At 59.0% G+C, this 57,671-nt stretch carries 38 protein-coding genes (1 of these 38 running past the window's edge); 16 read left to right on the forward strand and 22 right to left on the reverse strand.

The window, feature by feature from the left end; genetic code table 11:
* The 5 genes from AF70_RS12170 to AF70_RS12190 form a co-directional block, all read right to left on the reverse strand.
* On the reverse strand, positions 1-245 hold a 245-nt coding region (locus AF70_RS12170; protein ID WP_256677890.1), incomplete at its 3' end, for a transposase.
* 385 nt (positions 246-630) lie between these two features.
* The gene (locus tag AF70_RS12175) at positions 631-1,029 is read right to left on the reverse strand and encodes a hypothetical protein (RefSeq protein ID WP_028939364.1); all 399 of its coding nucleotides are present in this window, start codon (positions 1,027-1,029) and stop codon (positions 631-633) included.
* Positions 1,030-1,056: 27 nt separating this feature from the next.
* The gene (locus tag AF70_RS12180; protein WP_028939363.1) at positions 1,057-1,857 is read right to left on the reverse strand and encodes an Imm49 family immunity protein; all 801 of its coding nucleotides are present in this window, start codon (positions 1,855-1,857) and stop codon (positions 1,057-1,059) included.
* Positions 1,858-1,867: 10 nt separating this feature from the next.
* Positions 1,868-20,062: a hemagglutinin repeat-containing protein gene (locus AF70_RS12185; RefSeq protein WP_169342481.1), complete on the reverse strand. Its 18,195-nt coding sequence runs from the start codon at positions 20,060-20,062 to the stop codon at positions 1,868-1,870.
* Positions 20,063-20,473: 411 nt separating this feature from the next.
* Positions 20,474-21,820, reverse strand: a complete 1,347-nt coding sequence (locus AF70_RS12190) for a DEAD/DEAH box helicase (protein WP_019580783.1) — start codon at positions 21,818-21,820, stop codon at positions 20,474-20,476.
* Positions 21,821-22,013: 193 nt separating this feature from the next.
* On the opposite strand from AF70_RS12190, the gene AF70_RS12195 reads away from it, so the two are divergent.
* A complete protein-coding gene (locus AF70_RS12195) occupies positions 22,014-23,312 on the forward strand; it encodes a mechanosensitive ion channel family protein (RefSeq protein ID WP_028939362.1) in 1,299 nt (432 codons plus the stop codon).
* A 125-nt stretch (positions 23,313-23,437) separates the two neighbouring features.
* On the opposite strand, the gene AF70_RS12200 is transcribed toward AF70_RS12195, so the two are convergent.
* Entirely contained in the window at positions 23,438-24,082 is a 645-nt protein-coding gene (locus AF70_RS12200) for a hydrolase (protein ID WP_007934054.1), read from the reverse strand.
* Positions 24,083-24,239: 157 nt separating this feature from the next.
* Here AF70_RS12200 and AF70_RS12205 point away from each other — a divergent pair, with 157 nt between their 5' ends.
* On the forward strand, positions 24,240-25,127 hold the full coding sequence (locus AF70_RS12205; protein WP_028939361.1) for a LysR family transcriptional regulator: 888 nt from the start codon (positions 24,240-24,242) through the stop codon (positions 25,125-25,127).
* A 6-nt stretch (positions 25,128-25,133) separates the two neighbouring features.
* On the opposite strand, the gene AF70_RS12210 is transcribed toward AF70_RS12205, so the two are convergent.
* From AF70_RS12210 to AF70_RS12220, 3 genes are all read right to left on the reverse strand, one after another.
* Positions 25,134-26,000, reverse strand: coding sequence for a carboxylate/amino acid/amine transporter (locus AF70_RS12210; RefSeq protein WP_019580786.1), 867 nt, complete (start codon positions 25,998-26,000; stop codon positions 25,134-25,136).
* Between the two features lie 260 nt (positions 26,001-26,260).
* Positions 26,261-26,860 carry an FMN-dependent NADH-azoreductase gene (locus AF70_RS12215; protein WP_019580787.1) on the reverse strand — a complete coding sequence of 200 codons (600 nt, stop codon included), beginning with the start codon at positions 26,858-26,860 and terminating at the stop codon, positions 26,261-26,263.
* A gap of 150 nt (positions 26,861-27,010) precedes the next feature.
* Positions 27,011-27,340, reverse strand: coding sequence for a hypothetical protein (locus AF70_RS12220; protein WP_007934049.1), 330 nt, complete (start codon positions 27,338-27,340; stop codon positions 27,011-27,013).
* Between the two features lie 49 nt (positions 27,341-27,389).
* On the opposite strand from AF70_RS12220, the gene AF70_RS12225 reads away from it, so the two are divergent.
* The 5 genes from AF70_RS12225 to aqpZ all read left to right on the forward strand — a co-directional run bounded on the left by AF70_RS12225 (position 27,390) and on the right by aqpZ (position 32,515).
* Complete coding sequence (locus tag AF70_RS12225) at positions 27,390-28,313, forward strand: LysR family transcriptional regulator (protein ID WP_028939360.1); 924 nt, start codon at positions 27,390-27,392, stop codon at positions 28,311-28,313.
* A gap of 14 nt (positions 28,314-28,327) precedes the next feature.
* The gene (locus AF70_RS12230; RefSeq protein ID WP_028939359.1) at positions 28,328-29,131 is read left to right on the forward strand and encodes an alpha/beta fold hydrolase; all 804 of its coding nucleotides are present in this window, start codon (positions 28,328-28,330) and stop codon (positions 29,129-29,131) included.
* 3 nt (positions 29,132-29,134) lie between these two features.
* Positions 29,135-29,698 (forward strand): peptidylprolyl isomerase A, encoded by a 564-nt coding sequence (locus AF70_RS12235; RefSeq protein WP_007934039.1) that lies wholly within the window; start codon positions 29,135-29,137, stop codon positions 29,696-29,698.
* 88 nt (positions 29,699-29,786) lie between these two features.
* Positions 29,787-31,619 (forward strand): ABC transporter ATP-binding protein, encoded by a 1,833-nt coding sequence (locus AF70_RS12240; RefSeq protein WP_028939358.1) that lies wholly within the window; start codon positions 29,787-29,789, stop codon positions 31,617-31,619.
* 197 nt (positions 31,620-31,816) lie between these two features.
* Entirely contained in the window at positions 31,817-32,515 is a 699-nt protein-coding gene (aqpZ, locus tag AF70_RS12245; protein WP_018926734.1) for an aquaporin Z, read from the forward strand.
* A gap of 34 nt (positions 32,516-32,549) precedes the next feature.
* Here aqpZ and AF70_RS12250 read toward each other — a convergent pair whose 3' ends face one another.
* On the reverse strand, positions 32,550-33,674 hold the full coding sequence (locus AF70_RS12250; protein ID WP_019580789.1) for a GNAT family N-acetyltransferase: 1,125 nt from the start codon (positions 33,672-33,674) through the stop codon (positions 32,550-32,552).
* A gap of 278 nt (positions 33,675-33,952) precedes the next feature.
* Between AF70_RS12250 and AF70_RS12255 the strand changes: the two genes are divergently transcribed.
* Entirely contained in the window at positions 33,953-35,275 is a 1,323-nt protein-coding gene (locus AF70_RS12255) for a putative porin (protein WP_019580790.1), read from the forward strand.
* Between the two features lie 131 nt (positions 35,276-35,406).
* On the opposite strand, the gene AF70_RS12260 is transcribed toward AF70_RS12255, so the two are convergent.
* From AF70_RS12260 to aceK, 5 genes are all read right to left on the reverse strand, one after another.
* Positions 35,407-35,643: an anti-sigma factor gene (locus tag AF70_RS12260; RefSeq protein ID WP_007934080.1), complete on the reverse strand. Its 237-nt coding sequence runs from the start codon at positions 35,641-35,643 to the stop codon at positions 35,407-35,409.
* Positions 35,637-36,248 (reverse strand): RNA polymerase sigma factor, encoded by a 612-nt coding sequence (locus AF70_RS12265; RefSeq protein ID WP_019580791.1) that lies wholly within the window; start codon positions 36,246-36,248, stop codon positions 35,637-35,639. The genes AF70_RS12260 and AF70_RS12265 overlap by 7 nt, the downstream gene beginning before the upstream one ends.
* Before the next feature lie 155 nt (positions 36,249-36,403).
* Complete coding sequence (locus AF70_RS12270) at positions 36,404-37,525, reverse strand: beta-ketoacyl-ACP synthase III (RefSeq protein WP_028939357.1); 1,122 nt, start codon at positions 37,523-37,525, stop codon at positions 36,404-36,406.
* A gap of 197 nt (positions 37,526-37,722) precedes the next feature.
* The gene (gene hrpA / locus AF70_RS12275) at positions 37,723-41,634 is read right to left on the reverse strand and encodes an ATP-dependent RNA helicase HrpA (RefSeq protein WP_028939356.1); all 3,912 of its coding nucleotides are present in this window, start codon (positions 41,632-41,634) and stop codon (positions 37,723-37,725) included.
* Positions 41,635-41,867: 233 nt separating this feature from the next.
* A complete protein-coding gene (aceK, locus tag AF70_RS12280) occupies positions 41,868-43,589 on the reverse strand; it encodes a bifunctional isocitrate dehydrogenase kinase/phosphatase (protein WP_028939355.1) in 1,722 nt (573 codons plus the stop codon).
* Between the two features lie 178 nt (positions 43,590-43,767).
* On the opposite strand from aceK, the gene AF70_RS12285 reads away from it, so the two are divergent.
* The gene (locus AF70_RS12285; protein WP_019648018.1) at positions 43,768-44,676 is read left to right on the forward strand and encodes a DMT family transporter; all 909 of its coding nucleotides are present in this window, start codon (positions 43,768-43,770) and stop codon (positions 44,674-44,676) included.
* 66 nt (positions 44,677-44,742) lie between these two features.
* Here the strand turns inward: AF70_RS12285 and AF70_RS12290 are convergent, their stop codons facing one another.
* Positions 44,743-45,606 (reverse strand): DMT family transporter, encoded by an 864-nt coding sequence (locus tag AF70_RS12290; protein WP_028939354.1) that lies wholly within the window; start codon positions 45,604-45,606, stop codon positions 44,743-44,745.
* A 446-nt stretch (positions 45,607-46,052) separates the two neighbouring features.
* On the opposite strand from AF70_RS12290, the gene AF70_RS12295 reads away from it, so the two are divergent.
* Positions 46,053-46,598, forward strand: coding sequence for a hypothetical protein (locus AF70_RS12295; RefSeq protein WP_028939353.1), 546 nt, complete (start codon positions 46,053-46,055; stop codon positions 46,596-46,598).
* Between the two features lie 35 nt (positions 46,599-46,633).
* Positions 46,634-46,795 carry a hypothetical protein gene (locus tag AF70_RS12300; protein ID WP_169342482.1) on the forward strand — a complete coding sequence of 54 codons (162 nt, stop codon included), beginning with the start codon at positions 46,634-46,636 and terminating at the stop codon, positions 46,793-46,795.
* A gap of 58 nt (positions 46,796-46,853) precedes the next feature.
* On the opposite strand, the gene AF70_RS12305 is transcribed toward AF70_RS12300, so the two are convergent.
* Both AF70_RS12305 and cysK read right to left on the reverse strand, forming a co-directional pair.
* Positions 46,854-47,792, reverse strand: coding sequence for an aspartyl/asparaginyl beta-hydroxylase domain-containing protein (locus AF70_RS12305; RefSeq protein WP_019648017.1), 939 nt, complete (start codon positions 47,790-47,792; stop codon positions 46,854-46,856).
* A 212-nt stretch (positions 47,793-48,004) separates the two neighbouring features.
* Positions 48,005-48,979 carry a cysteine synthase A gene (cysK, locus tag AF70_RS12310; RefSeq protein WP_007934098.1) on the reverse strand — a complete coding sequence of 325 codons (975 nt, stop codon included), beginning with the start codon at positions 48,977-48,979 and terminating at the stop codon, positions 48,005-48,007.
* Positions 48,980-49,105: 126 nt separating this feature from the next.
* Here cysK and AF70_RS12315 point away from each other — a divergent pair, with 126 nt between their 5' ends.
* The 3 genes from AF70_RS12315 to AF70_RS12325 all read left to right on the forward strand — a co-directional run bounded on the left by AF70_RS12315 (position 49,106) and on the right by AF70_RS12325 (position 52,361).
* Positions 49,106-50,182, forward strand: a complete 1,077-nt coding sequence (locus tag AF70_RS12315) for a DUF748 domain-containing protein (RefSeq protein ID WP_018926744.1) — start codon at positions 49,106-49,108, stop codon at positions 50,180-50,182.
* 143 nt (positions 50,183-50,325) lie between these two features.
* On the forward strand, positions 50,326-51,171 hold the full coding sequence (locus AF70_RS12320) for a MoxR family ATPase (protein ID WP_018926745.1): 846 nt from the start codon (positions 50,326-50,328) through the stop codon (positions 51,169-51,171).
* An 11-nt stretch (positions 51,172-51,182) separates the two neighbouring features.
* Positions 51,183-52,361, forward strand: a complete 1,179-nt coding sequence (locus AF70_RS12325; RefSeq protein WP_007934103.1) for a VWA domain-containing protein — start codon at positions 51,183-51,185, stop codon at positions 52,359-52,361.
* Between the two features lie 145 nt (positions 52,362-52,506).
* Here the strand turns inward: AF70_RS12325 and AF70_RS12330 are convergent, their stop codons facing one another.
* The 4 genes from AF70_RS12330 to AF70_RS12345 form a co-directional block, all read right to left on the reverse strand.
* Positions 52,507-53,424 (reverse strand): biotin-dependent carboxyltransferase family protein, encoded by a 918-nt coding sequence (locus AF70_RS12330; protein ID WP_019580805.1) that lies wholly within the window; start codon positions 53,422-53,424, stop codon positions 52,507-52,509.
* A complete protein-coding gene (pxpB, locus tag AF70_RS12335) occupies positions 53,421-54,125 on the reverse strand; it encodes a 5-oxoprolinase subunit PxpB (protein WP_028939352.1) in 705 nt (234 codons plus the stop codon). The genes AF70_RS12330 and pxpB overlap by 4 nt, the downstream gene beginning before the upstream one ends.
* Complete coding sequence (locus AF70_RS12340; RefSeq protein ID WP_028939351.1) at positions 54,122-54,874, reverse strand: 5-oxoprolinase subunit PxpA; 753 nt, start codon at positions 54,872-54,874, stop codon at positions 54,122-54,124. The genes pxpB and AF70_RS12340 overlap by 4 nt, the downstream gene beginning before the upstream one ends.
* Positions 54,875-54,952: 78 nt before the next feature.
* Positions 54,953-56,239, reverse strand: a complete 1,287-nt coding sequence (locus tag AF70_RS12345; RefSeq protein WP_028939350.1) for an MFS transporter — start codon at positions 56,237-56,239, stop codon at positions 54,953-54,955.
* Between the two features lie 160 nt (positions 56,240-56,399).
* Between AF70_RS12345 and AF70_RS12350 the strand changes: the two genes are divergently transcribed.
* A complete protein-coding gene (locus AF70_RS12350) occupies positions 56,400-57,329 on the forward strand; it encodes a LysR family transcriptional regulator (protein WP_028939349.1) in 930 nt (309 codons plus the stop codon).
* Between the two features lie 111 nt (positions 57,330-57,440).
* Positions 57,441-57,671, forward strand: partial view of an IucA/IucC family siderophore biosynthesis protein gene (locus AF70_RS12355; RefSeq protein ID WP_028939348.1) — the 5' end (the start) only. It continues 1,692 nt past the right edge of the window; 231 of the gene's 1,923 nt are visible here — the first part of the coding sequence; its start codon is at positions 57,441-57,443; its stop codon lies off the right edge, out of view.

The following is a 57,671-nucleotide window of genomic DNA, read 5'->3' on the forward strand; positions in this document are numbered from 1 at the left end:
CACGAACGGAAGCGTCCTTCCCATAAAGTCCCACTACGTCCATATGTACGATTTATGTATTGCACATATCGTTGCCCTATTCCTTTCATAAGCGAACTGGTGCTGCTGTGCCCATGAGAGCTAATCAACAAATGGACATGATTAGTCATAAGACACCACGCGTGAATTTCACACGAATCTTTGTTGGCCTGCTCAGCAAGCAGCTCTAAATAAAAAAGGTAATCATCCTCTGAAAAAAAAAGCAAACTGATCTATTATTTCCTCGTTGAATCAGATGCAAGGGGACACCTGGCATCAAGAGACGTGCTCTGCGTGGCATATGGTGAATCCGTTCACAATTAATGATGCCAATAACTTAGTCAATCCTACGAAAAACAATCTCCCTATCTATTTCACACTTTTTCAGATCGCTAAAGTGCGACACAGAAAAATGTAGTCTACCCCCATTTTTTGCCATTCTCAGGATAAACGTGGTCCGTCCCCGTATTTCATTTTTTGCCATTCTCAGGATAAACGTGGTCCGTCCCCGTATTTCATAAAACTAAACAAATATATCCGTACCTTCTTCTGCTTTTCCGCTCAAAGCTCCATTGCTCTGCGTATCTTTACCCGTAGTGGCGGCACTGGTGATCACACTGCAACGCGCAACATTTTTATTTCTTGAGACTTACCATTCATACAGATTACACCTGCCACCAAAGCCCCCCTACTCATTGCAGCCTCTATCTTCATAGAATATCCAATAGTCTCAGAGTCAAGTTTCAGACATTGAACCAGGGCTTTTAACCAGGATGTCGAATATTGCACATGCGGGCCTAAAGATGAATTATCTAACTGCAACCCACCGTCATCATCAAGAATCTTCAATCCAAGAAGCAAAGTCACTTCCCCATCGACCTCAGAGAATCCCAACTGATCGTTATTGAAGTCTCCACCATATCGACCTGGAATCAATACAGCGCCATATCTTTGCACTAAGGACTCAAATAGCCGACTTCGAAGTATCGCTTGCTCCGACTGATTATTCATAATAACGCTCCCGAGCCAATTAGAAGCTCACTTCAGAAAACTGTAAATGGGATTGTAATTAGCCAGGGGTTTAACCGGAAGCCACTCAACAGGTATGTAAGGTGTGTCAACCCGGACTTCATAACCATGACGCCAGGCAATTTTGGCATAGATCACGCCAAAAGTAGAAATCAGACCTTCGGAAAAGCCACTTTCAATACTGAGTCTTTTCTTTATTGAAGCCGGCGAGGTTAACTCTATCAAAGCAGCCTCCATTCCTGCTACATCACCGTTCGCAAGCGCCATAAAGAAATCATTATCCAGCAAAAACATTTTTTTCGGCCCTTTTGGTGGATTGGCACTCATCCGCAAGCAACGCTCGACTAATTGAGAAAAGTCCCCTTTAACTGCCAAGATTATCTGGTAGGCTAAAAAATCTGCGGTTGTCGTCGACTGAACTCTTTTTTCGTCAACAATTTCACTACAGTGACAAAACCAGTCAATAAGTGAAGCATTATCCGAGACAAGCGCCCTCATAAAGTCCATTGTTTTTGGAAGCAAATTCATTTTATCGCTTTGAAGCATAAACTGGTATTTATGCAGACATCCAGAGACGTAAAACCAGTTTTTCATAACCTCAAGATCGGCGCCTTCAAACCACGCATATATGCCTTTCGCGAAAGCATACGACGAAAGCCTTCCTGCACATGCAACAGGATTACCTTGATTGCTTTCAATATTGACTATATAGCCATCCACATCAAACCCACCATCTAGATGGGATTTGGTGTGCTCCAGCCTGTCTTTAGCCCTCGCCTTCCCCGGACCATAACTCTCAAATGAATTCACCCCAACAACCTCACTTCAACTTCGCCATTATTAATTGACCTGAACTACGATCCACACCCATAAGCCCTTTTATCAAACTACCGTTCTTCAAAGCATTATCAACTGATTTAAAAGCATCAGATCCTTTATCCAGCTTATCTAGTACCTTGTGGATCCAGGCATCTGACATCTGAACGATATCATCCGCCCCTTTGCTCAATGAGACGCCTCCATTTATTTGCTTCGAGTCCAGCACGATGACCGACTTGCCATCAGCACTGAGATAAACATGATCAAACCCGTTATTACTACCATATTTACCGCCCTCTAAAGCCTTTAGTCCTTGACGCTGAGCCACCGACTCGACCAGCTCCTCAGTGAGAACACCAGTACGGTCAACGCCCGTAGTGATTTGCGCTGCCAACGTTTTTTCAGCAGATGTCAAATCAGTAATAGCATAGCTGTTTGCGTTAAGCTTCGTTGCACTGACATAACCTCCCACCGTCGGCTCGATCGCTGCCAGTTCATTGATTGCAGGAACCCCTGAATTGATTGTAGGAGGCCGGTTAGTCGGCCCTCCCGTGCCGGTATCCAGGTTTTTCGTGGTCTTGATTTCCAGCTCGGCAACTCGCTCGCCAAGTTCAGCACTGTCCTTGACGAGCATTTTACCCAGGGTTTTGCTCGATACCTCGATCCCAACTTTTGCTAGCGTCAGTCCCGCTTTAGCAGCACCACCTACACCGGTTACCACGCTACCCACGGTGTAGATCAACAGACCTAGATCGCGTCCCAACTGGACCGCCTGATCGTCTCCACCGGTTTCAAGTGCCAACGTCATCCGGTCGATGCTGGCCAATAGGCTTTTCGTAGCCTCTTCACCAAGTCTGGCGCGTACATCCGGATTGTTGACTGCTGAAGCGAGCCCCTGCAGGCCCTCGATTGGATTAGCCAGGAATTGCGACAAGCCTTCGACGTCTTGCAGGCCAGCCTCAGCAATGCCCAAGCCAATACCGCCAGTCGTCAGTGCATCTTGCTTTAGTGAGATTCCAGCCCACTTGGCTATCACTTGTGCTTGGGCTATCAATCCCTCGCTCTTGGCTTCTTCCAGCTCCCTTTGGGCCTGCACGTACTGCTGTGTCGCCAACCAGTTGTTATCGACGTTCGCCGTGGCCGCGTTGTTTGCGGTCGCCGCGCCGTTCGGGTTACTCATGGCCGCAATACCGGTCACCAGGCTGGTGATGATGTTGCGTTTGGCTTCACGCTCTATAGCGGTTTCGTTCGGGTCGGCGTCCGCGAACAGACCGGCGAGCACGCTGGCTGCAGAACCACCCAAGGCGCCGGCCGAGCAACTCTGGCTACTGGCCGCCGCGCCCGCACAACCGAGAATCGCATGCAGCGCCGCGTGTTCAGGGCTGCCTTCCTTCAGGCCCTTTTTCACCAGTTCGCCGATGTACGCCGAGCCTTGTTGCTGGACGTAGTTGACCACCATGTTTTGTGCGAATTGGGCGCCGCTGCCGCTCACGTTACCGCTGATACCCGCGACCAGGGCTGTTGCGATTTGCCGGTAAGTGCCACCTGCGCCCCAGTTTTCGTCGATTTCCCGGATCTGCTGCTTGAGCACCTGATAATTCTCGAGGTGCTTAATTTGATCGGCCGAAGACAAACCTGGTGTATTAAAAAGCACCCTCTCCTTCTCGGCCTGCTCCTTCAACTGGTCGATTTCCCTCGCACGACTCTCAATGTACTGAGAAACGTTCTGCACAAACTTGCCGACGATCTCGAAGTCCACGCCGATTTCTTGCGCATCGAAGATCGGCTTGAGTTTGTTACTGCCGTCACGATCGCTGGAGACATCAGTATTGATTGCAGCAATCGCCTGCTCTGCCGTCTGACCGGTCAACTCCTGTTGCTTGACGGTATTGGTGATGGTAACCGTCGCGCCGCTGATCCCGCTGTGGGTGGTGCTGCTGGAACTGTCACCGGCAAACAAGGCAATCGGTGTTGTAACGCTCACGCCTTCCTTGCTGGCAACGACAGGCCCGCCCCTGTGGGCCGTAGCGCTGGCGTTGCCGTTTGCATCACGGCCGATGTCGCCGCCGTACCCACCACTGAGGTTGATACTGCTGGCGTCATACTCAGCCTTGTTCTTGATGTCGGAGCTGGTCAGCGTGCCGGTACTCAGGGTGTTTTTGCCGTCGGCGACCGCTTTGTCGGTGCTGGCGATGACCGCCCCAACAAGATCGGTATTGCCGGTGACTTCAACCTGGAAACCGCCATCGCCGGCCTTGATGCCTGATTGTTCGCTAACGCTGGCGTACTCGCTTTGCATGTGTTGCAGGGAGATGCCGCCGCTGACGCTGCTGGTGCCGTAACAGAATGGAGGAATGCAAAGGCTCACACCTACGTTGACACTCGACTGCTGCGATTTGTAAGTGCTGGTGTCCTGCAAACTCTCGATGTTGAGGTCGCCGCCGACTTTGACCTTGACCGTTTCACCGCTGGCGACTGCACCCTTAATGTTGGTATCGCCGCCGCTTTGCAGATTCAGCGTATGGCCGGACTTGATCGACGTGTTGGTTTGGGTGACATCATCGCCATCGGCACTGCCGCGTCCCTTGTTGGCGGCCAGTTCAAAGGTGATGCCGTTGCTTTCACCAAAGCCGAAACCAATTCCGGCGCTCCAGCCACTGTTGCTGTTGCTGCTTTCCTGATGTGCGGTGTTTTGCGCGGACAGCAAATTGATCGCGCCGTCGGCTTTAAGGGAGACGTCCCCGCCACCCTCGATCCGGCTTCCAACCACATTGATGTCGCTGTCAGCACCGGCCCCGGTGGAGACGATGTTGATATTGCCGCCAGCTACCACACCGCTGCCCACGACGTTACGACCACTCTGAGTGCTGGTCATGTTGCTCTGGCTGTTGCTCAGATTGACGCTGACCTTAACCCCGGCTTTAGGGTCCTGCATTATGGCCTTGCCCGCATCCATGGCCTGATTGGCACTCATGGCCGCGTTCACGGCAGCCAACGCGACCATCCGATCATCACTGGTTTTCTGCGCCGCTTCGCCCATCTGCTGAATGCCTCGCAAAGCATCAAGCAGCGGAATGCTCACCGTTCCGCCGATGGCCGTACGGCTGGTACTGGCCGTTTTGGTGGATTCCATGGTGTCGAAACCGGCCTCGATATCGACATGCTTGGCAGTAATGCCGATATCACCCTGAGGTGTGACCAACTGACTGGCGGTTTGGGTGTAATGGTCGCCCGCCGTGAGGCTGATGTTGCCACCCAGCGATGCGATCTGGCTGCCCGACTGGCGGGTAGAGGTGTATTGATCGGCTTCTTTCTGCTTGACGATCCCTGTCGCGCCCTGCCACCAGGAGCCTATTTCGCCGACTTTTTTACTACCGGATTTGGAACTCGAAGTCTCGGTATTTTCCGCGCTAGTGATTTCCAGATTACGACCGGCATTGATGCCGATGTTCTTGTCGGCTACCAGCGTACTGCCCTCAACAACAGTGTCGCGGCCACTCTTGATTTGAATGCTGCCGCCGCTGATATCACTGCCGATGCTTTGGGTTGAGGTTGTTTGCCCTTGTTGCGATTTTTGCGTGGAGGACAGCAAGCCCGTGAACGTTGCACTGGTCTTGCTGGAGCTTTTCGACTGTGTGGTTGTTTGCGTTTCCTCGCCAGCACCAATCAATACGTCGTTTCCAGCGGTGAGTTTCACCGCTTCTTCAGCACGCAGTGCAGCGGCTGTCAGCGAGATATCGTTATCGGCTTTCAGTTCGATGTTTTTTGCCACCAGCTCAGTACTGTTCAAGCGGGTCTGCGTGACTTCCGAACTGCTGGATTTGCTGGAGGACCACCCCTTTTTAGACGAGGCGTTGGCCTGACTGGCGTAGTCTTCGGCAGCATGCAGATTGATGTCGCGGCCAGCGGTAGCGAGCAATGTTCCGTCGCTGTTCAGCTTGGCACCTGTGGCGTTGAAATCCTGCCCGGCAGAGATCGCCAGCTTGTTCCCTGCCTCGACACTCGAACTGGCAGACATGACGCTGTCGGTTTCAGTCATTGTCGACTTTTTCTTGCCGAATGAACCCTTCTTGGTTTTCGAGTAGTAGGAGTAATCAACGTTGTCCGCTGTCTCTAGGTTCACATCATTGCCAGCGAACAGATAAGCCTCATCCCCTGCACTCACTCTGCTGGCGATCAGGTTCAGATCCTTGCCCGCACTGAGGGTAATGTTGCCCCCCGCATTGACCGTGCTAGACACCTGACTGACATGGTCTTCCCGGCTGGTGATTTTTTTGTTTTGACTAAAGGAATGCTGTTCATCCGCAGCCGAGGCCAGTGTCAGATCTCCGACGGCGCTCATGTTTATGTCGCGTTTGGCGTCGATTTGGCTGGCGATAGCGGTGATGTCACGACCGGCATTGATCTTCAGGCTCTGTCCCACATCAACGCTTGAACCATATTGGGTGATGGTTTGCTCGCGGTTCACGCCACGCTCATGGCTGACGACCTGCTCGGCGGAGGTAATGTTGACGTCACGACCGGCGTTGATCGTGGTGTCGTTAGCACTTTTCAGGACACCGCCGACGTTATTGAAATCGCGTCCGGCGTTGATCGTCAGGGTGTTGGCTGCCTCGATCCGGGCGGCGCTGTCGACGACATCAGTGTGGGATCGGCTGTTACCGATACGGCTGTCGCCGCCGGTGACGGTACGTTCGTTGATCACGTCGCCCCGAGTGGCGGTGAGCGTAACGTCACGACCAGCGATGATGCCGCCGGCCTTGTTGACTATGTTGTTGCCGGCTTTCAGGTCGAGGCGATTGCCGGCTTCCACCAGGCCGCTGTTGACCAGGTCGTTGGTGGCGGTGGCCGACAGGTTGTTGGAAGCACGCAAGGTGCCGGCGTTGTTCAGGTCTTTGCCGGCGATCAGGGTTACGTCGCTGCCCTGGATCAAGGCACCGTTGGCGGCCAGGCGATTGTTGGCGTTGGCCAGATACAGCACCGGTACCAGCACTTGCTCGCCGTTCACCTCGACATTTTCCATCCAGACAATGTCATGGGTCAGGGCGGCGACTTGTTCGGAGGTCAGGCTGACGCCCAACGACAGGTTGAGCTCTGTTTTGCTGGCAACGGCATTGTTCATCAGGTATTTGAACAAGGCTTCGTCGCTGGTCTGGCCATCGATAAAGCGCTGACCGGTACGAGCCACTACCGCTTGCTGGATCAGGCGTTGTTCATAAAGGCCATCGCCCAGGCGCTTGGCACTTTGGTCGGGGTCGTAGCCCAGGTTCGACAACAGGTAGTCCGAGCTCATGAATTGCTTGAGGTCGGTAAGTACCGGGTTGGTTTCGATCAGGTATTTTTGGGGTTTGGACTGGCCGCTGCTGGCCGGCAATCCTTGGACGCGATTGATGGTAAAGGCTGTGGAGCGACCCGGCAGTGCCGAGCCGGTTGAATTGGCAGCCGGTGCGCTGACGTCGATCGCGCTGGCACCGACGCCCACGTTCGACGCCACATAATCAACGGGCTTCAGGTCAACGCTGCTGGCGGAGGCCTGAGTGTTGCTGACCGGTAGAATGTTCCTTGGCTGGACGTTAACCACCGGTTGCTGACGCTGGGTCGTGCTGACGCTGCCGCCGCCCATGGTCCAGCTTTGCGGACCGCTGGCCACTGGAGTGCTGCTGTCTTGCCCGCTAAGGCGGAACAAGCCGTTCTGGCCGGTCGGCAGGCTGAAGCCTGGCAACGACACCGGGTTCACTTGCTGCTGCGCAAGGTCGGGGGGCAGTTGTTGATTGATGTTAATAATGGTCGGTGTATTGCCATTGGTCTGGGTCGAACCCAGGCGCGAACCGTTGGGGTTCAGCGCCACGCCTTCACGCACCACGCTGTTAGTCAGGTCCTGCGTAGCATTGATGGTCACTTGTCCGCCGGCCTGAACCACGGCATTCGCGTACGTTGACGGGCTCTGGTAGGTAATCACCTCATCGAAAAATTGAGCGTTTTTGACCGCGTCTGGAGCGGCGGTGCGAACCCCATCGCTGTAGTGTGCTGGGGCAAGATTGTTAGGAGCTTCATCAACATGAACTATGCCAAAGGAGGTGTAGGGATTATCCCCGCGACCTCCGGACTTCGACAGTATCGTGAACATGGACTCGACATTGGAAGCGCTCCAAGCATGCAAGCTGGGACGCTGGTATTGATTGTAGTAAGCGGGATCATTGGCGGCGTCGTAGTTCATCACCGCCTCCCAGAAAGCCATATTCTGATTCGCGTTGTGGGGTAAGTTGAATGAACGCCGCACGCTGTAATCGCCTACAGACGCGCCTCGGTTGGTGAACGACTGCAGGTTCAGGGTCAAGTCGCCACCGGCGCTAACCGTCGACGCCTGATTGAGAAACTCTCCTCCGTTGGCCAGAAAGTTTCTCCCGGCCGTCATACTGGCCGATGCAGAATCCTGAACGATCTGAGACGAATAGTTTTCCACCCAGACCATGTAACCGTCTTCCCGATAACCAATGTATGGAGCGAACGCTGCACAGCTGTAACACTGCACCCCGATGTAACCCGAAACCAATCCCCCAGTAGCCTGGAACACATCCTTGCGGTTCTCGATATGGTCAACGTTCAGGGTTATGTCCTGAGCACTTTCCAGTGTTGCCGAGATGTTGGAAAACGACTGGCTGCGACCGCCATTGTCATCCCTGGCGAGATTGATGCTGCCCAGGCTGTACACATCGGCATAGCGGTTGGTGAACGTGTTGGCCCTCAGCGCCATGTCTTTGCCACTGAAGATCAGGCCGTTCTGGTTCAACAGAGTGGCAGCCTTAAGTCGCACATTTTCGCTGCCACCGAGAGTCCCGAAGTTGTTCAGGTTTGTTGCCGTAACGTCCAGATCGCCCACGGAGCTCACACGTCCGTAGTTGTTCAGGGTGCCCGCGGACAGGGTGGTTTTGGCCCCCCCGGTGATTTTACTGTTGGTCACCAGGTCGATCTGGCTGGCGCTCAGATTCATGTTTCCCTGGCTGCTCAGTCGGCCATTGCCACCGTAGTTGCCGCCCAAGGTCAGCTTCATGCTGCCATCACTGGCAATCAGGCCATCGTTGTACCAATTGCCACCGGTACCGACGAGGCTGTCCGAGGCCAGCAGTTGGCCGCTCGCCGTCTGGCTGAAATTGTTTACGTTGACGTTCAGGCGCCCGGCCTGGATGACGTTGCTGTTGGTCCAGCTGTCGGCGTTGAGGGTCAGGCCGCCGCGAGTAACGATGGTGCCGCCGGCGCCGGTGACGTTGGCGGTGGAAATGTCGAAAGTACCGTTGCCCACGTGCAGCAGACTGCCACCACCGTTGAGGAAGCCGCCCACCGCCATGGTCAGGTCGGTGTTGGCGCTTTCCAGGGTGCCGTTGCGGTTGTCGAACAAGCCACCGATCTGGAAGTTGGTTTTGCCTTTGTCGCCGAGGGCGCGCAGTTGGCCGGTCTGGTTGTCGAGGCTGGCGGCCTTGATCGACAGGGTGCTGTCGCTCTCGATGATGCCCAGTCGGTTGTTCAGGGCACCGCTGAGGGTGAGGTCGATCTGTTGACCGGCGATCTGGCCGTCATTGTCGCCGCTGTTGTCAAAGTTGTTGCCGGTGACGCTGACCTTGCCTTTGGCATAGAGGCCGCCATTGCGGTTGTCGAAGTTGCCGGTGACGACAGTCGCGTCGCCGCCTTGCGCAGCGATACGCCCGCCGTAGTTATCGATACCGGCCAGCGCAGTCAGGTTCAGGCGCTGGGCCTGGGTGACGCCGCTGCGGCGGTTGTTGTTCAGGTCATAGCCGTTTTTCAGCACGCCGGTCAGGTTGGCCGTGAACGCGGCTTGCAGGCTGGCGAGCACGCCGCCGCGGTTATCGAGGTTGCCGGCCTTGATCGACAGGTCGCCGTCCTTGGCCACAATGCGGCCGCTCTGGTTGTCGATATCGCCGCCGATGGTGAGGTTCAAAGCCCCCTGGCTTTGCAGAGTGCCCTTGGCGTTGACGAGGCTGGCGGCCTGGATTTGCAGGTCGCCATTCTGGCTGTAGATCTGGCCGTCGGCGCTGTTCTGCAGCGTACCGCCCGTGGTGATGGTCAGTAGATTATTGGCCGCGATGGTGCCGAGATTGCGGTTGTCCAGGCCACCGGTGAGCAACGTCATCAAGCCTTGGCTGGCGATTTGACCGCCCTGGTTATTGATTTGCGTGGCGCGTTGCACCAGCAGTGGGCCGGCGCTGGCCAGTTTGCCGTTGGTGTTGGTCAGGGCGCCGAGCAGGTCGAGGGTCACGGCACCGTTGCCGATCAGATTGCCGCCGGTGTTATCCAGTGCGGTGCCGGTGAAACTGAGGTCCTGTTTTGCGTTGACGGTGCCGCCGGCATTCCCTAGGGTCATCGCCTGCATGGTCAGGGTCGCGCCGCTGTCGATCAAGCCGCCCTGGGCGTTGTTCAGCAGACCGCTGAGGGTCAGGGTCTGATTGCCGCCGCTGGACAGAATGCCACCGTTGCTGTTGTCCAGGCTCGACGCGTTGACGCTCAGGGTTTTCCGGCTGACCAGTGCACCTTCGCCGCTGTTGAGAATGGCACCACTTACGGTGACGGCCACATCGCTGTCATGACTCGACAGCGTGCCTTTGTTGCGGTTGTCCAGGCTGTTGCTGGTGAGGCTCAGGCCTTGCCAGCCGGAGATCAGACCGCCCTGGTTGAGTACCGTGTCGGCGTTGACCGTCAGCAGGTTATTGCTGATCAATTTTCCGTTGTTGTTGTTATCCAGTGCGCGGGCTGTCAGATCGAGGCTCTGGCTGCTGGAGATTTCGCCGTTCCGGTTGTTCAGGTCACGCAGGTGCTTGAGACTCAGCAAACCCGTGGTGGTGATCAGGCCGGCACCGTTGTTCAGGTCGCCGGTGGCCGCCCCGAAGTCGATGGCAATGGCGCTGCCCAGCAAAGAACCGTTCTGGTTATTCAGACCGCTGCTGTTGATTGTCAGCCCCGTGGTGGCGTTGATCAGTCCCTGGCTCTGGTTCGTCAGCAGCCCGTCGAGGTTCAGATCGAGGTTGGCGCGGCTGGTCAGCGTGCCGCCGCTGTTGTCCAGGCTGGCGGCTTTGACGTCGAGTGCTGCGGCGGCGATCAGGCCTTTGAGGTTGGTCAGTGCCTGATCGATGCGCAGGGTCAGGGGCTGATTGCTCAGCAGTTTGCCGTTGCTGTTGTCCAGGCTGCGAGCAGCGATGGTGAAAGCCTCGGCGCTGGAGATTTCGCCGCCGTTGTTATGAACGTCGGTGAGGTTTTTGAGCATCAACAACGGCGCGCTGATCAGACCATTCTGGTTGTTCAGCTGACCCTTGTTCAGATCCAGTGTCAGAGACGTGTTGCTGAACAGTTGCCCGCCTTGCTGATCCAGGCCGGTGACACTGGCCGTCAGGGCACCGACACTGGCGATGCGGCCGCCATCCTGGTTGGTCAGTTGAGCGGTGGTCAGGTCCAGGCCGGCACCGCTGTTCAAGCGACCGGTGTGGCTGTTATCCAGCGCACCGGTATTGACGATCACCGCGTCTTTGCCACTGATGCTGCCGTTATTGCGGTTGTCGAGGCTGGCACTGTTGAGTGTGATGCCAGCATCCGTGACGATCTCGCCGCCCTGGTTGAGCACAGCGCCGGTGGTGGTCAACGTCAGCGGCCCTGCCGCGGAAACGCTGCCCAGGGTGTTGGTCAAGCTCGCGGCCGTGACCCCGAGTGTGCCTTCAGCGCTGAGCAAGCCTTGGCTGTTATTGAGATCACCCTTGAGATCGAGCTTCAGGTTTTTCTGACTCAACAGCGAGCCGCCACTGTTGTCGAGATCGCGTCCGGTCAATGTCAGGTCGGCCTTGCCCGAGAGCAGACCTTTGGCGCGGTTGATGATGTTTTCGACTGTCAGGGACAGTGCGCCTTCAGCGAATACCTGGCCGCCATCGCTGTTGTCCAGACGGTTGCCGATCAGGGTGACATCTGACTTGCTCGACAACTCACCACCGCGGTTATCGACCGATTCGACGTTCAGTTGCAGTCCGTTGGTTGCGCCGATAAGGCCGCCAAACCGGTTATCGAGGTTGATCCCCGTCAGGGTGAGCCCACCGGTTGCGATCAACTGACCGCCCTGATTGTTCAGGGTCGCAACGTTGGCCGTGACATCGGTTTTACCGGCGATCTGGCCACGGGTGTTGTCCAGGCTATCGGCGCTGAGGTTCACGTCACCGTCAGCGATGAACGTGCCATCCTGATTGACGACCTGACCGTCCACCGTCACCCCGAGGGTGCCATGACTGCTGATCAAGCCGCCGGTGTTGTCCAGGCGCGCGCTGTGCACCTCCAGGGTCTGCGCGGAAATCAGCCCCTTGATGCTGGCGAGCAGTTGATCGATGTGCAGCGTCAAACCCTGATTACTGATCAGTTTGCCGTTACTGTTATCCAGATTCTGGGCAGCCAGTGTAAAGGCCTGGGCGCTGGAGATTTCACCGTTCTGGTTGTTGACGTCCTTGAGGTTTTTCAACATCAGCAACGGTGCATTGATCAGCCCGTTCTGGTTGTTCAGTTGGCCGTGATTCAAGTCCAGGCTCAGGACGGTTTTGCTGAACAGCTGACCGCCCTGCTGATCGAAACCGGTGACACTGGCGGTCAGAGCCTTATCGCTGGCGATTCGGCTGGCAACGCCATTACTGACTTGGGTCGCGGTCAGGTCGAGCGTATCGCCGCTGATCAATTGACCGCCCTGAGTGTTGTCGAACGTACCCGTTGTGACGGCGGTCGCGCTCTTGCCACTGATCAGGCCGTTCTGGCTGTTATTCAGGCTTTGGCTGTTGAGGGTCAGGCCGCTGTCGGTGGTAATCGACCCGCCCTGATTGTTCAGCACTCCTGTCGTCGTCAGCGCCAACGCACCGGCGCTCGACACGCTGCCACGGGTGTTGTCGAGGCTGGCCGCGTTGACCGTCAGGGTGCCTTCACTGCTGATCAGGCCTTCGATGTTGCTCAGCGCATTGTCGAGGCGAATATCCAGCCCAAGCTGAGTGACGAGGCTGCCACCACTGTTGTCCAGGCTCTGGCCCGTCACTGTCGTGGCGCCCTTGCCGAACAACAGCCCCTTGGTCTGGTTGATGATCTGCGCCACTTTCAGGCCCAGCTCAGTGCCGGCCAGAATCTTGCCGTTGTCACTGTTGTTCAGACTTTGGCCTTCGATGGCCACATCAACCGCGCTGGAGATTTCGCCGCCGCGGTTGTCCACCTCATCGACATTGAGTTTCAGCGCTTTTGTCGCGCCTACCAGTCCGCCGTTGCGGTTATCGAGCCCGTTGCCATTGAGGCTCAACGTTCCTTGAGCAACAAGCTCGCCGCCCTGGTTGGTGAATTGCGCAACCTTGGCCGTCAGATCGGTTGTGCCGGAGATACGACCGCCGCTGTTGTCGACGCTGGCTGCCTGCAGTTGCACCGCCCCCGCTGCGCTGAGCAAGCCGCCGCGGTTATCCAGATGAGTGCCGTTGAAGTTGATGGCGGCCTGGCTGTTGAGCAGACCTTGCTGGCGGTTATCGAGTTGTCCGACGGTCAGTTGCAGGTCTTTGCCAGCGCGTACTTTGCCGGTGCGGTTATCCAGCGAATCGCTGCGCAGGGTCAGGCGATCCTTGCCGGTCAGGCTGCCATTGCGGTTGTCGAGGCTGCCGGTTTGCAGGTCGACCACGCCTTTGGCACTCAGGTTGCCATTCTGGTTATCGAACAAGCCATTGATGCGTGCGGTGAAACTGCCGTCGCTGACCAGGCTGCCGCCATGACTGTTATCCAGGCTGGCGGCGCTGATGCTCACGCTTTGGCCGGAACCCAGCACGCCGTTCTGGTTATTCAGGGCGCCGATCAAGCCGATGTTCAGGGCAACGTCGCCCGTGACCTGGCCGTCACTGTTGTCCAGTGTCGTGGCGGTGATAGCGGTGTTGCCAGCACTGGAGACTTCGCCCTCGTGGTTGTTCAGGTGGCCGAGATTCGCCGTGAGGTTGCCATTACTGGTGATGACGCCCTTGGTGTTGAGGACCTGTGTGGCTTTCAACTCCAGAGCGCCGCTGCCGAGTACCCGGCCAGTGTTCTGGTTGTCCAGGGTCCCGGCGGTGATGTTGGCGGTTTGCGCGGCGCTCAATGTGCCGCCCTGATTGTTCAGGGTCTGGCTGGTGTTGACCGTCAGGTTGCGGCTGGCCACCACGCTCTTGCCAAGGTTGTTGAAGTTCTGCGCATTCAGGTTCACATCGCCATTGGCATTACGGCTGGTATCAGCATTGACCCCGGCTTCGATGATGCCGTTGTTGGTCAGCACACCACCGGCCGTCAGCGCGATGCTGTCCCGGGCGGCGAGGGTTTGCTGGTTGGTCAGGTTGCCTTGGGTTTGCACGTTGACGGCGGTGCCGGCNTTGTTGGCGTTGGCCAGGTACAGCACCGGCACCAGCACTTGCTCGCCGTTCACCTCGGCATTTTCCATCCAGACAATATCGTGGGTCAGGGCCGCGACTTGTTCAGAGGTCAGGCTGACACCCAAGGACAGGTTGAGCTCCGTCTTACTGGCGATGGCGTTATTCATCAGGTACTTGAACAGGCCCTCGTCGGAGGTCTGGCCATCGATGAAGCGCTGGCCGGTGCGGGCAACCACGGCTTGCTGGATCAGGCGTTGTTCATAAAGACCATCGCCCAGACGCTTGGCACTTTGGTCGGGGTCGTAGCCCAGGTTCGACAACAGGTAATCCGAGCTCATGAATTGCTTGAGGTCGGTGAGTACCGGGTTGGTTTCGATCAGGTATTTGTGCGGTTGGGATTTGCCAGCATTGCTCGGCAAGCCTTGCACGCGGTTGAGGGTGACTGGCGCACTGGTGGACGCGGTGACAGTGGCGCCGGTGAGGCTCCAGCTTTGTGGGCCGGTGCCGGTCGGGTTGGTGCTGCCTTCCTGGCTCAAACGGAACAGGCCGTTCTGTCCGGAGGGCAGGCTGAAGCCGGGCAGACTCACCGGGTTAACCTGCTGTTGCGCCAGGTCCGGTGGTAGTTGTTGGTTCAGGGTGATGCGCGTGGAGAACTGGCTGCCCGAAGCACTGGTGCCCGTGCGGGGGCCACTGCCCACGTAGGTGTAGCCAGGGCGAACGACGCTGTTGTCGATGTTGTTCTGGGCGTTGATATTGACCGCACCGGCGGCCTGGATAATGGCGGCATAGCTCTGATCGCCGGTGGCCAACTGGGTGACCTGGCGGAACTCGGGCATCTCGACTTCGGTGGCGCCGATGAAGTGGGCCATTGCCGCTTCCAGGCCGGTGAGGTGGTTGGCGTCATAACCGCTGCTGGCAAACCAGTACTGATCGGTGAAGGCGCTGGCGGCATCAACCAAGCCGCCGGCGTCGTCGGTCCGTTCGCTGCGGTACACCCGCACCGTTTCGGTATCGTTGGTCTCTACGCCGGTGTTGGTCAGGTTGTTCAGCGTAGCGGTGAGGTTGCCGCTGGTGGCGATGGTGCTGCTCTGGTTAAACAGCTCGCCGCCGTTGATGTTCAGATTACCGCCAGCGGTGATGCTGGACGCCGCACTGGCGGCGGTCACTTCCAGTTTTTCACGCTGGGTGATTTCCCAGGTATGAGTTACCACGGGACCGCCGCAGTCATTGTTGTAATGCGGCCGGTTGCACGCACCCTCATCAATCCTGGCGGTGTAGATACCGCCATTACTGATGGTCAACAGCGCACGGATGTTTTGGATCGTGCTCGCCGCCAGGCTCATGCTGCCGTCGCTTTGAATCGACGCAGAACTGTTGACGATGCTGTCGGCCTGGGCGCCTTGTCCGTTACGGTCAATCGTGAGGTTGCCCAGGCTGTAGATGTTGGCGTAGCTGTTGTTCAGCGCATTGACCCGCAGGCCCATGTTGCCGCCGCTGAAGATCAGCCCGCGATCATTGACCAGCGAGCCGGTGGTGGCGGTCAGTTGTTGAGCGCTGGCCAGCGTCCCGAAGTTGTTGATCCCGCCGGCGTTCACGGTCAGGTTGGCAGCCGACGTCAAGCGCCCGGCATTGTTCAGTTGGCCACCCACCGACACGGTAGTGTCCCCTCCACCGGCAATGCTGGCGGCCGCGTTGAGGTTCAGTTGTGCGGCGCTCAGGCCGAGCGTTCCCCGGCTGCTGAGCCGACCGCTTCCCGAATAAGTACCGCCAAGGTCGATCTTCAAGTTGCCGTCACTGGCGATCAGGCCATCGTTGTTCCAGTTGCCGCCGCTGCCAGTCAGTTGGCTGACAGCCAAGAGCTGACCATTGGCAGTCTGGTTGAGGCTATTGATATTGACGGTCAGGCGATCGGCCTGGATTACGCTGTTGTTGGTCCATCCGTCAGCGGTCAGGGTCAGGCCACCGCGGGTGACGAAGCTGCCGCCGGCACCACCCAGTTGTCCGGTGGCAATGTCGAAGAGGCCAGTGCCGACGTGCAGCACGTTGCCGCCGACGTTCAGCAAACCACCGGCACCGAGGCTCAGGTCGTTGTTGGCGGATTCCACGGTGCCGTTGCGGTTGTCGAACACGCCACCGATGGTGAAGGCGGTTTTGCCAGTGCCGCCCAATGCACGCAGTTGTCCGGTCTGGTTATCGACGCTCGCCGCCGTGATGGCCAGGGTGCTTTCACTTTCGATGATGCCCAGGCGGTTGTTCAATGCGCCGCGCAGGCTCAGGTCGATCTGTTGCCCGCCGATCTGCCCGTCGTTGTCGCCGCTGTTGTCGAAGTTATTGCCGGTGACGCTGACCCGGCCCTTGGCGTAGAGGCCGCCATTGCGGTTGTCGAAGTTGCCGTTGGTGCCGGTGTCGACGATGGCGTCACCGGTTTGCGCGGTGATCCGCCCGCCGTAGTTGTCGAGGCCGGCCAGTGCCTTGAGGTCCAGACTCTGGGCCTGAATGATCCCGCCCTGACGATTGTTGTTCAGGTCATAGCCGTTACGCAGTACGCCAGTGATATGGCTGCTGAAGGCGCCTTGCAGGCTGGAGAGCACACCGCCGCGGCTGTCGAGGCTGGCGGCGGTGATGTCGAGGTTGCCGCTCTTGGCGACGATGCGCCCGCTCTGGTTATCGATGGCGCCGCTAGTTTTCACCGTCAAGTCGCCCTGGCTTTGCAGGGTGCCTTTGGCGTTATCGAGGCTGGCGGCGTTGAGCGTCAGGCCGGCGTTGCTGCTGAAGATCTGACCGTTGGCGCTGTTCTGTACGACGCCATTGGCCGTGAGCGTCAACCCATCATTGGCCGCGACAGTGCCGCCATTGCGGTTATCGAGGCCACCGGTCAACAGGTTCAGCAAACCCTGGCTTGCAAGCTGGCCGCCCTGGTTGTCGATCTGCCGCGCGCGCTGAATCACCAGTGGGCCGTTGCTCGCCAGTTTGCCGCTGATATTGGTCAGGGTGCCGAGCAGATCGAGGGTGATCGCGCCCTTGCCCGCCAAGGTACCGGCGCTGTTGTTCAGATCGGTGCCGGTGAAGCTGATGTCCCGCTGGGCATTGATGGTTGCATTGGCGTTGCTGAGGGTTTGGGCCTGGATATCCAGAGCGGCGCCGCTGTCGATCAAACCGCCCTGGGCGTTATTCAGTGTTCCGGCAATGACCAAGGTTTGCGCACCGGCACTGGAAAGAATGCCGTTGTCGCTGTTGTCGAGGCTGGCCGCCGTGACCTTCAGCGTGCCGTGACTGACCAGAGCGCCGGCGTTGCTGTTACGCACGGCACCGGTGAGGTCCACCAGCACGTCACCGTCGCGGCTCGACAAGGTGCCCTGATTGCGGTTGTCGAGGCTGCCGCCCAGAAGGCTCAAACTCTGCCAGCCGGAAATCAGTCCATTGAGGTTCGTGGTGACATCGGCGGTGAGGTCCAGTTGCTGACGACTGATGAGTTTGCCGTCGCTGTTGTCCAGGTTGCGGCCCGTCAGGGTGTAGCTTTGGCTGCTGGAGAGTTCACCGCCACGGTTGTTCAAGTCCCGCAGGTTGCGGATGCTTAGTTGACCGGTGGTGGTAATCAGGCCGTTGGCGTTGTTCAGGTCGCCCATGGCGCCGCTGAAGTCGATGGCAATGGCGCTGCCGAGCAACGAGCCGCCGTTCTGGTTGTTCAAGCTCGCGGCGTTGATGTTCAGGTTTTGGCTGGCGTTGATCAGTCCTTGGTCCTGATTATCGAGCCGGCCGGTAACCCGAAGTTCGAGACCGGTGCGACTGGTCAGGGTGCCGCCGTTGTTGTTCAGGCTACCGGCCTGCACATCGACGTTGGCCGCCGCGATCAAGCCTTTGATGTTGGTCAGCGCCTGCTGCACGCGCAGGGTCACGGCCTGATTGCCGAGCAGTTTGCCGTTGCTGTTGTCGAGGCTGTCGGCCGCCAGCGTGAACGCCTGGGCACTGGATATTTCGCCGTTGCGGTTGTTCACCTGGGCGAGGTTTTTCAGCACCAGTGCCGGGGCATTGATCAAACCGTTCTGGTTATTCAGCTCGCCGTGATTCAGGTCCAGGGTCAGCGACGTGTTACTGGTGAGCTGCCCGCCATCGTGTTGGTCGAGGCTGCCGACACTGATCGTCAGGGCCTTGTTGCTGGCGATCCGGCCCTTGCTGCTGTTATCGACCTGGCCGGCGTTGAGGCTCAGGCTGTCGAGGCTGGTCAGTTTGCCGCCCTGGTTGTTCACCGCCCCCGTGGCGGTGATGCTCAAGGCCTGACCGGCGTTCACCAGCCCCGCCACGTTATCCAGCGTGGCCATGCGCAGCGTCGCGGTGGCCAGGCTCGAGAGCTCGCCAGTGCGGTTGTTCAGGTGGCCGAGGGTGGCGTCGAGATGACCGGTACTGGTAATCAGACCGTTGCTGTTGAGGACCTGATTGGCCGTGAGGTTGAGATTGCCGCTGCTCAGCACCCGGCCGTTGTTCTGGTTGTCCAAAGTCCCGACGGTGATGTTGGCGGTTTGCCCGGCGCTCAACGTGCCGCCCTGATTGTTCAGGGTCTGGCTGGTGTTAACCGTCAGATTGCGGCTGGCCACCACGCTCTTGCCAGTGTTGGTGAAATTCTGCGCATTCAGGTTCACATCACCGCTGGCATTGCGGCTGGTATCGGCGTTGACCCCGGCTTCGATGATGCCGTTGTTGGTCAATACACCACCGGCCGTCAGCGCGATGCTGTCCCGGGCGGCGAGGGTTTGCTGGTTGGTCAGGTTGCCTTGGGTTTGCACGTTGACGGCGGTGCCGGCGTAGACCGGGCCNCGCGCATCGAGNCTGGCGGCTTTGACATTGACGGCGCCTGCGGCCGAGGTTTGCGCCAGGCTGAGATGGCCGTTGGCGTCGAGCTGGATATCNCCACCGCTGGCGNNCAGNTTGCCNTCGAGNTTCACCCCGACCCCGGCNTCGGTNCCNACCAGTTTGATCGCCCCGGCGTACATGCCNCCCANNGCCGANGAGTCGATNGCCAGTTGNGGNTTGGCACTGCCGTCATCGGCGCGNGCGGTGGCGTTGAGGCTGTCGGCGTTGACGTCGTTGCGACCGGCGACGATGGTCAGGTTCTTCGCCTGAATCTCGGCGTTGATCTTCGCGCTGCGGGTGATGATTTCAAACTGGTCGACGTTGTTGGCGTTCAGCCCGGCGCCGTCGATGGAGACGCTGCCCTGATCGACCTGGAAGCGATCCAGACGACCACTACCGTCCAGCACCGGTTTGCCGGTGGTCAGGGTCACGCGCGGAGTATTGATGAAGCCGCAGCCATTGCAGCTGATGCCGTAGGGGTTGGCCACGATGACCCGTGCCGACTGCCCCGCCACTTCGGTGTAACCGCGCAACTGGCTGGGGCTGCCGCCGACCACTTCGTTGAGGATGGTTTGCGCCGCGACTCCGTTGGTCAGGTTGGGGTTGCCGATGATGATCCCGCCCAGTTGCGTCGCGCCGGTCTGGTTGGCGACGTTGTTGAGGATGACGCCCTGGGTGCCGACGTTGTAATCGTGAAACTGGTTATGCGACAGCCCCGTGCCGTTGGGCGTGGCGATCTGGATAATCGGCACCCCGTTGCCCGCCTGCCCGAGGCTGGTGCCCGGCGTGGCCACCACAATCCCGTCGGCCTGAGCCCACATCGGCTGCCAGAACATGACGTTGGCCAACAGGAACGCCAGCCCGCGCTTGGGCATGCCCCAGAAGTGCTCACGGTTTTTGACCGCAGCCGAGGGCTGGCCAGCGAGGAAGGCGTAGTGGCGAACGTCCATGTCAAAGAGTCTCGGTGCGAACGGCAAGAATGGAATGAGCAAATCACAGACAAAGCCGTCCCGACTCGGCAGACGCTGGGGGCGCTTGCAGAGCGAATACGTCATAAGGGGGTAGGTACGCGCCTGGGTCAGAAGGTCCAGAGCGTGGCGTAAACGACCATTGCATCAGCGTGCGGATGGTCTGTTCGGTCCCTCGAAACGGCAAAGTGATATCAATGTGATGGCGCGATGTTAAGTTGCCATCATTCTGACGTCAATAAGCCGTTCGGGATGTTTTTTGCGAAGGCTCTAGCTTGCGGTTTTTGGTCGATTACCTGAACGCTCTGGATCGAGGCAGAGCCGAGGGCTGCAATTTCTTGACGTAAAAAAACCCGGACACTGTCCGGGTTTTCATTGGTTCGCTACGGCGCTTTATTCAGCCGCCGGCGCTTCCGGCTTGCGGCGTTTCAAAGGCGCCATGCCGTCCTTGCTGACCAGCGACAGGGCGTCGGTCTTCGGGCGGTTGGCGATCTTGCGCTTGGTTGGGGCCTTGGCGCCGGTTTTCTTCTTGTCGCCCTTGGCGTCGACCTTTTTCTTCTTCACGCCAACGGCTTTGCCCGAGGCCTTGACCTTTTTCGGTCCGCCGTAGGTGCCTTTGACTTCCTTGATGGTGCGGCGCTCGAAGCTCTGCTTGAGGTAGCGTTCGATGCTCGACATCAGGTTCCAGTCGCCGTGGCAGATCAGCGAGATGGCCAGGCCATCGTTGCCGGCGCGGCCGGTGCGACCGATGCGGTGCACGTACTCGTCGCCGCTGCGCGGCATGTCGAAGTTGATCACCAGGTCCAGGCCGTCCACGTCCAGGCCACGGGCAGCGACGTCGGTGGCCACGAGGATTTTCACCCCGCCCTGCTTCAGACGGTCGATGGCCAGTTTGCGGTCTTTCTGGTCCTTCTCGCCGTGCAGCACGAACGCTTTGTATTCCTGCGCCACCAGGCGGCCGTAGATACGGTCGGCCATGGCCCGGGTGTTGGTGAACACGATGGCCTTCTGGTAGGTCTCGTTGGCCAGCAGCCAGTTGACGATCTGTTCTTTGTGCTGGTTGTGGTCAGCGGTGATGATTTGCTGACGGGTGGTTTCGTTCAACTGGCTGACTGCGTTGAGCTGCAAGTGCTCAGGGTTGTTCAGGACCTTGGCGATCATCTCGCGCAGGCCCGAACCGCCGGTGGTGGCGGAGAACAGCATGGTCTGCTGGCGGTTGGTGCACTCATCCACCAGACGCTGCACATCTTCGGCAAAACCCATGTCGAGCATGCGGTCGGCTTCGTCGAGCACCAGCACTTCGACTTCCTTGAGGTCGAGGTTGCCGGCGTTCAGTTGCTCGATCATCCGGCCCGGTGTACCGATCAGGATGTCCGGCACCTTGCGCAGCATGGCGGCCTGGACCTTGAAGTCTTCACCGCCGGTAATCAAACCGGACTTGATGAAAGTGAACTGAGCGAAGCGCTCGACTTCCTTGATGGTCTGCTGGGCCAGCTCGCGGGTCGGCAGCAGGATCAGGGTCTTGATGCTGACGCGGACTTTGGCCGGGCCGATCAAGCGGTTGAGGATCGGCAAAACGAAGGCGGCGGTTTTGCCGCTGCCGGTTTGCGCTGTCACCCGCAGGTCACGCCCTTGGAGCGCCAGCGGAATAGCCGCTGCTTGCACAGGCGTTGGCTCGACAAATTTAAGCTCGGCCACGGCTTTGAGCAGACGTTCGTGCAGGGCGAATTGGGAAAACACGGGTGCTACCTCGAAGAAATACAAAAAAACAGCTGCATAGGGTAACGGTTTCGAGCGCGAAGGCCGAGTTTCTTTATACAAACGGCTGCAAACAGTGGCTTTTTTGTTGCCTGATTTGTCTCAAAACGTCATCCGCAACCTCTTAAATGCTCTAATCGCCCCGTCGCGCCCTACAGAAGAAGCGTTTTCACCCATGGATATCAAACAGCTCTGGCTCAACGCCCAAGACCTCTGGGGTGCCCTTGATCAGCACCCGCTCCTGCATTCCACACTCGCGCTGATGTTGCTGCTGGTGGTGGCGCTGGTGCTCGGACGAGTGGCGCGTTACCTCATTCTTCATGCGACCAAAATGCTCGGCCGCCAGCCGGCGTTGCACTGGGTCAACGATTTTCGCCACAACAAAGTGTTTCATCGCCTGGCGCAAATGACGCCATCGCTGGTGATCCAGTTCGGCCTGCACCTGGTGCCGGAGTTGGGCAAGACCAGCCTGAACTTCCTCGGCAACGTGGCGCTGGCGTTCACCATCCTGTTCCTGGTGCTGGCCATCAGTGCGTTGCTCAATGCCCTGCTGGACATCTATGCCCGCACCGAACACGCCCGCACCCGCTCGATCAAGGGTTATGTGCAACTGACGAAAATGGTGTTGTTCGTGTTTGGCGCGATCATCATCGTCGCCACGTTGATCGACCGTTCGCCACTGTTGCTGCTGTCGGGTCTGGGCGCCATGTCGGCGGTGATTCTGTTGGTCTACAAAGACACCCTGTTGTCATTCGTCGCCAGCGTGCAACTGACCAGCAACGACATGCTGCGGGTCGGCGACTGGATCGAGATGCCGCAAGTCGGTGCCGACGGTGACGTGGTGGACATCACTTTGCACACGGTCAAGGTGCAGAATTTCGACAAGACGATTGTGTCGATCCCGACCTGGCGCCTGATGTCCGAGTCGTTCAAGAACTGGCGCGGCATGCAGCAGTCCGGCGGACGGCGGATCAAGCGCAGCCTGTTCATCGACGCCAGCGGCGTGCGATTCATTCGTGACGACGAAGAGCTGAAGCTGTCCCAGGTGCATTTGCTGACTGACTACATGAGCCGCAAGACAGCCGAGCTCAAGGCCTGGAACGAAGCCCAGGGCAACGTCGCGGCGATGGCGGCCAACCGTCGGCGGATGACCAACATCGGCACCTTCCGCGCCTATGCGCTGGCGTATCTGAAAAGTCACCCGAAGGTTCAGCAGAACATGACCTGCATGGTGCGGCAGATGCAGACGACGGCGCAGGGGATTCCGCTGGAAATCTATTGTTTCACCCGCACCACGGCGTGGGCGGATTACGAGCGGATTCAGGGGGATATTTTCGATTATCTGCTGGCGGTACTGCCGGAGTTCGGATTGAGTCTTTATCAGCAGCCGAGTGGCGGGGATTTAAGGGCCGGATTGCTTCCGGCCATGTTAGGCGCGAGCCACATTCCGGAGCCGGAAAAACACATCATGTAAACACCGCCCCTGAGCGAGCGGTGCGGCGATCCGACTTGCCCGCGAAGGCGCAGTGTCAGTCAACATAGTTATCGACTGATACTCCGCCTTCGCGGGCAAGCCATGCTCCTACAAGGGTAACGGTGTTATTTGACCTGACGCTGCGGCGCCTTGTGCACCATGGTGTAGGCGTAATCCACGCCCATGCCATACGCGCCGCTGTGCTCCAGCACCAGTTCCATCACCGCCTCGTAAGTGTCTTTGTGTGCCCAGTCACGCTGGTATTCCAGCAGCACTTGTTGCCAGGTGACCGGCACCGCGCCTGCCTGAATCATCCGCTGCACCGACATGTCGTGAGCTTCTTTGGTGGTGCCGCCAGACGCGTCGGTCACGATGTACACCTCGTAGCCTTCAGCCAGGGCTTCCAGCGCCGGGAAGGTCAGGCAGACTTCAGTCCAGAGCGCGGCAATGATCAGCTTCTTGCGGCCGGTGGCTTTCACCGCGTCAACCAGCGCCTTGTCTTCCCAGGAGTTCATCGAGGTGCGCTCGATCGGCTTCTGCTCTGGGTGAACAGCCAGCAACTCCGGCCAGATGAAGCCGCTGAAGCTTTCGGTTTCAACTGAGGTGTAGATCGTCGGCACGTTGAAAATCTTCGCGGCCTTCGCCAGACCCACGGTGTTGTTCTTCAGGGTCTGACGGTCGATCGACTGCACGCCGAACGCCATTTGCGGCTGGTGGTCGATCAGGATCAGGGCGGAGTTGGTTGGGTTGAGCAATTCACGGTTAGACATGGCGCGTTCCTTTTGATGTCGATTTGTTTAATGAGTATTGGGTGAGTCACTTGCCTCAAGCTGTTTGCTTGCTGGCTTGGAAGTAACTTTACGGGCTAGATAAAAAAGGGACAATTACCTAAAATCGAGAATAATTGATTCTAAAAAAGGGACAATCGTGGATCGGATCGAATGCATGCGCGCCTTTGTCGTGACGGTTGGCGAGAACGGCTTCGCAGCTGCCGCTCGCGCGATGGACGTGCCGCGATCAAAGGTGAGTAAACAGATTCAGGCGTTGGAGGAAGCAATCGGCGTGCAATTGCTGCAGCGCACCACGCGCAGCCTGCACTTGACCGAGGCTGGCGCCGAGTATTTCGAGGCGGCGCGGGAGGTGTTGTCCGCGCTGGACGAGGCCGAGCAGCGCGCTCGAGACGGCATCGGCGAGCTACGTGGGGTGTTGCGGGTGAATGCGCCGATGTCGTTCGGCCTGCATCGCCTTGGACAGTTGATTCCGCTGTTCCATGAGCAGCATCCGAACATCGAGCTTCAACTGGTGCTCAGCGATCAACAGGTCGATCCAGTGCGTGGCGGCTTCGATGTGACGATTCGCATCGCCAGCATGCCAGACTCGACCATGATCGCCCGGCAACTGGCACCGGCACCGCGGATCATGGTGGCCTCCCCCGCCTATCTGGCGCGTGCAGGCATACCGCGGACCCCGCAAGACTTGCGCGCGCATCAATGCCTGAATTACGGGTATCTGCAAAGCGGCGTGAGCCTGCAGTTGTGCAATGGCAAGGAGACGCAACGGGTCAACGTTTCCGGCCCGTTGCACGCCAACAACGGCGACTTGCTCGCTCAGGCCGCCGAAGCCGGGATGGGCATCGCCCTGCTGCCTGATTTCATTGTGGAAGACGCGCTGGCGGCAGGCCGGCTGGTGCCGGTGCTGTGCGAGTGGCAGGCACCAGCGATTACCATCAACGCGGTTTACCCTTCCTCGCGTCGCGTACCGCAAAAGACCCGGGCATTTATTGAGTTTCTGGTGGCGCAGTTGGCGCCGAATTAACCCGGTTTAGTGTGCAATGACGGGTTGGCGTACACCCAACCGGCTGATCCACACCGCCGCCAGAATGACCGATCCACCCAACAACAACCGCCCCAACTCTTCATGCTGATTCCAGATCAGCAAATTGATCAGCAAGCCCACCGGCACATGCAGATTATTCATCACCGCCAGCGTCCCGCCATTCACCAGGCACGCGCCCTTGTTCCACCAGTACAAGCCCAGCGCGGTCGAGACCAGTCCGAGGAACAGCAGCACGCCCCATTGCAGCGGCGCTTCGGGCAGGAAGTTCTGTTTGCCGAACAGCAGAAATGCCGGCAACGCCACCGCCAATGCGCCCAGATAGAAGTAGCCGAATCGCCGGTAATGCGGCAGATCGCTCGGATGGCGGGCCACCAGATGTTTATAGAGCACCTGCCCGGCGGCGTAGGTGAAGTTGGCCAGTTGCAGCAACAAAAAGCCCATGAAGAAGTCCGGATTGATCCGGTCGTAGCGAATCACTGCCGCACCCGCCACGGCCACCAATGCCGCGATCAAGGCCCACGGATTGAAGCGCCGGTTCAGTGCGTCTTCGATCAGGGTCACGTGCAGCGGCGTGAGGATGGTGAACAGCAACACTTCCGGCACCGTCAGCACGCGGAAGCTCAAATACAAACAGACATAGGTCACACCGAACTGCAGCGCGCCGATCAGCAACATCCCGCGCATGAACGCCGGCTCGACCGAACGCCAGCGTGTCAGCGGAATGAACACCAGCCCCGCCAGCAGCACTCGCACCAGCACTGCGAAGTAGCTGTCGACATGACCGGCCAGATACTCGCCGATCAAACTGAAGGAAAACGCCTGGATCAGCGTGACAAAAAGTAGATAGCCCATGCTCGCCTCGTTTCGAATGGCGGCGACGATAGCGGTTTTTGCCCGTTATCGCGAACGGTCGGCCAACAACAGGCCCGTTCCCACAGGATCATCAGCGCCCACTAAATCCCAGGCAAAAAAAAGCCCGATCTCGCTAAAGCGTTCAATCGGGCTAGAGCACTCAGGAGCAATAAGTGCAAAGGGAGGTTCGATGCGCGTACAGGCTTGAAGGGTTGCGCCAGGTCACTAGACCATCCAGCGATTATCTGGCGATTAACGACTCAGGCGACCTGCGCCAGTTTGGCGTTGGCCTGGTTCAAGCCTTTCTCCTGGAAGTCGCCGCCCAGGTTCATGCCTTCGGCGTGAATGAACGTGACATCGTGGATGCCGATGAAGCCCATGACTTGACGCAGGTAAGGTTCCTGATGATCCGCAGTGCTGCCGGCGTAGATCCCGCCGCGAGCGGTCAGCACGTAGGCACGCTTGCCGCTGAGCAAACCTTGCGGGCCGGTTTCGGTGTATTTGAAGGTCACGCCGGCACGCAGCACATGGTCGAGCCAGGCTTTCAGGGTGCTCGGAATCGCGAAGTTGTACATGGGCGCTGCCATCACCAGCACGTCGGCGGCCAGCAGTTCGTCGGTCAATTGGTTGGAGCGTTCCAGCGAGGCCTGTTCGATCTCGTTGCGTTGTTCGACAGGTTTCATCCAGCCGCCCAGCAGGTTGATGTCCAGGTGCGGCACCGGGTTGACGGCCAGGTCACGGACGGTGATCTGGTCGGCCGGGTGTGCGGCTTTCCACTGGCTGATGAAGGTCTGGGTCAGCTGGCGGGAAACCGAGTCTTGCTGACGGGCGCTGCTTTCGATGATCAGAACGCGGGACATGGGATGTAGCCTCCATCTGAGAATGCTGTAAGTCGATGGAGTGAAGGTTAAACAGAGTCATATCGATGAAAAAGCGCAAATAACTGCTATAAAGCATCGATAAATTCGTTTATAAGCGAAGCATGCCCAGGCGACATGCTCCGCTTGAAGTCATTTCGGGGTGCAAGTCAGGTCGATACGCAGCTTGATGATGGTGCGGGTGAACTTGGCCGTGGCGTTTTTGTGCTTGCCGGCAGGTACGTCGATCTTGCGGGTGCGTGGCGCTTCCGGGCCGTTATTGAAAACCACTTTGCAAGTGACGTCGGTGTCGCCGTAGTTGTTGACCTGAATGGAGCCGATGTCGGCGTCCGTGTCGTAGGCGTTGTAGTCGACCTTCAAACCGTTGAGCTGTTTATTGACATCGATCGGATAGGCAAACGCAGTCAGAGGCAACATCGCCAACACCGCACACCCCGCCATCACACAACAGATTTTTTTCATTCGGCAGTCTCCAATAAGAACTGCCAGCTTAGGACAAGAGGAGCTCAACATGAAAGCGCCCCGCGTGACCCTTGATCAATGGCGAACGTTGCAGGCCGTGGTCGATCACGGAGGTTTCGCCCAGGCCGCCGAAGTGCTGCACCGTTCGCAATCGTCGGTCAGCTACACCGTAGCGCGCATGCAGGACCAACTCGGCGTGCCGCTGTTGCGCATCGATGGCCGCAAAGCGGTGCTCACCGAGGCCGGCGGCGTGCTGCTGCGCCGTTCCCGGCAACTGGTGAAACAGGCCAGCCAACTGGAAGACCTGGCCCACCACATGGAACAAGGCTGGGAAGCGGAAGTGCGGCTGGTGGTCGACGCCGCGTACCCGAGCGCCCGCCTCGTCCGCGCCTTGACCGCGTTCATGCCGCAAAGTCGTGGCTGCCGGGTGCGGCTGCGCGAAGAAGTGTTATCGGGGGTGGAAGAAGTATTGCTCGAAGGCGTGGCCGATCTGGCCATTACCAGTTTCAGTATTCCCGGCTACCTGGGCGCGGAGCTGAGCGATGTCGAATTCATCGCGGTCGCCCACCCCGAACATGCCCTGCATCGTCTGAATCGCGAGCTGAGCTTCCAGGACCTGGAAAGCCAGATGCAAGTGGTGATCCGCGACTCCGGCCGTCAGCAACCGCGAGATGTCGGCTGGCTCGGTGCCGAACAGCGCTGGACCGTCGGCAGCCTGGCCACTGCCGCGACCTTCGTCAGCAGCGGTCTGGGCTTCGCCTGGTTGCCCCGGCACATGATCGAGCGCGAATTGAAGGAAGGTACGCTCAAGCTGCTACCGTTGGACCAAGGCGGCAGCCGCAACCCGAGTTTCTATCTGTATTCGAACAAGGACAAACCCTTGGGCCCGGCCACGCAGATTCTCATCGAACTGTTGCGCACCTTTGACACCGCGCCGCTGGATGCGCCCTTCGCCGCACCCGAACAAGCCTGACACGGAGTGTACCCATGGCCTATTTCGAACATGAAGGTTGCAACCTGCACTATGAGGAATATGGTCACGGCACCCCGTTGCTGCTGGTTCACGGGTTGGGCTCCAGCACCCTGGACTGGGAAATGCAGATCCCGGCGCTCGCCGCCCACCATCGGGTGATCGTGCCGGATGTGCGCGGCCACGGGCGCTCCGACAAACCCCGCGAGCGCTACAGCATCGCCGGGTTCAGCGCCGACCTGATCGCGCTGATCGAACACTTGAACCTTGGCCCTGCACATCTTGTGGGGCTTTCGATGGGTGGCATGATCGCTTTTCAACTGGCGGTGGACCAGCCGCAACTGCTCAAGAGCCTGTGCATCGTCAACAGCGCGCCCGAGGTCAAACGGCGCAGCCGCAACGATTATTGGCAGTGGTTCAAACGCTGGAGCCTGATGCGCGTGCTGAGCATGGGCACCATCGGCAAGGCCCTGGGCGCCAAACTGTTTCCCAAGCCGGAACAAGCTTCGTTACGACAAAAAATAGCGGCGCGCTGGGCAAAAAACGACAAACATGCTTATCTCGCCAGCTTCGATGCCATCGTTGGCTGGGGGGTTCAGGAACGACTTTCCAGGGTTTCGTGTCCAACCCTCGTCGTCAGCGCCGACCGTGACTACACCCCGGTCGCGCTGAAAGAAACCTATGTAAAACTGCTGCCCGATGCGCGGCTGGTGGTGATCGCCGATTCGCGCCACGCCACCCCGCTGGATCAACCCGAACGCTTCAACCAAACGCTGCTCGAGTTTCTCACCGCAGTCGACACCACCACTCAGGATCACTGACCCATGCTGAAAAAAATCGCCCTCGTCGCCGGCTCCGTTCTGTTTGCCGCCAACCTGATGGCCGCCACGCCGGCCAAGGCACCGCACGTGCTGCTGGAGACCACCAACGGCCAGATCGAAATCGAACTGGACCCGGTCAAGGCGCCGATCAGTACCAAGAACTTCCTTGAGTACGTCGACAGTGGCTTCTACAACAACACGATCTTCCACCGTGTGATCCCGGGCTTCATGGCTCAGGGCGGTGGTTTCACTGCACAGATGCAACAGAAGGAAACCAAGGCACCGATCAAAAACGAAGCCAGCAACGGCCTGCATAACGTGCGTGGCACACTGTCGATGGCGCGTACTTCGAACCCGGATTCGGCCACCAGCCAGTTCTTCATCAACGTGGCCGACAACGCCTTCCTCGATCCGGGTCGCGACGCCGGTTACGCCGTCTTCGCCAAAGTGGTCAAGGGCATGGACGTGGTGGACATCATCGTCAACTCTCAGACCACCACCAAACAAGGCATGCAGAACGTGCCTGTCGACCCGGTGCTGATCAAGTCGGCCAAGCGCATCGACTGAGTACACCGGCAGTCTTGAGCGGTGGCCGGTCGATATCCGGCGCCGCTCATATCGTTTAAAGGAGAGCCCGTACGCGGGCGGAGAACTGATGCTTTATCGCCGTTTCGAAAAACTGATCGACATTTTCCGCGACGCCCCGACGGCGGCTCCACCGAGCCGGGTTCTCTCCTTCTACACCTACTACCTCAAGCAGGTCTGGCCAATCTTCGCCGTTTTGTTGGTCGTCGGCCTGTTCGGCGCGCTGATCGAAGTGGCGCTGTTCAGCTACCTGAGTCGCATCATCGACCTGACCCAGAACACATCCAACGTCGACTTCTTCAAGGTCCACGGCGTGGAATTGGCCTGGATGGCGGCGGTGGCGCTCATCCTGCGCCCCTTGTTCCTCGCCCTGCATGACATGCTGGTGCACCAGACCTTGAGTCCCGGCATGACCAGCCTGATCCGCTGGCAGAACCACAGTTACGTGCTCAAACAGAGCCTGAATTTCTTCCAGAACGACTTCGCCGGGCGCATCGCCCAACGCATCATGCAAACCGGCAACTCCCTGCGCGATTCTGCCGTGCAAGCGGTGGATGCGCTGTGGCACGTGCTGATCTACGCGATCAGCTCGCTGGTGCTGTTCGCCGAAGCCGACTGGCGCTTGATGATCCCGCTGCTGATCTGGATCGCCGCCTACATCGGCGCGCTCTATTACTTCGTGCCGCGGGTGAAAGAGCGTTCGGTGGTGTCCTCCGATGCGCGCTCCAAACTCATGGGGCGGATCGTCGACGGCTACACCAACATCACCACCCTCAAGCTGTTCGCCCACACCAACTTCGAACAGCAGTACGCCCGCGAAGCCATCGCGGAACAGACCGAAAAAGCCCAACTGGCCGGCCGTGTGGTCACCAGCATGGACGTGGTCATCACCAGCATGAACGGCCTCTTGATCGTCGGCACCACCGGGCTGGCCCTGTGGCTGTGGACGCAGTCGCTGATCAGCGTGGGCGCGATTGCCTTGGCCACCGGGCTGGTGATCCGCATCGTCAACATGTCCGGCTGGATCATGTGGGTGGTCAACGGCATTTTCGAAAACATCGGCATGGTCCAGGACGGTTTGCAGACCATCGCCCAACCGGTCAGCGTCACCGACCGCGAACAGGCAAAACCCTTGGCGGTGGCCCGTGGCGAAGTGCGTTTCGAACACGTCGATTTCCACTACGGCAAGAAGAGCGGGATCATCGGCGACCTCAACCTGACCATTAAGCCCGGCGAAAAAATCGGCCTGATCGGCCCCTCCGGCGCCGGCAAATCGACGTTGGTCAACCTGCTGCTGCGCCTGTATGACGTGCAGGGCGGGCGGATCCTCATCGACGGCCAGAACATCGCCGAAGTCGGGCAAGAAAGCCTGCGCGAACGCATCGGCATGATCACCCAGGACACCTCACTGCTGCACCGCTCGATCCGCGACAATTTGCTGTATGGCAAACCCGACGCCACCGACGCCGAACTCTGGGAAGCGGTGCACAAGGCCCGTGCCGACGAGTTCATCCCGCTGCTGTCGGACTCCGAAGGCCGCACCGGTTTCGATGCCCATGTCGGTGAGCGCGGGGTGAAACTCTCCGGTGGCCAGCGTCAGCGGATTGCCATCGCCCGGGTGCTGCTCAAGGACGCGCCGATCCTGATCATGGACGAAGCCACCTCGGCACTGGATTCGGAAGTCGAAGCAGCAATCCAGGAAAGCCTCGAAACCCTGATGCAGGGCAAAACCGTGATTGCCATCGCCCACCGTCTCTCGACCATCGCCCGGATGGACCGCTTGGTGGTGCTGGAAAACGGCAAGATCGCCGAAACCGGCAGCCACGCCGAACTGCTGGCCCATGGCGGTTTGTATGCACGGTTGTGGCAACACCAGACCGGCGGGTTTGTCGGGATCGATTGAGCCGCGGTCTTGGCGCCATCAGCCATGCACAAGAACACCAGAAACCGCCAGACCCCGCAAACCAAGGGCTCTGGCGGTTTTTATGGCCACTGGAATTCCGCAAAAACCCTGCTGTACTCAGCCAGAGTACTGGAGATGGTTCTGTAGTCCATCTACCGGATGCACAACGACAGTGTTATCTCGACAGGGAACTCGCTATGTCTTTGTTCAAACGTTCGGCTACAGAATTGGTAGGTACGTTCTGGCTGGTATTGGGGGGTTGCGGCAGTGCAGTTCTGGCGGCAGCGTTTCCAAACGTGGGGATCGGTTTACTCGGGGTGTCCCTGGCATTCGGTTTGACGGTACTGACGATGGCCTTCGCCATCGGCCACATCTCGGGTTGTCATCTCAACCCTGCGGTTTCGGTCGGACTGGTCGTCGGCGGACGCTTCCCTGCCAAAGAACTGCCCGCCTACATCATCGCCCAGGTGATTGGCGGAATCATCGCAGCGGCCCTGCTGTACTTCATCGCCAGTGGCAAACCCGGCTTCGAACTGGCCAGCGGCCTGGCGTCCAATGGCTACGGCGAACACTCGCCAGGCGGCTACTCGATGGCGGCGGGGTTTGTCAGTGAACTGGTGATGACCGCCATGTTCATCCTGATCATTCTCGGCGCCACCGATAAACGCGCCCCGGCCGGGCTGGCGCCCATCGCCATCGGCCTGGCGCTGACCCTGATCCATCTGATCTCGATTCCGGTCACCAACACCTCGGTCAACCCGGCCCGCAGTACGGGGCCGGCGCTGATTGTCGGGGGTTGGGCGATTCAACAACTGTGGCTGTTCTGGCTGGCGCCGATTTTGGGGGCGGTCATCGGTGGTGTGATGTATCGCTGGTTGGGCAAAGAAGACAGTTAATCTGCGCGACTGAGCCTGCAATCAACGGCGAAGATCAACCTTGTCGATAAGGCAAGGCGGTCTTCGCCTCTTCTGCATACCCCAGCACCCCGGCGCGTTCGCGCTCGAGGAAGTCTTTCACCGCCGACTTCAAGCCCGGATGGCGCAGGTAATGCCAGGAATGGGTGATCACCGGTTCAAAGCCACGAATCAGTTTGTGTTCGCCCTGAGCGCCGGCGTCGAAACGCTGAAAGCCGTTGGCAATGGCGTAATCCATACCCTGATAGAAACAGGTCTCGAAGTGCAGGCGATCGAACTCCGCCAGGCACCCCCAGTAACGGCCATAAAAGCTGTCGCCGCCGACCAGGCTGAAGGCCATGGCCACCGGCCGTGAACCTTGTTTGGCCAGCACCACGCGAATCGACTCTGGCATGCGCTCGGCCAACAGACTGAAAAATTCCCGCGTCAGGTAAGGCGTCTGCCGACGCACCGCGTAGGTATTGGCGTAGCAGGCGTACACGAAGTCCCACTGCGCCTGGGTCAGCTGCCGGCCTTCCAGCCATTCGAAGTCGATGCCCTGCCCCGCCACTTGCTCACGCTCCTTGCGCATTTGCTTGCGCTTACGCGAACTGAGGGCGTCGAGAAAGTCCTGAAAATCCCGGTAACCACGATTCTGCCAGTGGTACTGACAGCCAATGCGCTGCAACCAGCCTGGCTGTTCGGCCAATGCAGCGTCGGTGAACGGATCGGTGAAATTGATGTGGGCGCTGGAAAGTTTTTCTATCTCCAGATAACCCGGCAGGCTCTGCAAGAGTTCGAAACCGTCCTCGATCGTCGCCGCCAGCAATCGCGGCCCGCTGACCGGACTGAACGGCACCGCCGTCAACAGTTTGGGGTAGTAGTCGATACCCGCACGCTCACAGGCATCGGCCCAGGCATGGTCGAACACGTATTCGCCGTAGGAATGCCATTTGCGGTAACTGGGCAGCGCGGCGATCAGGCGCTCGCCTTCGACATGCAGCAGATGCTCGGGCTGCCAGCCGGAATGCGGGCCCAGGCTGCCGCTGTCTTCCAGTGAACCGAGGAACGCGTGGCGCAGAAACGGCTGATTCTCCGGCACCAGGGCATCCCAGGTACGGGCTGCGATTTGCGACAGTGTATGCAGACGTTGCAGCGGCATTTTCCTCTCCACATCTTGGCGTGACAGCTCCGCGAGTATCGCCGATCGCAGAGCGATCCACACGCGTCAATCCAATACAAGGCTCTGAATCGGGCATTTCGGAAATGTTTGTATCGTCATCGACCTGCCATCACTTCGCCACTGACCTGTCATAAACCATCGCGATACTGGCGCCTGTTTTTAGAGCGCCGGGTTCTACCCGGCCACTGTTTTCCGACCTTCAACTGTCGGTTGTGTCCAGGATGGTTCAGCCATCCCTCTCATCTTCGGAGATTGCTATGCGTCTTGCTTCCACGAAAACTGCGGCGGCCTTGTGCGGTGGCCTGTTGCTGGCCATGAGTGTTCCGGCCAGTGCCGCAGTCGACGCCAAACTGCTCGACATGCTCAAGGCTAACGGTTCTATTTCCCAGGCGCAGTACGTTGAACTGCAAACCGAACTTGCCAAGGATCAGAAGGCTCAGCAAATCGCGCAGCAGGCGCAGCAAGAGACCAACGAACAAATAGCGGTCGCCGCGAAGAAAGCCAACGAGCTGAGTGCCTTCGACCAGAAGCTGGCCTGGGCCGCCAAGACCCAGTTCAAGGGCGACGTTCGCGTACGCCAGGAAACGGTCAAGATCGACGGCGAACCCAACAACGGTGGCCGTGACAAGGATCGTCAACGCATCCGCGCCCGTCTGGGTGCCTACAGCGAAATCAACCCGCAAGTGGACACCGGCATCCGCATTGCCACCGGCGGCGGTGACGATGCTCGCTCGACCAACCAGGACATGGACAACTACTTCGACAAGAAGCAGATCTGGCTGGATCTGGGCTACATCGACTACCACCCGGACGCCATCAAAAACCTGCATGTGATCGGCGGCAAGATGCTGCAACCGTGGGTCAGCATGGGTGATGTGATCTGGGACAGCGACATCAACCCGGAAGGTCTGGCAGTGACCTACAAATACCCGCTGGGTAGCAGTGCCGAACTGTTCGGTAGCCTGGGCAACTACAACCTCAAGGACAACGTCGACGGCGAAGGCGTGCAATTTCGTCACGACCTGCGTCTGACCGCCGGCCAGTTGGGCAGCCGTTTCGCCATCACCGACAACCTGAAACTGACCGTCGGCGGCAGCGTCTATGCCTACCAGAACGACGAAGACAGCCGTTGCACCGGCACCTCCACGCCGTGCGCCCTGGCCGTCAACGGCAACTCGGCCAACAACGAGTTCCGCCTGTACGAAGGTTTCAGCCAGGTCGATATCGGCGGCTTGCCGATGCCGCTGTCGTTCTACGGTCAATATGTGAAGAACAACGATGCGGTGACCGATCAGGACACTGCCTGGCTGGTCGGTGCCAAGTCGAAAGTCTTCGGTTTCAACCTCGACTACAACTACCGCGACGTGCAGCGTAACGCCGTGGTCGGCGCCTTCACCGACTCGGACTTCGCCAACGGCACCACCGGTTCTCGCGGTCACAAGTTCAAAGTCGGTTACGACATCGACAAGAACTTCGCCCTCGGTGCCACTTACTTCCTGACCAAAGCCGACTTCTCCAGCCGTACCCAGCGTGATGCCGACACCAACACGCTGCAACTGGACGCGGAAGCGAAGTTCTAAGCTGCGAAGCAACACACTTCAAACGATGCGGTTTACATACGGTCGTGTCGTTTGAAGAGGTTCAACAGTCTGGCGCGGGGCAACGATCCCCATCATCCGTTCGTTTCACCCGCGCCGGCCTGTGCTTTCCTTCAGGAACGATCTTTGCGCCGCTGCGCCGCCAGCCGCTCGGCCAGCGCCTCCACATCCTCGACCGGCTTCTGCGGCATCACCCGCAAGGTCGCCTGCATCAACCGCATCTGCCGAATGAAACGCCGACAATTGGGGCAAAACATCAAGTGATGCCGCATCATCAGACGCTCGCGAAAACTCAACTGGCCATCGAGATAATCACTGGAGCGCGCCACTTGTTCCTTACAGGTCAGCATTCGCCGGTTTCCTCAAAATGTTCTACGGTCGCAAAGACCTTCAACCGTGCCCGATGCAGCAGCACACGAACATTGGAGAGCGAGATTTCCAGAAGATTACAGATCTCCTCCAACTCCAGCCCCTGTCGCTCGCGCAACAGTAAAACACTGCTTTGCAGTTCCGACAGGCTGAGCAGCGTGTGCTCCAGGCATTCGCGCAGTTCGTTTTCAGTCAACAGCGCCTCTGGCGTGTCCTGATGCCAGGCAAACGGCGCCACCAGCCAATGACCGTCGCTCGATGAAAAACGATCATCATCGATCGTGCCATGGGGCGACGGCAGGTCATCGAGCAACACTTCCCGGCGGTTTTGCTTGTAGCGGCTCTTGGCCGAATTGGCGGTGATGGTCAGCAGCCAGGTCTTGAGACTCGAACGCCCCTCGAACCCGTTCAGGTTACGCACAACCGATAGCCAGGCATCCTGAACGATTTCGTCGGCATGCCGGTTGCCCACAATAGCGTAGGCCACCGCACGCATGGCGTTCTGATAGGTGCTGACCAACTCTTTGAAGGCCTTTTGTTCACCTGCCAGCAAGCGCTCAAGCAGTTGCGCGTCGTCAGCCGCCATTAACAACCCCCTTGTTCTGACCTCGAAAATGAAAACAGCAGGACTTCGCCTGTAGGCATCGTCCTGCTGGAATTTCCGAAAATTACAGCCTTCCGACTATTTCGAATGTAGGAAAAGTCATCACAAGCCAGAGGAAAGAACAACAACCCCTTCGATCAACGTTTGCGCAGAATCACGCTGCCAATCGAGTAACCAGCGCCGAACGAGCTGAGTACGGCCAGCGAACCGCTGACCAGATCGTCCTGATTCTTGTGGAACGAAATCACCGAACCGGCGGAGCTGGTGTTGGCGTAGGTGTCGAGAATCACCGGGGCTTCTGCTTCAGTGGCTTCGCGGCCCAGCAGCTTCTTGACGATCAGGTGGTTCATGCTGAGGTTGGCCTGGTGCAGCCAGAAACGCTTCACGTCGCTGACGTTGAGCTGGTTTTCTTCCAGGTGCGTGGCGATCAGCTCGGCAACCATAGGGCAGACATCGCGGAACACCTTGCGGCCTTCCTGGACGAACAGCTTGTCGGGGGCACCGATGCCCTCTTCCGCGGCGCGGTTGAGGAAGCCGAAGTTGTTGCGGATGTTGTTGGAGAATTTGGTCAGCAGTTTGGTGCTGACCACGTCGAACTGGTACTTGGAGGTCGCCAGATCGGCGCGCTCGATGATCACCGCAGTGGCGGCGTCGCCGAAGATGAAGTGGCTGTCGCGGTCACGGAAATTCAGGTGACCGGTGCACACTTCCGGATTGACCATCAGGATCGCCCGGGCCTGGCCCAGCTGCACGCTGTTGGCCGCGGCCTGGATGCCGAAGGTCGCCGAGGAACACGCCACGTTCATGTCGAAACCGAAACCCTGGATACCCAGCGCTTCCTGAACTTCGATGGCGATGGCCGGGTAGGCGCGTTGCAGGTTGGAGCAGGCGACGATCACACCGTCGATGTCACCGGCGGTTTTGCCGGCGCGCTGCAAGGCTTGCTCGGCCGCGCCAATGGCCATCTGGCACAGCACCGACCACTCGTCATTCGAGCGCTCGGGCAAGCGTGGCGTCATGCGTTGCGGGTCGAGGATGCCCTCTTTGTCCATGACAAAGCGGCTTTTGATACCGGAGGCTTTTTCGATAAACGCTGCGCTGGACTCGGTCAATGCCTGAATTTCGCCGCGCGCAATGGCTTCGGCATTGTCGGCGTTGAACTGCGCGACGTAAGCGTTGAAAGACTGCACCAGCTCTTCGTTGGAGATGCTGTTGGCCGGGGTGTACAGGCCGGTGCCGCTGATGACGACGTTATGCATGGTCGTTTCTCTAATCTGTTCAGGCAGAAAGCGCTGGCACCGACGTACCAACACACAAAGGGTCTATTCCAGGTTCCGAACGCAAACCTGGCATCGCTTTATTCCGATCCGCCCGGTCCCGTGGAGGCTGAAAAACGCGGGGCTGGCGTTTATAGGCGCGAAGTTTGCCATAAACGCTGGCTTTTGGCCCCTTTTTGCTACGCCTCGACCTGGCTCCATTGCTTGCTCAAGCGCTTGTCGGAGATCGGCACCTTGGTTCCCAATTGCTGTGCGAACAGCGAAACCCGGTATTCCTCCAGCCACCAGCGATAAAGCTCCAGCTGCGGATCGCGCTTGCCTTCCTGGGCGTGTTTGTTGGCGCGGGTCTGGTATTGGGTCCAGAGGCCAGACAATTCTCCGCTCCAGACCCGGTCCTTCTGCACCTGGGCACCGAGTTTCTCGAAACGCTGCTCGACTGCTTTCAGGTAACGCGGCAGTTCCTTGAGCCACGGCATCGGCGTTTCCCGCACGAACCCCGGGTACACCAGATGGCTGAGCTGCTGCTTGATGTCGTTCAAGGCCACGGCTTGCGCCAGGTCGATCTTGCCCTTGAAGCGTTTTTGCAGGCCGTGCCAGTGCTTGAGAATCTCCAGGGTCAGCCTGGCCAGACGCTCGGCGTGCTCGGTCCAGGCACCGCGTTTACGTTCGGCCAGGGACGCCAGTGCGGCGCCATCGCGTGGCAACGGGTCTTCGCCGTCGAGGATGCAACTGTCGAGACTGGCCAGCAGAATGTCTTCCACCAGGCTATCGATGCGCCCCAGCTCGCGGTACATCAGGCCCAACTCGGTCAGCCCCGGCAACTTGCCGCGCAAGAACTTCGCCGGCTCCGCCAGTTGTTGCATCAGCAAGCGCTGCAAGGCCCGGCGATGCTGGAACTCGGCTTCGGCCGGGGTCGAGAAGCGCCCCTCCTTCACCGTGCCGGCCTCTTCCACCAGCGCCGGATACACCGTCATCGACAGCCCGGCGATCTTCTGTTGGGTTTTCTCGGCGACGGCGGCAAAGACCTTCGCCTCCACCGGTTGCTGACTTTTCGCGGTTTGCGGCACGGCCAAGGCGGCCTGACTAGCCTCGGCAAAGCGCGCGGTCAACTCCGCCAGATCACGCCCTTCGCCAAGGAACTTGCCCTGGCCGTCGACGATTTCCAGGTTCATCCGCAAATGGCTTTCGACCTGCTGCGACGCTTCGGCCCAGGCCTCATCGCTGACCCGTGCCCCGGTCATACGCAGCAACTCGCGGCCCAGCGCCTGGGGCAACGAGCCCTCGCCAAAAGTCATGCGCTGCATCGCGGCTTTGACGAAATCCGGCACCGGCACGAAATTCTTGCGCAGGGCCTTGGGCAAGTTGCGCACCAGCGCAATGCACTTGGCCTCGATCACGCCCGGCACCAGCCATTCCAGACGTTCCGGCGGCAGCATCGGCAACAGCGGTGCGGGCACGCGCAAGGTCACGCCGTCACGCGGATGGTTGGGTTCGAAGTGATAACTCAGCGCCAGTTCCAAGTCGCCGATGTGCAGGGTGTCGGGGTAATGCGCAGCGGTGACTTCACTGGCTTCGCGGGCCAACACGTCCTCTTCGCGCATGATCAGCAGCTGCGGGTCTTTCTGGCTGTTGATCCGGTACCAACTGTCGAAGGTCGCGGTCTGGTGGATCTCCGCCGGCAGGCGCGCATCGTAGAAGGCGAACAGGGTTTCTTCGTCGGCCAGAATGTCCCGGCGACGCGCCTTGGCTTCCAGTTCGTCGAGCTGTTCCAGCAGTTGCTTGTTGGCCGTCAGGCACTTGGCTTTGGATTGAATCTCACCACGCACCAAGGCTTCGCGGATAAACAACTCGCGAGACACCACCGGGTCGACCGGGCCGTAATGCACCGGCCGGCGTCCGACTACGATCAGCCCGAACAAGGTGATTTGCTCGAAGGCCACGACCTGCCCACGCCTCTTCTCCCAATGGGGTTCGAAGTGATTTTTCTTGATCAGGTGCCCGGCTAGCGGCTCGATCCAGTCGGCGTCGATCTTGGCGACCATCCGCGCGTAAAGCTTGGTGGTTTCCACCAGTTCGGCGGTCATCAGCCATTGCGGGCGTTTCTTGCCCAGGCCCGACGACGGGTGAATCCAGAAGCGTCGCTGACGGGCGCCGAGGTAATCGCCGTCTTCGGTTTTCTGGCCGATCTGGCTGAGCAAACCCGAGAGCACGGCTTTGTGCAGCTTCGGGTAATCCGCCGGCTCTTTGTTGAGGCTCAGCTGCATGTCGCGGCAGATCAGGCTCAACTGGCGATGGGAATCGCGCCACTCGCGCAGGCGTAGGTAATTGAGGAAATTCTTGCGGCACCAGTTGCGCAGCGGACTGGCCGTCAGGGCTTGGCGTTGTTCTTCAAAACCTCGCCACAGATTGACCAGCCCGGCGAAGTCCGAGTCCACGTCTTTCCACTGGGCGTGGGCCTGATCGGCGGCTTGCTGACGCTCCGGCGGACGCTCGCGCGGGTCCTGGATCGACATGGCGCTGGCGACAATCAGCACTTCCTGCAAGCTGCCGAGTTTCGCCGCTTCCAGCAGCATCCGGCCCATGCGCGGGTCCACCGGCAACCGCGCCAGTTGCCGGCCGAGCGGCGTCAGTTGGCTGTTGCGGTCGACTGCCGAGAGTTCTTGCAGCAGGTTGAAACCGTCGCTGATGGCCTTGCCATCCGGCGGCTCGATAAACGGAAAATCGGTGATTTCACCGAGGCGCAGATGGAGCATCTGCAAAATCACCGCCGCGAGGTTGGTCCGCAGGATCTCCGGGTCGGTGAATTCCGGCCGACCGATGAAATCTTCTTCGCTGTACAAGCGCACGCAGATACCCGGCTCGACCCGCCCGCAGCGACCTTTACGCTGGTTGGCACTGGCCTGGGAAATCGCTTCGATCGGCAGGCGCTGGACCTTGGCGCGGTAACTGTAACGACTGATGCGCGCGGTGCCGCTGTCGATCACGTAACGAATGCCCGGCACCGTCAACGAGGTTTCCGCAACGTTGGTCGCCAGAACCACTCGACGCCCCGGATGCGACTGGAAAATCCGCTGCTGCTCGGCCGGTGACAGCCGCGCATACAACGGCAGAATCTCGGTGTGCTTGAGCTGTGCCTTGCGCAGCATGTCCGCCGCGTCGCGAATCTCGCGCTCGCCGGGCAGGAACACCAGCACGTCGCCGGGGCTCTTGCGTTCACTGCGTTCGAACGCGGCGATTTCGTCGAGGGTGGCGAGGATCGCCTGATCCACGGTCAGGTCATCCTCGACACGGTTGCCCTCCTCGTCCTGCTCCAGGGTCAGCGGGCGATACCAGGTTTCCACCGGGAAGGTGCGGCCGGAGACTTCGACAATCGGCGCGTCATCGAAGTGTTTGGAGAAACGCTCCAGGTCGATGGTGGCCGAGGTGATGATGACCTTAAGGTCCGGGCGACGGGGCAGCAGGGTTTTCAGGTAACCGAGCAGGAAGTCGATGTTCAGGCTGCGTTCGTGGGCTTCGTCGACGATGATCGTGTCGTAGCGTTCGAGGTAGCGGTCGTTCTGGGTTTCCGCCAGCAGGATGCCGTCGGTCATCAGTTTGATCAGGGTGTTGGCATCGCTCTGATCCTCGAACCGCACCTGATAGCCGACCAGCGCGCCCAACGGTGTCGCCAACTCTTCAGCGACCCGGCTCGCCACGCTGCGGGCGGCGATTCGACGCGGCTGGGTGTGGCCGATCAGGCCGTGCTGGCCGCGGCCGATTTCCAGGCAGATCTTCGGCAACTGGGTGGTTTTACCCGAACCGGTTTCGCCGGCAATGATCAGCACCTGATGCTTTTGCAGCGCCGCTTTGATTTCGTCGCGCTTGGCGGCGATCGGCAGGCTGTCGTCGTAACGAATCACCGGCAGGCTGGCGCGCCGCGCCAACACCTGATCACAGGACGCCTGTGTGCGCGTCACCCATTGGGCCAGCTTGGCCTCGTCAGGTTTTTTGCGCAGCTCAAGCAACTGCCGCCGCAGCCGGTGGCGGTCAGCGAGCATGGCGTGATCGAGGTTTTTCAGCAGTTTGTCGATGGAAGGCGATTCGTCAGTCATCAGGTACGCAAAAGTCGTCTAGTGGCGCAGGAGGCGGATTGTCGCAGATTTGGGCACATGACGACGAATGCAACCTGCTTTTGTGGCGAGGGGGCTTGCCCCCGTTCGGCTGCGGAGCAGCCGTAACCCGGCACTCGCGGTTTTTCTGAATCACCGCGCTGGCTGTTTTTTGGGGCGGCTTCGCCACCCAACGGGGGCAAGCCCCCTCGCCACAGTGTGTTCACTCAGGCGGTCTATTCGTTATCCAGGCCCTTACGCCGATACGGGAACACATCAATCACCTTCCCCGCCCGAATCGCTTCCTGCAGCCCCTTCCAGTAATCGGCGTTGTAAAGCTCGCCGTGCAACTGATCGAACAACTTTCGCTGCCCGGAATCGGCAAACAGGAACGGTGGAAACTCCTCGGGGAACACGTCCAGTGGCCCGATCGAATACCACGGTTCGGAGGCCATTTCGTCTTCCGGCGTGCGCGGTTGCGGGATGTGGCGGAAGTTGGCTTCGGTCAGGAAACAAATTTCGTCGTAGTCATAAAACACCACGCGACCGTGACGGGTGACGCCAAAGTTTTTCAGCAGCATGTCGCCGGGGAAAATGTTCGCCGCCGCCAGTTGCTTGATCGCCAGGCCATAATCTTCCAGCGCCTCGCGCACCTGCGCTTCGTTGGCGTGTTCCAGATAAAGGTTCAAGGGCGTCATCCGGCGTTCGGTCCAGCAGTGGCGGATCAACACCGTATCGCCTTCCACCGACACCGTGGACGGCGCCACTTCAAGCAGTTCTTCCAGGCATGCCGGCTCGAATTTGCTCAACGGGAAACGGAAGTCGGCGAACTCCTGGGTGTCGGCCATGCGCCCGACCCGGTCGACGCTTTTCACCAGCCGATACTTTTCGATCACCGTGGCGCGGTCGACGTTTTTCGACGGTGAGAAGCGGTCCTTGATGATTTTGAATACTGTGTTGAAGCCCGGCAGCGTAAACACGCTCATGACCATCCCGCGTACGCCGGGGGCCATGATGAACTGGTCGTCGGTGTTGGCCAGGTGATTGATCAGCGCCCGGTAGAACTCGGACTTGCCATGCTTGTAGAAGCCGATCGAGGTGTACAACTCGGCAATGTGTTTACCTGGCAGGATGCGTTTGAGAAAGCCAATGAATTCCGCCGGCACCGGCACATCGACCATGAAGTACGAACGGGTGAAGGAGAAGATGATCGACACCTCCGCCTCGTCGGTAATCAGCGCATCGATCTGGATGCCCCGGCCTTCGCGGTGCAGCAGCGGAATCACCAGTGGCCATTGATCGTCCTGGGTGAAGATGCGCCCCACCAGATAGGCGCCCTTGTTGCGGTAAAGCACCGAGGAAAACAGCTCGACACTCAGTTCCGGATCCTTGCAGACCCAGTCCGGCAGGTTCTCGCGCAGTTGCGCTTCGAGGCGGCGCAGGTCGCCGGGTAAATCGGCGTAGTCCTCGCTGAAGCGGAAGTCGGTAAAGATACTCGCGAGCATGCCGGACAACTGGCCATGGGGCTTGTAAGTACGGGTTTGCGCGGCCCGTGCACGGCGCAAGCTTGGCCGCGTGGTGTGGATGAACATGCAGCCGTCGCTGATCAGGTCATGGCTGAACAGCCCGCAGAAAATCGAGTTGTACCAGGTCTCGGACAGTTCATCGTCGAAGCGCAGGTCGATCAGGCTGATATAGGCGCTTTTGACCAACGGCCAGCTGCTGACGTCCATCAGCACATCGGCGGCGAACGACTGATGCAGGCGCCCGACCGTTTCGCCGACTTTCTCTTCGTAGAGGTTGATCCGCGCCGCCGACGCGACTTGCGTCGCCTGCCACTGGGCTTGCTCGAAGCGGGCTCGGGCACCGTCGGTGATCTGACGGAAATGCTCGCGGTAATCGTCAAAGCCATCGAGGATCATTCGGGCGATGTCGGCGGCTGGCCATTGCTGCGGCATGGTGGAACCTCTGCGGATATTCCGGAAGGCTGAGCTTATCCAGTGAACCGGGTGCAGGAAAAGCCTAATTTTCGAGCCAGACCCGCGCTGTCGCGACCGGCGAATTCAATGCTCGTTTTTCGGTTGCCATCGATAAGGCACTCGGCAACACTCTCGTCCCCATCAAGAGGAGTGCACCGTGAGCCCTGTCGATATTTTTCGTTTGCTGTCGTTGGCGGCTATCTGGGGTGCGAGCTTCCTGTTCATGCGCATTATCGCCCCAGTGATTGGCACAATCCCCACTGCCTTTTTCCGTGTATCGATTGCCGCTGTCGGGCTGCTGGTGATCGTCGGGCTGCTGCGTATCAGCTGGGATTTCAAAGGCAAACTCAAGACGGTGATGCTGCTCGGAGTAATCAACTCCGGGGTTCCGGCGACCCTTTATTCCGTAGCTGCCCAGGTGCTGCCGGCCGGTTACTCGGCCATTTTCAACGCCACCACGCCATTGATGGGCGTGTTGATCGGCGGGTTGTTCTTCAGTGAAAAACTCACCGGAGCGAAGGTCTGCGGGGTGTTTCTCGGACTGTTCGGCGTCGGCATCCTCACCCGTGCAGGTCCGGTGGCGTTCGATATGCAACTGCTGATGGGCGCACTGGCTTGTCTGATGGCCACCACCTGCTATGGCTTTGCCGGCTTCCTCGCCCGCCGCTGGCTCGACCAGGCCGGCGGCCTCGACAGTCGCCTGTCGGCCCTGGGCAGCATGCTCGGCGCCACCTTGTTTTTGCTGCCGCTGTTCGGCTACAGCGTGATCAGCCAGCCACCGGCGAGCTGGGGCGGCTGGAGTGTCTGGTTGTCGTTGCTGGGATTGGGTTTGGGCTGCACCGCGTTTGCCTACATCGTTTACTTCCGTTTGCTCAGCTCGATCGGCCCGGTGAAGTCGATGACCGTGACCTTCATGATCCCGCCGTTCGGGGTATTGTGGGGGGCGCTGTTGCTGGATGAGCCGCTGTCGATGGCGCACCTCTATGGCGGAGTGTTGATTGCGGCGGCGTTGTGGCTGGTGTTGAAGCCGGCCGTGGTGAAGCCGGTTGAGGTGGTTGCCCGATAAAACGCCTTCGCAGGCAAGTCGGATCACTTACAAGGCCCGGAGCTCATGCCCCGGGCCTTGTTTGTTTCAAGCAGTCTTACGGAATACAAACACCAGACCGACAATGATCAGCCCCATGCCCAGCAGGCTCAACGCCGCCAGCCGGTTGCCGAATATCAGGTAATCCATCACCGCAGTCACCGCCGGTACCAGATAAAACAGACTGGTGACATTCACCAAATTGCCCCGGGCAATCAGCCGATACAGCAGCAGCGTCGCCAGCACCGATACCACCAACCCCATCCACAACACCGGCACAATGAACCCTGTGCTGCGTTCGACGTGAAACGGCTGGAACGGCACAAACACCCCGCACAGCAACAGCCCGGCCAGGTACTGCACCGGCAGTGTGCCGAGGGGATTGTCGGTGATGCGTTTCTGCATGATCGAACCGAACGTCATGCTCGCCAGCGCCAACAGACCGCAGAGCATTCCGGCCATCGACATCCCGGCCAGCCCAATGCCCTGATAAACCACCATGATCAATCCGGCCAAGCCCAACGCCAGACCGAACATCCGGCTTATTGATCGGTGCCGCTCCATGATCACTACGGTGAGAATCGGTTGAACGCCCATGATGGTTGCCATCACGCCCGGTGTGACTTTGAGGTCGAGGGCCAGCAGATAGAAAATCTGATAAGCCCCCAGCAACACCACGCCCGTGGCCATCGCATACAACATCGGCTTGCCGCCCTTGGGCAGTTTCAGCTTGAGCAGCGGCACCAGCAGCACCAACCCGCACAGAGCGATGGCGAAGCGAATCAGCAGAAAGGCAAAGGGCGAGGCGTGGGCCAGCCCCCATTTGGAGAAAATCGCCCCGCTGCTCCACAGCAGAACGAACAGGCACGTGGACGTCGCCGCAAGCGCGGACTTTTTCGAAAGGACAAACATGAATACCACCTGTAGTCAGGCAAAAAGCCAACTCAGCCGAAGCTGAAATTCAGTAGTTTTTTCAGACGGGCACAGGAGAGCAGCGGAAAAAGCTGATCAGCCCGAAAAGCCAACGCCCGGCGGTGATACGACTGCGCACACCGGCGTGCTACTGACAGGTGGAGGGTAATGACTGATCTGCGCAGGCTGCTGATTCCCGCACGGCACGACGCCAGCGTTGACCGCTGAATCGACTACCGCGTTGATGAGGAAAGCTGGCATGGGCTGATCTTTTTTGATGGGTGGAACGGTGGCTCAGGAAACCACCGAGCGCCGACTATAACCAGCGCGTGACATGGATTGCAATGACTTGACCAAATGGCCAGTAACGACAGCCAGGGAAGCGCTACTTACTCTGGGCGAAAAGGAATCGCCCGCTATGGGGGACATGGAATGCAAGAGATCAAATGCCAAGGGAACGGACTCATCTTCGGTATCAGTTGTATCGGTCAAGGGCTAGAAAGCTGGCAAGCATTAATACTGCCCACCTGCAACATGAGCTGGAGCAGGCCGGCCCCACAGTCCTCGATCTATCCAGGGTACGCTTTGAAGCAATCAGCGCGCAGGCATTGAATGCTTTTGAGCGCTGGGACGATCCACACTTTTCATGGGGTGAGGTCGTTAGGTGGAAAGCGAGGGAACCCTTGGCTCTGGACCTCGCCATTTGGTTCGATGAAGTACTGTGCGGACTATGCTTTGCAAACCCAAACAACAGTCGGCAACGAATCCGTATCGTGCGATTGGAGGGATGTCCTGGTGGAGTCCATCCCCTGAAAAACCGTATTGCGCCATTGGCCATATTGGTCATCGAACAGTACGCCCAAATCATCGGCAGCAAGTTCATTGAGGTTCAGGAGCCGCTGAAGGGTGCAATTTCCATTTACCAACAACTCGGTTTTTACTTTGATGCTGAAGGCCGACTTGTCAAAGCACTGGAGAGCCTAGTATCGTGAAAACTGTTCAATTAATAACCAACGACGGAGGGAAGATGCGCAAAGTAATTAAAAAGTCCCCCACAAAGAAAAGCTCGCCCACAACAGAAAACAAGCCCATTGCTGTAGAGCTGACAGCCAGTCAACGGCACATTCTGCAGGTTATTGCGACGGGTACCGAAACCGAAGAGCCTAGCCTGCTCGCCGGGCGCCCCTAAAACTCACAGGCAAAAAAAACCGCTCCCAAAGAGCGGTTTTTTCATTCAATGATTGGCCTCAACCAAACAACCAATACCCCAACAACGTCAACACCACCACCGCCAGCACCGGTCGCAGCACGCGATAGGCCTTGGGGTTGCGGCGCTTCCACTGCTTGACCGCGCCGCTGAATTTGTCGCTGAAAGTCTTGCTCCAGGCATAAGCCTGGTTGATCCCGCCAACGCGCTCGTCGTCAAGGTTCTGCGGCGCAGTAGCACGCCCCAGCCAGCCGCTGATCCAGCGGTTGATGCGGGTCATCAGGCGGTTGCTCAAGGGGCGTTCGATGTCGCAGAACAGGATGACGCGGGTTTGCTCAGTTTCGTTCTTGACCCAGTGCACGTAGGTTTCATCGAACATCACGTCTTCGCCATCACGCCAGGCGTAGACCTGACCGTCGACGAAGATGCGGCAATCGTCGGAGTTCGGCGTCGATAACCCCAGGTGATAACGCAGGGAACCGGCGAACGGGTCACGATGCGGATTGAGGTGACTGCCACCGGGCAATAGCGCAAACATGGCGCCTTTGACATTCGGGATTCCGCTGACCAAAGCCACGGTTTTCGGGCACAAGGCTTCAGCCGACGGCAGCGGTTTGTCGTACCACTTGAGGTAGAAACGCTTCCAGCCCTTCTTGAAGAACGAACCGAAACCGGCGTCGTTGTTCTTTTCGGCGGCGCGAATGTAGCCCTCGTCGAACAGGTGCATGGCTTCGTCGCGGATAACTTCCCAGTTGTCCCTAAGCACGTCGAGCTCCGGGAACTTGCTGCGGTCCAGATAGGGCTTGGACGGCACACCGGAGAACAGGTACATCAAGGCGTTATAGGGCGCGAACAGGGCCGAGTGATTGACGAACTGACGCAGGACCGGCAAACGCGCCTTGCCACGCAAATGCACATAAAGCGTGCTGCCGAGAAACAGCAGCAACACCGACGCCTTCGCGACAAAGGAAAAGCTCATCTACGACTCCTTGAGAATAGGAAACTCCGCACAACGCCTTTTACCCGACGTGGCAGTCGGCCATGATAAACACTACCGGCCTCGGGAAAAACCCGTATTACTCAACATTCAGTGTTAAGGATTGTGCAATAAAGCACTTCTTAACATAGGGTTCCTGAACGGGGGCTGACCTGAATCAACCCCCTGATCGACTTCAAAACAGCCATAAAATCTTATTGCTGATTTTCCTGTTCGGTAAACAAGTCACTGAACAGCATGCTCGACAGGTAGCGTTCGCCGGAGTCGGGCAGAATTACCACGATGGTCTTGCCCTGCATTTCCGGGGTTTCGGCCAGGCGTACGGCTACCGCCATGGCGGCGCCGCAAGAGATGCCGCTCAAAATGCCCTCTTCCTGCATCAGACGAAGGGCCATCGCCTTGGATTCGTCGTCGCTGACCAATTCCACCCGATCAACCATCGACAAATCCAGGTTCTTCGGCACAAAACCAGCGCCGATGCCCTGGATCTTGTGCGGGCTCGGTTTGATCTCTTCCCCGGCGATCGCCTGGGTAATTACCGGCGACACCACCGGCTCCACCGCCACCGAGAGAATCGGTTTGCCCTGGGTATTCTTGATATACCGCGAAACTCCGGTAATGGTTCCACCCGTTCCGACGCCCGCCACCAGCACGTCGACCGCACCGTCGGTGTCGTTCCAGATTTCCGGGCCGGTGGTTTTTTCGTGGATGGCCGGGTTGGCCGGGTTTTCGAACTGCCCCGGCATGAAGTAGGTGGACGGATCACTGGCGAGGATTTCGGCGGCCTTCTCGATCGCGCCTTTCATGCCCTTGGCCGGCTCCGTCAACACCAGTTCGGCGCCAAGGGCCTTGAGCACCTTGCGTCGCTCGATGCTCATGGACGCGGGCATGGTCAACATCAACCGATAACCACGGGCGGCGGCAACGAATGCCAGGCCGATACCGGTATTGCCCGAGGTCGGTTCGATGATGGTCATGCCGGGCTTGAGTTTACCGCTGCTTTCAGCATCCCAGATCATGTTCGCGCCAATTCGGCACTTGACCGAATAACCAGGGTTGCGCCCTTCGATCTTGGCCAGAATGGTGACACCGCGCGGGGCGATACGGTTGATCTGCACCAGCGGCGTATTGCCGATGGAGTGGGCGTTGTCAGCATAGATACGGCTCATGGCTGGGTCCTTATACAGCGTTGAATTAGCCCACCAAGGTATGCCTGTTACTCGTGGTCGTCCAGTCAGTCGAACGTCCGGCTGCCACAGCAGTCAACCGCTTTACATCGCCAGAGATTTGCCGCCATGAAGCGTCGATACAGTTGGCCCCTGCTGACCCTCGCCGGCCTCCTCATGCTGCTGGTTGCCGTGCATATCGCCCTGCCCTACATCGTGCGTGACTACCTGAACGAGCGATTGGCCAACATGGGCGACTATCGCGGGCAGGTTACCGACGTGGATTTGGCCCTGTGGCGTGGCGCCTACAAAATCAACGGGTTGAAAATCGTCAAGGTCGAAGGCAAGGTCCCGGTGCCATTCGTCAACGCGCCATTGATCGACCTCTCCGTCAGCTGGCACTCGCTCTGGTACGACCACGCCGTGGTGGCCAAGGCGCAGTTCGACAAACCCGAGGTGAACTTCGTCGATGGCGGCGCCAACAAGAAAAACTCCCAGACCGGTCAGGGCACCGACTGGCGGGCACAGTTGGAAAAATTGCTGCCGATTACCCTGAACGAAGTGCGGATCAACGATGGCCGGGTCACCTTTCACAACTTCAATTCAAAACCACCCGTGAACCTGAGCGCTACTCAGGTCAATGCCAACATTTACAACCTGACCAACGTAGTCGACACCAAAGGCAAACGCGATGCCCGTTTCGATGGCAAGGCGCTGTTACCGGGGAATGCACCGCTGGAAACAACGGCAACCTTCGATCCGCTGAGCAATTTCGAAGACTTCGAGTTCCGCCTGCGCGCCAGGGACCTTGAACTCAAACGCCTGAACGACTTCGCGTCGGCCTACGGCAAGTTCGACTTCAATGCCGGCCATGGCGACGTGGTCATCGAGGCCAAAGCCAATAAGGGTCAACTCACCGGCTACATCAAGCCACTGTTGCGGGACGTCGAAGTGTTCAACTGGCAACAGGATGTGGAGAACAAGGACAAAGGGATTTTCCGCTCCATCTGGGAAGCGCTCGTCGGCGGCACCGAGAACGTGCTGAAGAACCAGGCGAAAAACCAGTTCGCCACGCGCGTCGAGCTCAGGGGCAGCGTGCACCAGCGAGATATCAGCGCATTTGAAGCGTTTTTGCAGATTTTGCGTAATGGCTTCATTGAGGCGTTCAATGCCCAGTACGAACGACCCAAACCGGATGCGGGATGAGTCACGAAGTGACGCCCCATTCAGAGACTGAATAACCCGTCTGCGTTCACAGTCGACCGGGCTGCGCGTTATAGTCGGACACTACAACTATTGCGCCCCGCCCTGTTCCGCTCAGGTCGGCGTTACCGTTCGAGGATTAGCAGATGAAGTTCGAAGGCACCCAGGCCTACGTCGCCACCGATGACCTGAAGCTGGCTGTCAACGCCGCCATCACCCTGGAGCGGCCACTGCTGGTCAAGGGCGAGCCAGGCACCGGCAAGACCATGCTCGCCGAGCAACTGGCCGAGTCCTTCGGCGCCAAGTTGATCACCTGGCACATCAAGTCCACCACCAAGGCGCATCAAGGCCTGTACGAGTACGACGCGGTCAGCCGCCTGCGGGATTCGCAACTGGGCGTGGACAAGGTTCACGACGTCCGCAACTACCTGAAAAAGGGCAAGCTCTGGGAGGCGTTCGAGTCCGAAGAGCGGGTGATTCTGCTGATCGACGAAATCGACAAGGCCGACATCGAGTTCCCCAACGACTTGCTGCAAGAACTCGACAGGATGGAGTTCTACGTTTACGAGATCGACGAGACCATCAAGGCCAAGAAGCGCCCGATCATCATCATTACCTCCAACAACGAGAAAGAGCTGCCGGACGCCTTCCTGCGCCGCTGCTTCTTCCATTACATCGCCTTCCCGGATCGCGTGACGCTGCAGAAGATCGTCGACGTGCACTACCCGGACATCAAGAAAGACCTGGTCAGCGAAGCGCTGGACGTGTTCTTCGACGTGCGCAAGGTGCCGGGCCTGAAGAAGAAGCCCTCGACCTCCGAACTGGTGGACTGGCTGAAACTGCTGATGGCCGACAACATCGGCGAAGCGGTGCTGCGCGAACGCGATCCGACCAAGGCTATTCCGCCGCTGGCAGGCGCCTTGGTGAAGAACGAACAGGACGTGCAATTGCTTGAGCGTCTGGCGTTCATGAGTCGTCGCGGTACTCGATAAGGGCTAACGCCATGCTGCTCAACCTGTTCAACGAAATGCGCGCAGCCAAGGTGCCGGTCTCGGTGCGCGAGCTGCTGGACCTGATCAACGCGCTGAAACAGCGCGTGACCTTCGCCGACATGGACGAGTTTTATTACTTGTCGCGGGCGATTCTGGTGAAGGACGAACGGCATTTCGACAAGTTCGACCGGGCGTTCGGTGCCTACTTCAACGGTCTGGAAAAGCTCGACGATCACCTTCAGGCGTTGATCCCGGAAGACTGGCTGCGCAAGGAATTCGAACGCTCCCTGACCGACGAAGAGCGGGCCGCAATCCAGTCCCTCGGTGGCCTGGACAAGCTGATCGAAGAGTTCAAGAAACGCCTGGAAGAACAGAAAGAACGCCATGCCGGCGGCAACAAATGGATCGGCACCGGCGGCACCAGCCCGTTCGGTTCCGGCGGTTTCAACCCGGAAGGCATTCGGGTCGGCGATGCCGGTAAGCGCCAGGGCAAAGCGGTGAAAGTCTGGGATCAGCGCGAGTACAAGAACCTCGACGATTCGGTGGAACTGGGCACGCGCAACATCAAGGTCGCCCTGCGTCGCTTGCGTAAATTCGCCCGTCAGGGCGCGGCGGAAGAACTGGACATCGACGGCACCATCGACCACACCGCGCGCGATGCCGGGTTGCTGAACATCCAGATGCGTCCGGAGCGGCGCAACACCGTCAAGCTGTTGCTGCTGTTCGACATCGGCGGCTCGATGGACGCCCACGTGAAGATCTGCGAAGAGTTGTTCTCCGCCTGCAAGACCGAGTTCAAGCATCTGGAGTACTTCTACTTCCACAACTTCATTTATGAATCGGTGTGGAAGAACAACATGCGCCGCACCTCCGAGCGCACCGCCACTCAGGACTTGCTGCACAAGTACGGCGCCGACTACAAAGTGATCTTCATCGGCGATGCCGCCATGGCGCCCTATGAAATCACCCAGGCCGGCGGCAGCGTCGAGCACTGGAACGAAGAAGCCGGTTACGTGTGGATGCAGCGCTTCAAGGAAAAGTACAAGAAGCTCATCTGGATCAACCCATACCCGAAAGACACCTGGGGCTACACCTCGTCGACCAACATCGTGCGGGATTTGATCGATGATCAAATGTATCCGCTGACGTTGCGGGGGTTGGAGGAAGGGATGCGGTTTTTGTCCAAATAAAGCATTGCATCTGTGGCGAGGGGGCTTGCCCCCGTTGGGTTGCGAAGCGACCCCAAAATCTGCAATCGCGATGTATCAGACACACCGCATGCAATGGTTTTACGACTGCTGCGCAGCCGAACGGGGGCAAGCCCCCTCGCCACAGTTAAAACCGGCGCAAATACTCGACTTGTTCGCGATGCGCGACATCCTGCACCACCGGTTTCAACCGCACCTTCGCCCCCGGCAAACACTGCGCCAGCCGCGCCAACGCCAACGGCGTCAACGCCCCCAACCGCGGATAACCGCCAATGGTCTGCCGGTCATTGAGCAGCACAATCGGCTGCCCATCCGGCGGCACCTGGACCGCCCCCAGCGGGATGCCTTCGGAAATCATCGGCTTGCCCTGATACTGCAATGCCGTTCCCAACAGACGAATGCCCATGCGATCGGCGCGACTGTCGAGGGTCCAGGCGCTGTTGAACGCGTCAAACAAACTCTGCCCGCTGAATTCACCAATTTGCGCACCAAGCACCAGGTCCAGCGGCGCATCGAGGTTGAAATCCGGAACGTGCTCGCGAGGCAGCTCCCGTACCAGCAGCGGCGCTTCGGTGGAGTACTTCAACGACGATCCCTTGGCCAACGCTCGGCCCATGCCGTCGAGGCCGCCGAGTTCCTCACGCACCACCGTTGCAGTGCTGCCCAGCACCTTCGGCGCATCAAACCCGCCTGGTGCCGCGAGGTACGCCCGAGCGCCAAGCAGCGGTTGCGTGAATTGCAATCGCTGACCTTTGCCCAGTTTGAAACTGCGCCACGGCGCCAGGGGCTGGCCATCAATCTGCGCCCCAAGATCGGCACCCGCCAATGCCAGCAAGCAATCGTCCTCGGCCACCACACTGAACCCGCCGAGGGTGATTTCGATCACCGATGCATCCAGCCCATTGCCCAGCAACCAGTTGGCCCACGACATCGACCGCCAATCCAGCCCGCCGCCCTGGGTCACGCCCAGATGCCGCACACCAAATCGCCCGGCGTCCTGCAACAGGCAAAGCGGTGTACTTGCTTCAATCGTCAGTCGGCTCATGCCAAGGTCTCCAACGGCGTGTCGTCACCGCCCAGGTTGATGAACTCGGCATGACTGACCGCCTCGAAGCGCACCGTGTCGCCCGGTTGCATCAAGCTGTAGCCGTCGCGTTCACGGTCGAACAATTTGGCCGGTGTGCGACCGATCAGGTTCCAGCCGCCGGGGGACACTACCGGATAAGCCGCCGTCTGGCGTTCGGCGATGCCGACACTGCCGGCGGCGACTTTTTTGCGCGGGGTACTCAGACGCGGTGCGGCCAACACTTCTTCCACCAACCCCATGAACGCGAACCCCGGCGCGAAGCCCAACGCGAACACTTGATACTCGTGTTCGCTATGGCGGCGGATCACCTCTTGCACCGTTAGTCCGCTGCGTTGAGATAACAAGCCAAGTTCCGGACCGACACTCGGGTCATACCAGACCGGCAGCACATGGCATTTACCCTTGGCCCGAGCGTTGGGCGTCAGATCGATCAGGGCTTGAGCGATCAACTCCCGGGCCTGGGCCGGGTTCAATGCCATCAGATCGTAATGCACCATCAACGTTGTGTAGGACGGCACCAGATCGATCAAATGGCTGGCGAATGCTTCTCGCAAACGCTCACTGGCAGCCAGCATCCACGGCATGTTGGCCTCGGCAATTTCATCGAACAGGCGCACCATTAGGCAATCGAGCGCCACCACTTCCACCCGTGGTTTCATGATGCGCTCTGCTGATTCAAGGCCTCGCGAATGCGCCGCACGGCGGCCACCGAACTGGCGTTGTCACCGTGTACGCACAAGGTATTGGCCTGCAAGCGCAAGGCGCTGCCATCGCTGGCCGTGAGGTTGTCACCGCGGGCAATGATCAGCGCCTGTTCGATGATTTTCTCGGGATCGTGATGCACGGCCCCCGGCAGTTGCCGCGAGACCAGCATTCCGGCGCTGTCGTAAGCGCGATCGGCGAAGGCTTCAAACCACAGGGTCACGCCGTATTCGTCGCCCAACTGCTGGGCGGCGCTGTTGTCGCGAGTGGCCATCAGCATCAGCGGCAGTGTCCGGTCATAGGCCGCCACGGCCTGGATCACCGCACGCAATTGCGCCGGGTTGGCCATCATGTCGTTGTACATCGCGCCGTGGGGTTTGACGTAACTCACCCGCCCGCCCTGAGCCCGGCAAATGCCGTCGAGGGCACCGATCTGGTAATGCAACAGGTCCTGCAGTTCCTGGGCGGTATACGCCATGGAGCGGCGACCGAAACCGACCAGATCCTGATAGGCCGGATGCGCGCCGATCTGCACGCCGTTGCTCAGGGCCAGGCTGACGGTCTTGCGCATGATGCTCGGGTCGCCGGCATGGAAGCCGCAGGCGATGTTGGCGCAGTCGATGAAGGGCATGACCTCGGCGTCCAGACCCATGGTCCAGTTGCCGAAACTCTCGCCGATGTCGCAGTTCAATAGCAGGCGGTTCACGGTGAACACTCCTGTAGGCTTTTGTCTTTTTAGCTGAAGGGCATATGCCCCTCAGATTATCAGTTAGCGGACATCAGGTTATTCGGCGTCGAGTTGTTTGCCACGGGTTTCCGGCAAGCTGAGCGCCGCCAGGATCACCACCCCGTAGGACACCGCCGCGAAAGCCCCGATTCCCACGCTCAATGGCACCTTCTGACTGAGCAAGCCGATCAGCAGCGGAAACAACGCTGCCAACGCCCGACCGATGTTGTAGCAAAAACCCTGGCCCGAGCCGCGAATCCGCGTTGGAAACAACTCGGTCAGAAACGACCCCATGCCGCTGAAAATCCCCGAAGCGAAGAAGCCCAAGGGGAAGCCCAGCCAGAGCATCACTCCGTTGCTGACGGGCAATTGGGTGTACAGCAGAACAATGGTGAACGAGCCGACGGCAAACAGAATGAAGTTCTTTTTACGACCAAGGATGTCAGTCAGATACGCGCTGATTACATAACCGATGTAGGACCCGATGATCACCATCGCCAGATAACCACCCGTGCCAAGCACGCTCAAGCCCCGTTCGTTTTTCAGAAACGTCGGCAGCCAGGAGGTGATCGCGTAGTAACCGCCGAGGGCGCCGGTGGTCAGTATCGAAGCGCGAATCGTGGTGAAGAGGATGCCAGGGGCGAAAATCTCGTAGAACTTCGCCGGGTTGCTTGGCTCTTGCTTGGCCTTGGCTTCGCGGTAGATTTCCGGATCCTTGACCAGGCGACGGACGAAGATCACGAAAATCGCCGGCACGATGCCGAGGATGAACAGTGCCCGCCAGGCGTCTTCGGGCGGCAACAGCGAGAACAGCAGCGCATACAGAATCGCTGTCAGCCCCCACCCCAACGCCCAACCCGACTGCACCATGCCGACGGCTTTGCCACGGTCCTTGGCGCGGATCACTTCGCCCATCAGCACCGCGCCGGCGGTCCATTCACCACCGAAACCGAAGCCCATCAACGTGCGGCTGATCAACAGTTGCTCGTAGTTCTGGGCGAAGCCGCAAAGAAAGGTGAAGAAGGCGAACCACAACACCGTCAGTTGCAGGGTGCGCACCCGACCGATGCGGTCGGAGAGAATCCCCGCCACCCAACCACCAATAGCCGAGGCGATCAGGGTGCTGGTGTGGATCAGCCCGGCCTGGCCGGTGGTGATGCCCCACATGGCAATCAGGGTCGGTACCACGAAGCTGAGCATCTGGGTGTCCATGCCGTCCAGGCCATAGCCGATCTTGCAGCTCCAGAACGTGCGACGCTCCTGTTTGTTGATATTGCGGTACCAGTCGAAAGGTCCCGGGCGAGCCGTGGACTTGGGGATATCGAGGGTGTCGGGCGCACTCATGGCAAAATCTCCGTGCATATTTTATTGGTATTGTTCTGAGCCCCGACGACGCCTATCGTGGGAACCGGATGGCCTGATTTTTGGGCGGTTGGCCCTGCTGCGTCCAACTAATAAAACCCCGCCCTAGACATAAGAAAAATTTTATCCACGAGCTGACCCCATGAACCTGAAGTTTCTCGAGACGTTTGTCTGGGTCGCCCGACTCAAGAGTTTTCGCCTGACGGCGGACAAGCTCTTCACCACCCAGGCGTCGATTTCCAGCCGCATCGCCGTGCTCGAAAGCGAGCTTGGGGTGAAGCTGTTTCTGCGCGACTCCCGCGGCGTGAGCCTGACCCCCGAAGGCCTGAAAGTGCTCGAATATGCCGAGCAGATGATGGACACGATGCACGCGCTCAAGCAGGCGATCGAGACGCGTTCGAGCAAGGCCGGACGGGTGCGGATCGGCGTCATGGACACGGTGATCCACACTTGGCTCAGCCCGTTGGTGGCACAGATGATGGATCACTATCCGCTGGTGGAAATCGAGCTGGTGGCCGATACCGCGCTCAACCTCTGCGATCAGCTGCAAAAAGGCTTTCTCGATCTGATCCTGCAAACCGACCTGTTGCGCCAGGAAAGCGTGCGCAGCCTGGAATTGGTCAGTCATCCGATGGGCTGGATCGTGGCCAGCAGTTCCATCTACAACCGTGAGTATTCAGGTGTCGCCGACCTGGCGCGGGAGCGAATCATTACCTATTCGAAAAACTCCCGCCCGCACCAGGACATCGTGAGCCTGATGCAAGCCAACGGGGTCATGGCGCCACGACTGAACTGCGTGAACTCAGTGTCGGCGATTACTCGTTTACTACGCGACGGCTTCGGTATTGGCGCCCTGCCGCCGGTGCTGGTGGCCGAGGAACTGGCCCGAGGAGAGTTGACCTTGTTGGCCATCGATCAACGGCCGCCGAATTTGCAGGTGGTGGTGTCGTGGCGGGTTGGCGTGGAGTGGGTCGAAGAAATCGTGACGTTGTGTCAGCAAGTCGTGGAGTGCTATGCGCAGAAAATGGGCGAGCACTACATCGTCTTGAGCCAACCACCGGCCGGAATCTGATACACACCCTCCAAAATGTAAATATGAACCACTATCATTTGCATTATTTATTCAAAACGGTATTCTCAGCGCGCTTTCAGCTAATCAATTGTCCAGAAGGAGTCGGACCTGATGCGCGGCTACACGCAAAAACAGCAGCAATTGCTCGCTCACTGGAGCGAAGCGCTCGGCACTCAGGCTTTCCAGTCACACCGCATCACTCTCGATCATTTGAGCAATGCCCTGGAGCCCGCCGCCCAGCGCTGTTTCCAACGCCTGATCCAGGCGCTGTTTCGTGAAGAGCTGATCGACCCCGACACCTGCGAATACGACGACACCAGCCGTTGCTGGCTGCCACTTGGC

Source organism: Pseudomonas sp. KD5 (assembly GCF_012932895.1).
In the GTDB taxonomy this organism is placed as follows: domain Bacteria; phylum Pseudomonadota; class Gammaproteobacteria; order Pseudomonadales; family Pseudomonadaceae; genus Aquipseudomonas.

What these genes read in the sequence shown, in the direction of transcription:
- AF70_RS12175 (WP_028939364.1), bottom strand. Translation starts at nt 1,029, where the DNA reads ATGAATAATCAGTCGGAGCAAGCGATACTTCGAAGTCGGCTATTTGAG.
- AF70_RS12195 (WP_028939362.1), top strand. Translation starts at nt 22,014, where the DNA reads ATGGATATCAAACAGCTCTGGCTCAACGCCCAAGACCTCTGGGGTGCC.
- AF70_RS12200 (WP_007934054.1), bottom strand. Translation starts at nt 24,082, where the DNA reads ATGTCTAACCGTGAATTGCTCAACCCAACCAACTCCGCCCTGATCCTG.
- AF70_RS12210 (WP_019580786.1), bottom strand. Translation starts at nt 26,000, where the DNA reads ATGGGCTATCTACTTTTTGTCACGCTGATCCAGGCGTTTTCCTTCAGT.
- AF70_RS12215 (WP_019580787.1), bottom strand. Translation starts at nt 26,860, where the DNA reads ATGTCCCGCGTTCTGATCATCGAAAGCAGCGCCCGTCAGCAAGACTCG.
- AF70_RS12220 (WP_007934049.1), bottom strand. Translation starts at nt 27,340, where the DNA reads ATGAAAAAAATCTGTTGTGTGATGGCGGGGTGTGCGGTGTTGGCGATG.
- AF70_RS12225 (WP_028939360.1), top strand. Translation starts at nt 27,390, where the DNA reads ATGAAAGCGCCCCGCGTGACCCTTGATCAATGGCGAACGTTGCAGGCC.
- AF70_RS12230 (WP_028939359.1), top strand. Translation starts at nt 28,328, where the DNA reads ATGGCCTATTTCGAACATGAAGGTTGCAACCTGCACTATGAGGAATAT.
- AF70_RS12235 (WP_007934039.1), top strand. Translation starts at nt 29,135, where the DNA reads ATGCTGAAAAAAATCGCCCTCGTCGCCGGCTCCGTTCTGTTTGCCGCC.
- AF70_RS12240 (WP_028939358.1), top strand. Translation starts at nt 29,787, where the DNA reads ATGCTTTATCGCCGTTTCGAAAAACTGATCGACATTTTCCGCGACGCC.
- aqpZ (WP_018926734.1), top strand. Translation starts at nt 31,817, where the DNA reads ATGTCTTTGTTCAAACGTTCGGCTACAGAATTGGTAGGTACGTTCTGG.
- AF70_RS12250 (WP_019580789.1), bottom strand. Translation starts at nt 33,674, where the DNA reads ATGCCGCTGCAACGTCTGCATACACTGTCGCAAATCGCAGCCCGTACC.
- AF70_RS12255 (WP_019580790.1), top strand. Translation starts at nt 33,953, where the DNA reads ATGCGTCTTGCTTCCACGAAAACTGCGGCGGCCTTGTGCGGTGGCCTG.
- AF70_RS12260 (WP_007934080.1), bottom strand. Translation starts at nt 35,643, where the DNA reads ATGCTGACCTGTAAGGAACAAGTGGCGCGCTCCAGTGATTATCTCGAT.
- AF70_RS12265 (WP_019580791.1), bottom strand. Translation starts at nt 36,248, where the DNA reads ATGGCGGCTGACGACGCGCAACTGCTTGAGCGCTTGCTGGCAGGTGAA.
- AF70_RS12270 (WP_028939357.1), bottom strand. Translation starts at nt 37,525, where the DNA reads ATGCATAACGTCGTCATCAGCGGCACCGGCCTGTACACCCCGGCCAAC.
- hrpA (WP_028939356.1), bottom strand. Translation starts at nt 41,634, where the DNA reads ATGACTGACGAATCGCCTTCCATCGACAAACTGCTGAAAAACCTCGAT.
- aceK (WP_028939355.1), bottom strand. Translation starts at nt 43,589, where the DNA reads ATGCCGCAGCAATGGCCAGCCGCCGACATCGCCCGAATGATCCTCGAT.
- AF70_RS12290 (WP_028939354.1), bottom strand. Translation starts at nt 45,606, where the DNA reads ATGTTTGTCCTTTCGAAAAAGTCCGCGCTTGCGGCGACGTCCACGTGC.
- AF70_RS12295 (WP_028939353.1), top strand. Translation starts at nt 46,053, where the DNA reads ATGCCAAGGGAACGGACTCATCTTCGGTATCAGTTGTATCGGTCAAGG.
- AF70_RS12300 (WP_169342482.1), top strand. Translation starts at nt 46,634, where the DNA reads ATGCGCAAAGTAATTAAAAAGTCCCCCACAAAGAAAAGCTCGCCCACA.
- AF70_RS12305 (WP_019648017.1), bottom strand. Translation starts at nt 47,792, where the DNA reads ATGAGCTTTTCCTTTGTCGCGAAGGCGTCGGTGTTGCTGCTGTTTCTC.
- cysK (WP_007934098.1), bottom strand. Translation starts at nt 48,979, where the DNA reads ATGAGCCGTATCTATGCTGACAACGCCCACTCCATCGGCAATACGCCG.
- AF70_RS12315 (WP_018926744.1), top strand. Translation starts at nt 49,106, where the DNA reads ATGAAGCGTCGATACAGTTGGCCCCTGCTGACCCTCGCCGGCCTCCTC.
- AF70_RS12320 (WP_018926745.1), top strand. Translation starts at nt 50,326, where the DNA reads ATGAAGTTCGAAGGCACCCAGGCCTACGTCGCCACCGATGACCTGAAG.
- AF70_RS12325 (WP_007934103.1), top strand. Translation starts at nt 51,183, where the DNA reads ATGCTGCTCAACCTGTTCAACGAAATGCGCGCAGCCAAGGTGCCGGTC.
- AF70_RS12330 (WP_019580805.1), bottom strand. Translation starts at nt 53,424, where the DNA reads ATGAGCCGACTGACGATTGAAGCAAGTACACCGCTTTGCCTGTTGCAG.
- pxpB (WP_028939352.1), bottom strand. Translation starts at nt 54,125, where the DNA reads ATGAAACCACGGGTGGAAGTGGTGGCGCTCGATTGCCTAATGGTGCGC.
- AF70_RS12345 (WP_028939350.1), bottom strand. Translation starts at nt 56,239, where the DNA reads ATGAGTGCGCCCGACACCCTCGATATCCCCAAGTCCACGGCTCGCCCG.
- AF70_RS12350 (WP_028939349.1), top strand. Translation starts at nt 56,400, where the DNA reads ATGAACCTGAAGTTTCTCGAGACGTTTGTCTGGGTCGCCCGACTCAAG.